Annotated in this window: 39 protein-coding genes and 2 tRNA genes (1 of these 41 cut by a window edge); 12 read left to right on the forward strand and 29 right to left on the reverse strand. The window is 63.9% G+C overall.

Annotated elements, in window-relative coordinates; all coding sequences use genetic code 11:
* Both pknB and C1717_RS02775 read left to right on the forward strand, forming a co-directional pair.
* Positions 1-674, forward strand: the 3' portion of a protein-coding gene (gene pknB, locus C1717_RS02770; protein ID WP_102371706.1) for a Stk1 family PASTA domain-containing Ser/Thr kinase. The gene continues 1,138 nt to the left of window position 1, outside the view; the window shows 674 of its 1,812 coding nt (coding positions 1,139-1,812); the start codon falls outside the window, past its left edge; its stop codon occupies positions 672-674.
* Between the two features lie 141 nt (positions 675-815).
* Positions 816-891 (forward strand) — tRNA-Arg (locus C1717_RS02775).
* 355 nt (positions 892-1,246) lie between these two features.
* Here C1717_RS02775 and C1717_RS02780 read toward each other — a convergent pair.
* The 3 genes from C1717_RS02780 to C1717_RS02790 all read right to left on the reverse strand — a co-directional run bounded on the left by C1717_RS02780 (position 1,247) and on the right by C1717_RS02790 (position 5,592).
* Complete coding sequence (locus C1717_RS02780) at positions 1,247-1,690, reverse strand: aconitase X swivel domain-containing protein (protein ID WP_102371707.1); 444 nt, start codon at positions 1,688-1,690, stop codon at positions 1,247-1,249.
* Positions 1,690-2,994 (reverse strand): aconitase X, encoded by a 1,305-nt coding sequence (locus tag C1717_RS02785; RefSeq protein ID WP_102371708.1) that lies wholly within the window; start codon positions 2,992-2,994, stop codon positions 1,690-1,692. The genes C1717_RS02780 and C1717_RS02785 overlap by 1 nt, the downstream gene beginning before the upstream one ends.
* 543 nt (positions 2,995-3,537) lie before the next feature.
* Entirely contained in the window at positions 3,538-5,592 is a 2,055-nt protein-coding gene (locus tag C1717_RS02790; protein WP_102371709.1) for an oxidoreductase, read from the reverse strand.
* A gap of 228 nt (positions 5,593-5,820) precedes the next feature.
* On the opposite strand from C1717_RS02790, the gene C1717_RS02795 reads away from it, so the two are divergent.
* Entirely contained in the window at positions 5,821-6,459 is a 639-nt protein-coding gene (locus C1717_RS02795) for a TetR/AcrR family transcriptional regulator (protein WP_102371710.1), read from the forward strand.
* A gap of 84 nt (positions 6,460-6,543) precedes the next feature.
* Positions 6,544-6,945 carry a hypothetical protein gene (locus C1717_RS02800; protein ID WP_102371711.1) on the forward strand — a complete coding sequence of 134 codons (402 nt, stop codon included), beginning with the start codon at positions 6,544-6,546 and terminating at the stop codon, positions 6,943-6,945.
* Between the two features lie 93 nt (positions 6,946-7,038).
* On the opposite strand, the gene C1717_RS02805 is transcribed toward C1717_RS02800, so the two are convergent.
* Positions 7,039-7,251 (reverse strand): hypothetical protein, encoded by a 213-nt coding sequence (locus C1717_RS02805; RefSeq protein WP_146003652.1) that lies wholly within the window; start codon positions 7,249-7,251, stop codon positions 7,039-7,041.
* Positions 7,252-7,400: 149 nt separating this feature from the next.
* Here C1717_RS02805 and C1717_RS02810 point away from each other — a divergent pair, with 149 nt between their 5' ends.
* Complete coding sequence (locus C1717_RS02810; RefSeq protein WP_102371713.1) at positions 7,401-7,901, forward strand: S-ribosylhomocysteine lyase; 501 nt, start codon at positions 7,401-7,403, stop codon at positions 7,899-7,901.
* Between the two features lie 148 nt (positions 7,902-8,049).
* Here C1717_RS02810 and clpB read toward each other — a convergent pair whose 3' ends face one another.
* Complete coding sequence (gene clpB, locus C1717_RS02815) at positions 8,050-10,665, reverse strand: ATP-dependent chaperone ClpB (protein ID WP_102371714.1); 2,616 nt, start codon at positions 10,663-10,665, stop codon at positions 8,050-8,052.
* 396 nt (positions 10,666-11,061) lie between these two features.
* Here clpB and C1717_RS02820 point away from each other — a divergent pair, with 396 nt between their 5' ends.
* Complete coding sequence (locus C1717_RS02820; RefSeq protein ID WP_102371715.1) at positions 11,062-11,901, forward strand: alpha/beta hydrolase; 840 nt, start codon at positions 11,062-11,064, stop codon at positions 11,899-11,901.
* A gap of 107 nt (positions 11,902-12,008) precedes the next feature.
* Positions 12,009-12,899 (forward strand): alpha/beta hydrolase, encoded by an 891-nt coding sequence (locus C1717_RS02825; protein WP_102371716.1) that lies wholly within the window; start codon positions 12,009-12,011, stop codon positions 12,897-12,899.
* A 117-nt stretch (positions 12,900-13,016) separates the two neighbouring features.
* Here the strand turns inward: C1717_RS02825 and C1717_RS02830 are convergent, their stop codons facing one another.
* The 11 genes from C1717_RS02830 to C1717_RS02880 form a co-directional block, all read right to left on the reverse strand.
* Positions 13,017-13,253: a putative Se/S carrier protein gene (locus C1717_RS02830; RefSeq protein WP_102371717.1), complete on the reverse strand. Its 237-nt coding sequence runs from the start codon at positions 13,251-13,253 to the stop codon at positions 13,017-13,019.
* A 128-nt stretch (positions 13,254-13,381) separates the two neighbouring features.
* Positions 13,382-13,585 (reverse strand): sulfurtransferase TusA family protein, encoded by a 204-nt coding sequence (locus C1717_RS02835; RefSeq protein ID WP_102371718.1) that lies wholly within the window; start codon positions 13,583-13,585, stop codon positions 13,382-13,384.
* A gap of 6 nt (positions 13,586-13,591) precedes the next feature.
* A complete protein-coding gene (gene yedE, locus C1717_RS02840; protein ID WP_219722259.1) occupies positions 13,592-14,695 on the reverse strand; it encodes a YedE family putative selenium transporter in 1,104 nt (367 codons plus the stop codon).
* A gap of 12 nt (positions 14,696-14,707) precedes the next feature.
* Positions 14,708-15,844 carry an aminotransferase class V-fold PLP-dependent enzyme gene (locus tag C1717_RS02845; RefSeq protein ID WP_102371719.1) on the reverse strand — a complete coding sequence of 379 codons (1,137 nt, stop codon included), beginning with the start codon at positions 15,842-15,844 and terminating at the stop codon, positions 14,708-14,710.
* A gap of 229 nt (positions 15,845-16,073) precedes the next feature.
* The gene (locus C1717_RS02850) at positions 16,074-16,979 is read right to left on the reverse strand and encodes a selenium metabolism-associated LysR family transcriptional regulator (protein ID WP_102371720.1); all 906 of its coding nucleotides are present in this window, start codon (positions 16,977-16,979) and stop codon (positions 16,074-16,076) included.
* 154 nt (positions 16,980-17,133) lie between these two features.
* Positions 17,134-19,008: an ABC transporter ATP-binding protein gene (locus tag C1717_RS02855; RefSeq protein ID WP_102371721.1), complete on the reverse strand. Its 1,875-nt coding sequence runs from the start codon at positions 19,006-19,008 to the stop codon at positions 17,134-17,136.
* The gene (locus C1717_RS02860; protein ID WP_102371722.1) at positions 19,005-20,915 is read right to left on the reverse strand and encodes an ABC transporter ATP-binding protein; all 1,911 of its coding nucleotides are present in this window, start codon (positions 20,913-20,915) and stop codon (positions 19,005-19,007) included. Before C1717_RS02860 ends, C1717_RS02855 begins: the two co-directional genes overlap by 4 nt.
* Before the next feature lie 54 nt (positions 20,916-20,969).
* Positions 20,970-21,476: a MarR family winged helix-turn-helix transcriptional regulator gene (locus C1717_RS02865; protein WP_102371723.1), complete on the reverse strand. Its 507-nt coding sequence runs from the start codon at positions 21,474-21,476 to the stop codon at positions 20,970-20,972.
* 286 nt (positions 21,477-21,762) lie between these two features.
* Positions 21,763-22,068, reverse strand: coding sequence for a CDP-alcohol phosphatidyltransferase (locus C1717_RS02870; RefSeq protein WP_102371724.1), 306 nt, complete (start codon positions 22,066-22,068; stop codon positions 21,763-21,765).
* A 429-nt stretch (positions 22,069-22,497) separates the two neighbouring features.
* Positions 22,498-23,553, reverse strand: a complete 1,056-nt coding sequence (locus tag C1717_RS02875) for a helix-turn-helix transcriptional regulator (RefSeq protein WP_102371725.1) — start codon at positions 23,551-23,553, stop codon at positions 22,498-22,500.
* A 236-nt stretch (positions 23,554-23,789) separates the two neighbouring features.
* Positions 23,790-24,842 carry a YeiH family protein gene (locus tag C1717_RS02880; protein WP_102371726.1) on the reverse strand — a complete coding sequence of 351 codons (1,053 nt, stop codon included), beginning with the start codon at positions 24,840-24,842 and terminating at the stop codon, positions 23,790-23,792.
* A 158-nt stretch (positions 24,843-25,000) separates the two neighbouring features.
* On the opposite strand from C1717_RS02880, the gene C1717_RS02885 reads away from it, so the two are divergent.
* Positions 25,001-25,921, forward strand: coding sequence for a LysR family transcriptional regulator (locus C1717_RS02885; protein WP_102371727.1), 921 nt, complete (start codon positions 25,001-25,003; stop codon positions 25,919-25,921).
* Positions 25,922-26,172: 251 nt separating this feature from the next.
* Here the strand turns inward: C1717_RS02885 and glmS are convergent, their stop codons facing one another.
* Entirely contained in the window at positions 26,173-28,032 is a 1,860-nt protein-coding gene (glmS, locus tag C1717_RS02890; RefSeq protein WP_102371728.1) for a glutamine--fructose-6-phosphate transaminase (isomerizing), read from the reverse strand.
* Positions 28,033-28,391: 359 nt separating this feature from the next.
* On the opposite strand from glmS, the gene C1717_RS02895 reads away from it, so the two are divergent.
* Together C1717_RS02895 and C1717_RS02900 are read left to right on the forward strand one after the other, a co-directional pair.
* Positions 28,392-28,468: transfer RNA gene (locus C1717_RS02895), tRNA-Met, on the forward strand.
* Positions 28,469-28,802: 334 nt separating this feature from the next.
* Entirely contained in the window at positions 28,803-30,287 is a 1,485-nt protein-coding gene (locus C1717_RS02900) for an ATP-binding protein (protein WP_102371729.1), read from the forward strand.
* A gap of 108 nt (positions 30,288-30,395) precedes the next feature.
* Here C1717_RS02900 and C1717_RS02905 read toward each other — a convergent pair whose 3' ends face one another.
* The 4 genes from C1717_RS02905 to C1717_RS02920 form a co-directional block, all read right to left on the reverse strand.
* A complete protein-coding gene (locus tag C1717_RS02905) occupies positions 30,396-30,842 on the reverse strand; it encodes a hypothetical protein (RefSeq protein WP_102371730.1) in 447 nt (148 codons plus the stop codon).
* Positions 30,843-30,853: 11 nt separating this feature from the next.
* Positions 30,854-32,008 carry a putative NPN-dependent ornithine cyclodeaminase gene (locus tag C1717_RS02910; protein WP_102371731.1) on the reverse strand — a complete coding sequence of 385 codons (1,155 nt, stop codon included), beginning with the start codon at positions 32,006-32,008 and terminating at the stop codon, positions 30,854-30,856.
* A gap of 81 nt (positions 32,009-32,089) precedes the next feature.
* A complete protein-coding gene (locus C1717_RS02915; RefSeq protein WP_102371732.1) occupies positions 32,090-33,724 on the reverse strand; it encodes an amidohydrolase in 1,635 nt (544 codons plus the stop codon).
* Between the two features lie 242 nt (positions 33,725-33,966).
* The gene (locus tag C1717_RS02920; RefSeq protein WP_245859379.1) at positions 33,967-35,133 is read right to left on the reverse strand and encodes an SLC13 family permease; all 1,167 of its coding nucleotides are present in this window, start codon (positions 35,131-35,133) and stop codon (positions 33,967-33,969) included.
* Positions 35,134-35,431: 298 nt separating this feature from the next.
* Here C1717_RS02920 and C1717_RS02925 point away from each other — a divergent pair, with 298 nt between their 5' ends.
* On the forward strand, positions 35,432-36,385 hold the full coding sequence (locus tag C1717_RS02925; protein WP_102371734.1) for a DNA/RNA non-specific endonuclease: 954 nt from the start codon (positions 35,432-35,434) through the stop codon (positions 36,383-36,385).
* A 125-nt stretch (positions 36,386-36,510) separates the two neighbouring features.
* The gene (locus C1717_RS10665) at positions 36,511-36,747 is read left to right on the forward strand and encodes a hypothetical protein (protein WP_146003653.1); all 237 of its coding nucleotides are present in this window, start codon (positions 36,511-36,513) and stop codon (positions 36,745-36,747) included.
* Between the two features lie 331 nt (positions 36,748-37,078).
* Here C1717_RS10665 and C1717_RS02930 read toward each other — a convergent pair whose 3' ends face one another.
* From C1717_RS02930 to acpS, 8 genes are all read right to left on the reverse strand, one after another.
* Positions 37,079-38,917: a carbon starvation CstA family protein gene (locus tag C1717_RS02930; protein WP_102371735.1), complete on the reverse strand. Its 1,839-nt coding sequence runs from the start codon at positions 38,915-38,917 to the stop codon at positions 37,079-37,081.
* Between the two features lie 348 nt (positions 38,918-39,265).
* Entirely contained in the window at positions 39,266-41,347 is a 2,082-nt protein-coding gene (locus C1717_RS02935) for a monovalent cation:proton antiporter family protein (protein ID WP_102371736.1), read from the reverse strand.
* 87 nt (positions 41,348-41,434) lie between these two features.
* Entirely contained in the window at positions 41,435-43,861 is a 2,427-nt protein-coding gene (gene tsaD / locus C1717_RS02940; RefSeq protein ID WP_102371737.1) for a tRNA (adenosine(37)-N6)-threonylcarbamoyltransferase complex transferase subunit TsaD, read from the reverse strand.
* An 11-nt stretch (positions 43,862-43,872) separates the two neighbouring features.
* Positions 43,873-44,403 (reverse strand): tRNA (adenosine(37)-N6)-threonylcarbamoyltransferase complex ATPase subunit type 1 TsaE, encoded by a 531-nt coding sequence (gene tsaE, locus C1717_RS02945; protein WP_102371738.1) that lies wholly within the window; start codon positions 44,401-44,403, stop codon positions 43,873-43,875.
* 2 nt (positions 44,404-44,405) lie between these two features.
* A complete protein-coding gene (locus C1717_RS02950; RefSeq protein WP_102371739.1) occupies positions 44,406-45,086 on the reverse strand; it encodes a uracil-DNA glycosylase in 681 nt (226 codons plus the stop codon).
* An 18-nt stretch (positions 45,087-45,104) separates the two neighbouring features.
* Positions 45,105-46,247 (reverse strand): alanine racemase, encoded by a 1,143-nt coding sequence (gene alr / locus C1717_RS02955; protein WP_180965822.1) that lies wholly within the window; start codon positions 46,245-46,247, stop codon positions 45,105-45,107.
* A gap of 22 nt (positions 46,248-46,269) precedes the next feature.
* On the reverse strand, positions 46,270-47,886 hold the full coding sequence (locus tag C1717_RS02960) for an NAD(P)H-hydrate dehydratase (RefSeq protein ID WP_102371741.1): 1,617 nt from the start codon (positions 47,884-47,886) through the stop codon (positions 46,270-46,272).
* Positions 47,864-48,424, reverse strand: a complete 561-nt coding sequence (acpS, locus tag C1717_RS02965) for a holo-ACP synthase (RefSeq protein ID WP_102371742.1) — start codon at positions 48,422-48,424, stop codon at positions 47,864-47,866. Before acpS ends, C1717_RS02960 begins: the two co-directional genes overlap by 23 nt.
* Positions 48,425-48,605 lie beyond the last annotated feature (181 nt).

The following is a 48,605-nucleotide window of genomic DNA, read 5'->3' on the forward strand; positions in this document are numbered from 1 at the left end:
CCGAGGAAGAGGCCCGCGAGGCCATCGAAGCAGCAGGACTCGAGGTCGGCCATGTCGACCACGGTTACAGCGACGAGTTCGCGGAAGACGAGGTCATGGGCCAGACGCCGAGCGGCGGCATGGTCAGGCGTGAGGGGGATGAGGTCGATATCACCATCTCTCGCGGACCCGAGCCGGTCGAGACCGTGCCCGTGCCCAACCTCATGGGCATGACGCAGGAAGAGGCTGAGCAGGCACTCGAGGAGGCGGGGCTCACGCCCAGCGCCAGCACCGAGGCAAACGATGCCGAGGAGGGCACCGTCTTCGAGCAGAGCCCCGTCGCCGACGAGGAAGTCGAGAAGGGGACCGTCGTGACCTTCAAGGTCTCCAGCGGGCCTGACACCACCGCCGTACCCAACGTCACGGGCGACAGCCGATCAGCCGCGACCTCGGCGCTCAGCAACGCGGGCTTTGGCGTGGATTACGAGGAGCGCTATAGCTCCTCCGTCGCAGCGGGCTATGTCATCAGCTACAGCCCCGGCGGTCAGCAGGCACCCGGCACGACGATCACCTTGGTCATCTCGCTCGGACCGGAGCCCGAACCAGAAACCGATCCCGAGCCCGATAGCCCTGAGTCACCCACCTCGCCCGACCAGGCCGTTACGGGCAATGGCGACGAGGAGGCCTCGCAGTAGGCGCTCAGGCCAGTATGGCAAGTGAGCTTCGGCAGCTCTGACGCGGGGCTGCGCGCGTGGCGTCTGTCGCAAGCGCGCAACTCCAGCCTCGCATCTGCCGAAGTTCGCGAAGCTGCGGTCTTGTGCTAGACTTTCTCTCATGCCTCCGTAGCTCAGGGGATAGAGCACCGCTCTCCTAAAGCGGGTGTCGACGGTTCGAATCCGCCCGGGGGCACCAGACACATCACGGGCCGGGATGCATGTGCGTCCCGGCCCGTTCTGGTTTCTCACTACCTACGCTCGCTGCAGTCCCGCATCACACAACGCCGGTAGACTCATGCAACGGTTCGCCAAACGCATCCTGCGGTGACAGGGCGATCCGATCGCTGTGATGCCGCATGCAACCCCGATTTGGCCGTGGGGCAATCCTCTGTGCGCTCTCTGCACGCTTTTTAGGCCAAAACTCCTCCTTAGTGTGCCTAAAGCGCACAGAGGTTGACGTTGGCATGCATGCCCGAAGTCCGCAGGGGCAGGAGCTGCCACGCGCGCCCTAGCCATAGTGCCTTGGCTACAGCTAACATCTGGCAGGGCCGCTATGCCACCTCGACGACGCCGCCATCGCGCACGGTGACCTTCATGCCATCTTGCACGTACGCCAAGAACTCCTCGCCCAGCGAATCTATGACGGGCATGGACACATCATCGAGCCAGACGTCCGCGAGCACCGCACCAGCTGCGGCAAGCGAGTCTATAGGCTCGGAGAACAGCATGCACGCAGGCTGGCGCTTCATCGCGCAGGCGCAGTAGAGCACCAGGCCACCCGTCGTGGAGCCGATGGTCTGCGGCAGGCAAAGCGCTCGACCGACCATCTGCTTGCCATAGAGATCGGGGTTGTTCTGGTCGCCGCAGGTCGCCTTCTTGTCGCCAAACTGCAGCGCCTTTTGGAACGACGCCAGCGTGTTGAGACCGCCGTGGCTCACCACGGCCTCGGCGATCGCCTCGCCTGGGGAGATGACCCGTCCGGTAAACGTACGCATTAGCGCTCGCCTCCCTTCGCGCCCTGGGCGCCGCCCGTGATCTGCTCCAGAATCTCGTCATCGGTGTAGTAGCGCGCCGTCGTGTAGGTGCGCAGCTTGTTGCTCGATGTGATAACCGGCATAGTGCTGCATAGCGGGTTGTTCATGTACATGAGCGGGCAGATGTAGGAAACGATCACGCCCATGGCTTTGAGGCACACGGCGTACGGCGTCTCCTCGAAACGCTTGATGACCGCCGGGGCGGCAGTGAACACCGTGGGCACGACAACGCGGCTGCGTCCCGCTGCGGCAAGCGCCGCCTCGAGCCGCTCGGTCCACGTGATGAGCTGGTTCAGGCTCATGTGGGGGCACCCCATGAAGCAAAGCTTAGGTCTGGCGTCCGGGTTCTTCCACACCACCGGATAGCTGTCGTAGACGCGCTGAAGCTCGGCATCGTCGATTACATACGTCTTGGCGCCGTCGCGCACAAGGTCACGACCTTGCGCGACCGCCTCAGGCGTGATGCCCTCGACGTGATAGAGGCCGACGGCGCCGTTGGAGGCCGTCGCCGCACCAAAGTCCTTGAGGTAGGTGCGCGCATCCTCGTCGAGCTCGCCAAGCCAGCGATCGAGCCCGACGATGTAGGGCACGTCTTCCATGACCTTCATGCCGATGGCCGAACCTAGCAGCTGCGCCTCGGGCTTGCTCGACGTCTTGATCTCAACGACCCAATCCGCTTGGCGCCCTTCATCGGTGAGCAGGCCGAAGTACGGGACATAGCCCACGACCGAGCCCATGAGGTCGATGATGCCCGAGTTGCGGTTGCACCGTGCGCCGAGCACCGAGTTGGCGTAGACCACCGCCGAGGACTCCGACCAGCTGAGCACCTCCCCCATCAGGGGCGTGTTGCCCACCTCGTCCATGTAGCATGTACAGGTAAAGGCATCTGGATCCATGAGGCCGAGCTCGCGCAACTGATTCTCGTAGAAGTCCTGCTTGGAATACATGAAGTGCTTGAAGACGATGTTCTGCAGGATGTTGCTCGGCACCGCCGGGTCAAGCGGACGCGGATCTGCCGAGAACTTCTGCTTGGACGCGGCTCCAGCCTGTATGAGCTGGTCCATGAGCTCGTAGACAGGCGTCAGAGCCTTGAGCCCGAACGATGTCACCAGATGATTGTACGTGCTGGTGACGGGGACCATCGTCGTTGCACCGAAGATCTCGCCATAACGCACGAGCGTCTCCATGACGCGGGCCAGCGTGTCGCCGCGAGCGCCATCGAGGATGGCTTGCTGCTCCTCAGATAGCTGCATATGATGCTGCATGATTTCCTCTCCTCCCCTGCTTAAAGCGAACCAATGGTTCGGGATAGTAAAAGTTTACGGTTTTCTTCAAGTTGTCAATCGCCCATCATGCCATCCTTCGAGATTTGCACCTGGCGTACTGGCATCGTGCCTTTTCCATAATGAATGCAGGCACTATCGTGCATTTTCCAAAAGAACCGCATTGTTGTCGTACGAATTATGCGTTTTATTATCACCAGTCGTATAATATGTTTTTTTAAAAAAGTAGTCGTACATATTCCGCATTATTGGTCACTTGACTGCAGTTTTTCTACGATGACCTCCCATTCATTGAGATTATGTACTGCATATTCCTTGGCAATGGCCGACTTTCCGCCTACCGCAGGACTTTCGAGTGCCCATGATGGTGAGCTCCGCACTTGCTGGCTGTCACGAGCCATCCAGTCGCCACTGCCGCCAGCCCTGAAGGCGCGCCGGCAGCCAAGCGGCACGGGCATCGACCGCGGCCCGCCCCGGCCGAGCGGCACGCCGCAGGCGCACTGCCCACCGCGCGCCGCGTCACCCCTAAATGCGCATCGCTGCTTCGTAGGCGCTCCAGATAACGGTGCGCAGGTTGCCCACGCGATCGCAATCACCCACCAGGTAGATGCCCTTGCCGCGAGGGGCAAGGGGCGCCGGATCATAGCCGACCGAGCTGATGACCGAGTCGCATGCGAGCTCGAATGCCGAGCCGTCCTTGCCGCGGCACACGATACCGGCTTCCGTGACCTCGGCAACCGTGGTCTCGAGGTAGACCGGCACCTCATGCAGCGCGAACCACTCGCGCAGATATGAGCTGTTGGCAAGGCACACGCCCGTTTGCGCGATGAGGTCGTCTTTCATCTCTACAATGAGCGGCTTCTTGCCGGTAAGCGCTAGCTCGTAGGCGATCTCACAGCCCGTGAGACCGCCACCCACCACGGCAACCGTCTCGCCCACAGGGGCACCGAGTAGATACTCGCAGGCTTCCACCATGCGCTCATGGCCGGGAACGCTGCGCATGACCTTGGGGACAGCGCCCGTCGCCACGATGATCGGCCCATCGCCAAACGCATGGACATCGTCCACCTCGTCATTGAGATGGACTTCGATGCCGAGCTGCTCCATCTGTCGCCGATACCACGCCAGCAAGTCGCGCAGCTTGCCCTTGTACGACTCAGCGCTCGCGGCGATGAAGGTTCCGCCGAGCTCGCCGGCCTTCTCATGGATAACAGGATGGTGTCCGCGCAGCGACAGCACGCGCGCTGCCTCCATGCCGCCGATGCCTCCGCCCACGATGTGCACGGTCCGCGGCTCCCGAGCCGGCACGATGCGGTGCTTGTTCCACTGCATGGTCTCAGCGTTGACCGCGCAGCGCGACATATGCAAGCTATCGTAGAGCGCCTGGTCGTTGGGCACACCCTTGTAGTGCGCCATATTGAAGCAGCCGTTGTGGCAGAGGATGCACGGGCGAATGTCCTCGGGACGATCCTCGATAAGCTTGGTGACCCATGCTTGGTCGGCGAGGAACGGGCGAGCGAAGCCGGCTCCGTCGAGCTTGCCGTCCGCGATGGCATCGGCGGCAACGAAGGGATCGAGCCTGCCGGCGGCGACCACGGGGATGTCGACGAAGCCCTTCAGGTGCTCCACGTCCTCGAGGTTGCAGTTCTCGGGCATGTAGATGGGCGGATGCGCCCAATACCATGCGTCATAGGTGCCGTTATCGCAGTTGAGCATATCGTACCCTGCATCCTGCAGGTACCGCGCCGCGCGCTCGGATTCCTCCATGTCGCGGCCGACCTCGGTGTACTCCTCGCCGGGAAGCGCGCCCGAACGGAAGCCCTTGGTCTTGGAGACCACACTGTAGCGCAGCGATACCGGGAAATCCTTGCCGCAGAACCGCTTGATAGCCTGGACGATCTCGACCGCGAAGCGATAACGGTTCTCGAACGAGCCGCCGTAGTCGTCGGTACGATGGTTCACATACGGCAGCGTGAACTGGTCGAGCAGATACCCCTCGTGCACGGCGTGTATCTCGACGCCATCCACGCCCGCATCCTTGAGGAGCTTGGCCGACTTAGCAAACGCCTCGACCATCTCATGGATCTCGGGCACGGTCATCTCGCGCGAGGGCACCTTGTCCGACCAGCGGTTGGGCGATGGGCTCGCGGTGGCGCAGATCCTGTCGAGATCCATGAACGGCTTGGAAAGACGCCGCAGCACCGGATTCGAGTAGAGCTGCTCCATCATCGCGCTTATCGTGAACGACCTGCCAAAGCCCGCCGTCAACTGCACGAAGAGCTTGGCCCCCGTCTTGTGGAACTCGGGCATCCATGCGGCGAGATCCCGATACATCTTCTTGTTCTTATAGAACCACTGGCCAAACATGGGATTGTAGACCGGCTGGCATCCCGGCAGGACAAGACCGACGTTGTTCTTTGCGACCTCGAGGATGAAGCGGGCTCCCGCTTCGTCGAAATGGTTCTTCTCCATCCAGCCGAAAAGATCCGTTCCGCCCATCGACGTGAGCACGATACGGTTCTTGATGGCGCACGTCCCGATGTTCCACGGTGTGAACAGCGGTTCCAACCTTGTATCCATGCGACCGCCTCTCCCTCGTTGCGATTTCCCCAACCGCCCGCGTGCGCCCCGCCGAGCAGGCGTCAGCGGCGCTTCCACGCGGCCCTACGACCACTGACCATTATAGACAGCCGCCCCCCCGTACGAGCAGCAACCTCTTAGCGCATCATAAGTTGACGCTACGTCAACAATGACGGAAACTAAAGACACGAACTCGATCGGTCATAGACCAGAGAGGATACGCGCGCCATGGCAACCTCCGACAGCACCCGCGGCAGCCGCGCCGCCCGCTACACCTATGACGCCCGCCGCAATGAGATACTGCAAGCGGTGGTGGACGTCTGCGCCGACGAGGGCATCGGCAACCTCTCCATCTCGGCGGTAACGAAGCGCGTGGGCTGCACGCGGTCGCTGTTCTACCACTACTTCCCCAACAAGACCGTCGCACTCGAATCCGCGCTCGACTATACGATCGACATGTTCATCTCACGGTTGCGTACTTGGAACGAAAGCCGCGTCTTCGGCGACATCGAGGGCGCCCTCGACAGCATCGCCGCGCTGCTCAAGTCCCTCGTGCTCGAGATGCCCGGTATCTCCGGCTCTATCACCGCGGGCGGCGACGCCGTGCTCTACACCGCCTTCGTCGATCGCGTCGCCGAGCGCTGCGCTCGCTACATGTGCGAGTCGACCGTGGTCGATTTCGCCGCTCACCACGAGGTGCTCATCGACAACGTCTTCGAAACCTTCTACGTGCTCATCAGCGGGCTTATTCTGTACATCCGCTCCCATCGCGATGTGCCCGAGAGCGTGATCAAGGAGATCATCGCCTGCACCTTGCATATCGAGGGCTATACCGAGAAGTACGCCGAGCGCAGGCCAGTGCGCTAGACGGGCACAGCAGTCGCCGCGAACGTGTATCATAGTGCGGAGTTTGTAGGCGCGCCGCGCGCCATCTAGCTGCAAGGAGCATTCATGTCCAAGAACTGCAAGTCGCTCAAGATCTTGAGCTTCATTCAGGTCGTCGTCGCACTCGCCTGCATCTTCCTCGCGATCATCGCCCGCAGCGGAGTCGCCCTCGCCGAGGAGGAGGCTGGCTTTGCAGGCGTCATCCTCATGTATCTCGACAACTTCCTGTACGGTGCCTGCGGTGTGCTGACCATCATCACCGCGATCATGGGCATCCACGGCGCCAATCGCCCAAGCCGCCTGGGCAGCCACCGGCTCATCGCGATCATCACCGCGCTCTTCGCCATCCTGACCATCGTGGTCGCGGGGCTCGGCCAGGGGATCCCATCCGTCGCACTGCTCGTGCTCATCCTCTCGATCGCCGTGGCGATCCTGGACGGCATGTGCCGCGCGGAGCTCGACCGCTAGGACCCGAATCGTCCAGCCAGCTCAGCTTTCAAGCGATGACGCAGCCGCCCGGGACCGGGCGGCTGTCTTATGCTGGCAGACCGCGGGCGCGACCTATCCCCACGGGTCGCGCTCGAACAGCGGCTCCGGCTCGGGACGGCGGTCCGAATAGGGATCGTAGCCGTCATCGTCCTCGTTCTCGGCACGGATAAACGGGTCGCGCTGCACACGCGCCCCCGCCGCGCTCCGAGCAGCAGACCGCAGCTCGCTGGAACGATTCCCCGTAACGTCGTGGGTCGCCGCCTCGCTGCTGGCGTCAAGCCCCATGGTGGCACCTCGCATTTCCGCACCTAGCATCTTCACATCACCTGCAGGCGCTCCAGCGCCCACCATGTACAATAGCGGACGAAACGCAAACGCGCACGTGCTGCACCGGCAACGCGCCGCCCCCGCCGCGCGCCACAACGAGGAGCATTATGGAGACCATCGCCAGCTTCACCGTCGACCACCTCGTGCTCGAGCCCGGTGTGTACGTATCGCGAATCGACCGCGACCCCGCGACCGGCGCGGTGGTAACGACCTTCGACATCCGCCTCACAGCGCCCAACCGCGAGCCGGTCATGAACACCGCCGAGGTGCACACCATAGAGCATCTGGGTGCGACCTATCTGCGCAACGATGCCACTTGGTCCAGCCGGGTTGTCTACTTTGGCCCCATGGGCTGCCGCACGGGCTTCTACCTCGTCGTTTTTGGCGAATGCACCTCGCGCGACGTCATCCCCCTCCTGCAGGGCCTCTTCCGATTCATCGTTGGCTTCGAGGGCGATATCCCCGGCGCTGCGCCCGAGGCGTGCGGGAACTACCTCGACCAGAACCTCCCTGCCGCGCAATGGTGGGCACGCCGGTTCCTGCTGGACACGCTCGAAGGGATCGACGAGGCGCACCTCGCCTACGCAGCCCCAGCGAGCGGCTGCTAACCCGCTTGGAGCAGCAGACGGCGAGGCATGGCCATGGCGAGTGCCTTGGTCATGCCCCCTTGCCCCGCTCAAGCGCGGACATCTCTCTCGCAACCTGGGCGGAGCAGCCCCGCCGCGCGGCAGGAACCGCTCCGCCCCTCATGAAGCATTAGACCTCGTAGGTCTGCGCGGGGCCCGTGCCCTCCGGCGCCACGAAGAAGCCGCCGTCCAAATCCGCATCGACGGTTACCTGGTCGCCCTCGTGCACCGTGCCATCGATGATCGCGCGGGCGATGCAATCCACGACCTCGCTCTGGATGAGGCGCTTCAGCGGACGAGCGCCGTACACCGGATCGAGGCCGCCCACGGCGAGCATCTGCTTTGCCGACGGCGTGATCGCGAGCGTCATGCGGCGCTCCGCAAGGCGCTTGCGCACGTTTGCCAGCTGGATGTCGACGATCTGCTCGATCTCGTCCATGCCGAGCGGATGGAACACCACGATGTCGTCGATACGGTTCAGGAACTCCGGACGGAAGGTCTGGCGCATCGCCTCATCGACCTCGCGCTTGAGCGCCTCCTCATCCGAGCCCGCATGCTCGGCGATAGCCGAGGAGCCAACGTTCGACGTCATGATGATGATCGTGTTCTTGAAACTCACCTGGCGCCCCTGGCCATCGGTCAGGCGGCCGTCGTCAAGCACCTGCAAGAGCACGTTGAACACATCCGGGTGCGCCTTCTCCATCTCGTCGAGCAGGATGACGCTGTACGGACGCCGCCGCACCGCCTCGGTGAGCTGGCCGCCCTCGTCGTAGCCCACATATCCTGGGGGCGCGCCGATGAGGCGCTGGACGCTGAACTTCTCCATGTACTCGGACATATCGATGCGCACGAGCGCGCGCTCGTCGTCGAACAGACACTCCGCCAGCGCCTTAGCAAGCTCGGTCTTGCCCACGCCGGTGGGACCGAGGAAGAAGAAGCTGCCAATGGGCTGGTCGGGATCGGAGAGGCCCGCCCGGCTGCGGCGCACGGCGGCGGCCACGGCACGGACGGCCTCGTCCTGGCCGATGACGCGCTTGTGCAGCTCGTCCTCCAAGTGCTGGAGCTTCTCCAGTTCGCCCTGCATCATCTTGGATACGGGCACGCCCGTCCAGGCAGATACCACCTCGGCGATCTCGTCCGAGGTCACCTGCTCGTTCAAGCCCTCGCCATCCCGCTTCTGCTCCTCGACCTCCTGCTCGGCGGCAGCCATCTGCTGCTCAAGCGCGGGGATGGTCGAGTATCGCAGCTCACCGGCGCGAGCGAAGTCGCCGTCGCGCGTCACGCGCTCGAGTTCGCCGCGCGCCTCATCGAGCTCGCCCTTGAGCTCCTGCACGCGGTCGATGGCGTTCTTCTGGTTGAGCCAGCCGGCCTTCTGCACGTTGAGCTTCTCTTGGACCTCGGCGATCTCCTGGCGCAGCGCCTCCAAGCGCTCCTTGGAGGCATCGTCCTCCTCCTTCATGAGGGCCTGCTCCTCGATCTGCATCTGGGTGAGCTGGCGCTCCGTGGCATCGATCTCGGCCGGCATGGAATCGAGCTCCATACGCAGGCGGCTCGCCGCCTCGTCCACCAAGTCGATGGCCTTGTCGGGCAGGAAACGGTCGGCGATGTAGCGATCGGAGAGGTCCGCCGCCGCCACGAGCGCGCCGTCGGTGATGTGCACGCCGTGGAAGATCTCGTACTTCTCCTTGAGGCCGCGCAGGATGGAGATGGTGTCCTCCACGGAGGGCTCGCTCACGAACACGGTCTGGAAGCGGCGTGCGAGCGCGGCGTCCTTCTCGATGTACTTGCGGTACTCGTCGAGCGTGGTGGCGCCGATGGCGTGCAGGTCGCCGCGGGCGAGCGCCGGCTTCAAGATGTTGCCGGCATCCATGGAGCCCTCGCCGGCTCCCGCACCCACAATGGTGTGGAGCTCATCGATGAACAGGATGATGCGGCCCTCCGCCTTCTCGACCTCTTTGAGCACCGCCTTCAAGCGATCCTCGAACTCGCCGCGGTACTTAGCGCCCGCCACGAGCGCGCTCATGTCGAGCTCGATGAGGTCCTTGTCGCGCAGGGTGCTCGGCACATCTCCGGCGACGATGCGCTGGGCGATACCCTCGACGATGGCGGTCTTGCCCACGCCGGGCTCGCCGATCAGCACCGGGTTGTTCTTGGTGCGGCGGCTGAGCACCTGGATGGTACGGCGGATCTCCTCGGAGCGGCCGATGACCGGGTCGAGCTGGCCGGCGCGCGCCAAATCGCAGACGTTGCGCCCGTACTGCTCGAGCGCTTCGAACTGCATCTTGTCGTTCTCGCTCATCACGCGGTCGTCGCCGCGAAGCTCCTGATAGACCTCCTGGATGCGTTCGGGCGTGACGCCGGCGTCGCGCAGCACGCGCCCCGCATCGCCCTTGTCCTCGGCAAGTGCCATGAGCAGATGCTCGGTCACCACGAAGTTGTCTTCCATCTTGGCGGCAAGCTTCTCGGCACGCTCCAGCACGCGCACCATGTCGCGCGAGAGCCCCATCTGGGTACCGTCGCCCGTGACCTTGGGCGCACCATCGATGGCCTCTTGAGCGGCCCGGGCGAGCGCGGCAGGCTCGGCGCCGATGCGCTCGATGATGACGGAGATGTTGCGCTCGCCGCCGCCGAGCAGCGCCGCCAGCAAGTGGATGGGCTCCACGGCTCCGGCCTCGGCATCGCCGGCGATGCCGATGGCCGTCTGCAGCGCCTCGCGGGAGGTCACAGCCAGTTTATCGATTCTCATGAGAATCACCTCTCTTGATTGACGGCGACCGACTCGCAGCCGCGCCGCCACCGCCCTACGGGGCGGATCTCGTTCGTTCGAGGCTATTGTTTCCGATTCCCGGCATCTTATACCAAAATCTAAGTCTCTCTATATAAGATTATCTAAGTCGATTTAAGAGATGACCGAAGCCTTCACCATCGCCCTGCTGAGCGCGCGCAGGGGCGCGACATGCGCTCGGTGCGGGAGAGGGCCCTACGACGGTGCCCTGATGCCCGATGCCAACCGGACACCCATAAGGGCACGCGTCATTTCTCGCCTCCGCAAGCTTTTGCGAACGTCGTCCCGTTCCGTTGCTATACTGACGGTATCGGCACTCTTGTCAATCGATGCGCCGCCGGCGCGATTGGAGCACGTATGGCACGGCTCAGCGTGGACTACTATTCCCCATCACTCATGCGTACGACAACCCTCGACGTGATCCTCCCCGTCGACGACCACGGCGAGGCGCTCGGCCTCGACGCGCTACGGCGGAGCGATCCCGCCGCCTGGGAGCGAACGCCCTACCCTCCGCAAAAGGCGCCGTTCAAGACCCTCTACCTGCTACACGGCATGTCGGGGAACCACCGCGACTTCGTGTCCGAGACGCGCATCCGCTCATGGGCGGAAAGCCGCGGCATCGCCGTCGTGATGCCATCGGGATACAACGCGTTCTACCTCGATCAACCCGGTTCCCACAACTACTACGCGCGCTTCGTGGGCCAAGAGCTCGTCGAGGTCAGCCGCCGCATGTTCCCGCTCTCCAACCGGCGCGAGGACACGTTCATCGGCGGCATCTCCATGGGTGCGTACGGCGCCCTGCGCAACGGCTTCAAGTATGCCGAGAACTTTGGGTCGATCATCGCGCTCTCCTCGGCGATGGTCATCAACGACATCGAGAGCATCGTCACCGACGACCTCTTCTTCCTGAGCCGCCCCTTCCTCGAATCGGTCTTTGGCCCGCTCGACCAGGTGCCCGATAGCGACAAGGATCCGCGCCGCCTCGCCGCCGACGTGGTCTACTGCGACCGGCCGCGACCCCGCGTGTACATGGCCTGGGGCACGCAAGACCCCCTCGCGCAGGCCAACCGCCTGCTGGCTGAGCGCTTGCGCGGCACGGGCATCGACGTGACGCAGGAAGAACTCCCCGGCGGCCACGACTGGGAGTTCTGGAACACCTCGCTCAAACGCGCGCTCGACTGGCTGCCGCTTCGCTAACCCATGACATCGGGAACGGGCCCGATCGCCGCGCTCGTTCCAAGCGACCCTGGGAGCGAGACCGCGCGACGCGCCCGCTCCGCCAACTCAAGTGTAAGGAGGATCCCATGGCCCTGTTGAGAGTCGACTTCTACTCGAACTATCTCAAGCGCAACGTCATCCTTACCGCGGTGGTCCCCGTGGACAAGATGGACGGCGAGAAGCGTGCTAAGCGCAGGCAGGGCCCGTACCGCACCGTATACCTGCTGCACGGTCTCTTTGGCCAGGATGTGGACTGGATCGACAAGACCCATGTGGTCGAGACCGCCGAGGCTCGCGACGTCGCGGTCATCATGCCGTCGGGCGAGGACGGCCTCTACCTCAACAAGCCCGAAATCAATGAATGGCACGGCAAGTTCATCAGCGAGGAGCTCGTCGACGTAACGCGCCACCTGCTGCCGCTCTCGCGCAAGCGCGAGGACACCGCGCTCGCCGGCATCTCCATCGGCGCATACACGGCGATGATCAACGGCATGCTCAGACCCGACCGATTTGGCAGCATCATCATGCTCTCCGGCGCGTTCATGCGCGACCGCATCCTCGAGGCCGTCGATTCGCACTCGCCGCGCAAGCGCAAGTACTACGAGCGCTTCTTTGGCGATCTTGACACGGTGATCGGGTCCGAGAAGGACTACATGGCCCTCGTGGACCGCTTCCGCAATGATCCCGAGCTACCCAAGCCACGCTTCTACGGGGCCTGCGGGGAGTCCGACAACCTCTGCCAGGCAAACCGCGATGTCATGGACCTCCTGCGCGAAGCCGGGTTCGATGTCACCTACTGGGAGCCCGAGATCGGCGGCCATGAGTGGCCGTTCTGGAACGCTTGGATCGATTGCGCACTCGACTGGTTCGCCCCCGGAGAGATGAAGCCATCCTCGGCGGAGGTGGACTACACCGCCCTCACGAGCCTGCGCGCGCCGGGCAAGCCCATCCCCATGACGGGCGAGGGGCCGGAATAGCGCGCCGCGCGAACGAAGGTCATACCGGGCTGCAAGCCCACCGCTCGAGCAAAGTTTGCGAGCAACGCCGGCCGCTCAGCAGGATCTGGCAGCCGCCGGCGCGGTTCCCGCGCGCTTCTACACCGCCACCTCGGCGATTTGCTCGTACTCCACGCCGTCGGCTTCAAGTGCCCCAACAAGACGCTCCCGCTCCTCAATCGGCGAGCACCACGCAATGCCGCAGCCGGCGGAAAGCGTGCGCGGCACCGGTATCAACCGACCGGGCACCCCGTGCACGGCGCAGACCTGCTCGGCTGCCATCGCGTCGGCAGTGGTGTGGAACGCCGCAACCACCTTGAGCTCCTTTTTGCGCATGCCCCCTCCAAAGAGACGTCGCCCTTCCCCAAACGGCAGCTGCCGAGCCGCGCGCACGCGACCCGGCAGCCTTCATGCAACCGGCGCCCAGCGGCCGCCCTTCGCAGCCGCCGGCGAATTCCTGGCATCTACTCGATGACGACCTCGAAGCCGTCCGCGGTCTCGGTCGATGTGGGCGTGCGCCCCTGCGACCGGGCGAACTTCTCGACGTTCGTCTTCTGGTGCGGCTCGTCCACGAGCACCTTCACCGGGCCGTCCGCCTGCTTGAGCGCGTCGGCCGTGAGCATGATGGGCTCGGGGCACGAAAGCCCGCGTGCGTCAACTTCAACCATGGTACCCTACTTTCCCTGACGCTTGTTCACGACGGCGATCACCGCGCACACGGCGATGCAGATGACCACAGCCACCTTGCCGGCCATGGGCACCGCGCCCATGGTAAGGGTCTGGGTGGCGGCGTCCATCGCGGTGCCGCTCGCAGCCAGCCCGAAGTTGTGGGCGAGTGCTGCACCCACGAACATGCCGAGGACGGTCACCGCGGAATCGGACGAGCCCTGACCAGCCAGCACGAGCTGGCGCAGCGGGCAGCCACCGGCGAGCACGGCGGCAAAGCCCACCGCATACATGCCGAGGATGTTCCAGAGGTGCTCGGAATGGGCGATGATACCGGGGGTGTCGAACGCGACGACGAAGTGGCCGGTCGCAATGTTGTAGACGAGCATGACCACGAAGAACGCACCGATGATGGTGATCAGATCGAAGTTCTTCATGAGGATGACGTCGCGGATGCTGCCGGCGAAGCACATACGGCTCTTCTGGGCGAGGGCGCCCACGATGAGCCCGCCGACAAGCGACATGATGATGGGGGCATGCATGCTACCGGGACCCGAGGTGCTGCTCTTGAGGAGCGTCGTGGTGAGGGCGAGGATCAGCACACCGGCAAGCAGCGCCGGGAGCACCACACCGCTGGCGGCGTTGGTCTTCTGCGCACGTCCCAGGCTGAAGCCCTTCTTGAGGGCGATGCAGCCCGTGCCGACGCCGGCAACAAAGCCGATGAGCGCAACCCATGCGTTGAGGTCGCCCGCGGACATACGGATGATCATGCGCAGCGGGCAGCCCAAGAAGACGAGCGAGCCGATCGCGAGCACCATGCCCAGCGCGAAGCGCGTCATGGGCGAGGAGCCCGCCATGGAGCGCCACTCCTTCGTGGCGACCGAGATGGCAAACGAGCCCAGCACCAGGCCGATGATCTCGGGGCGCGCGTACTGCACTGCCTCGGCGTTGTGCGTGCCCAGCGCTCCTGCGGTATCGCGAATGAAGCACGCGATGCAGAAGGCCATGTTCGCCGGGTTGCCGAAGAACGCGAGCACCGCGGCGACCACACCGACGAGCGCGCCTGCGACGGCAAGCCTCACCTTATTGCTCGAGAAATCCAATAGATCCATGCCGATTCCTTCCTAATCCTTGGCTAGTTCGGCTAGTGCCTGCACAGCGCTGTCAACCTCTTCCTCGGTGTTGAAGTGGGAGAAGCTGAAGCGGACGGCCCCCTGCGAGACCGTTCCCAGCGCCTTATGCATGAGAGGGGCGCAGTGCGCGCCGGGGCGCGTCACGATGCCGTATGTGAGGTTGAGCTCGTCGCTCACCTCGGAGGAGTCGTAGTCGCCGATGTTAAGCGCCACGATGGGAGCGCGGAGCTCGACATCGAAGTCGCCATACACCTTGATCGAGGGAATGGTGCGCACGCCATCGTAGAAGCGCCGCATGAGCTCGAGCTCACGGCTGCGGATCGTCTCCATACCGGTCTCGTTGAGATAGCCGACCGCCGCGGCAAGCCCCGCGATACCGTGCCCGTTCAAGGTGCCCGCCTCGAGCGCGGTGGGCATCTGGCTGGGATGGTGCCTGTTGTAGGTATCGATCCCGCTGCCGCCGCTCAGCAGCGGGCGCACCTCGAGGCCGGAGCGCACGTACATGCCGCCCGTGCCCTGGGGACCCAGCATGCTCTTGTGCCCGGTGAAGCAGAGCACGTCCACGCCGAGCTCTTGCACGTTGATGGGAAAGGCGCCGGCAGTCTGCGAGGCGTCGACCACGAAGACCGCACCGGCCGCATGGGCGATCTTGCCCACGCGCGCTATATCGACCATGTTGCCCGTGAGGTTCGATGCATGCGTGCACACCACGCCGCGCGTACCCGGCGTCACCGCGGCCTCAAGCGCAGCATAGTCAAGCACGCCGCGCTCATCTGCCGGCACGATCTCGAGCTCCACGCCGTGCTCCTCGAGCTCGTAGAGCGGACGCAGAACCGAGTTGTGCTCCAGCATCGTGGTCACCACGCGGTCGCCCGGCGAGAACAGCCCCTTGATGGCGATGTTCAGGCTCTCGGTCGAGTTGGCGGTAAAGACCATGCACGACGGGTGCTCGGCGCCAAAAAGGTCCGCCAACGCCTCGCGCGCATTGAAGATGGTCCGCGAAGCGTCGAGCGCCGCGTCCGAGGCGCCGCGTCCAGCATTGCCCATGTGCTCCATGGCAGAGGCAACCGCCTCGATCACGCATCGCGGTTTTTGAAACGTTGTAGCAGCATTGTCGAGGTAGATCATGGTATTCACCCTCCGTAGTAAAAGTGTATGGCTCACCATACAGAGGGTCGAATAGCTAGATGCTATAGTCAAGAGTGCTTTATTGATGATTTCTATAATGCATCGTCACGTCGGTAAGCGCGCATGTCCTCCGCACCGTGACCGTTGCCGACAAGCGGCCGCTGCGCACGGCACACCGCCGCAAAGGCGTCGCGGCTCGCTTCCTCATCCCTCATCGCACACAGCTTGCCTACCGGTGCGCGGAGCCGCCGTAGATGCCGCGAACGATCTCGATGAACGACTCCGCCGTCGCGGTGCGCAGATAGCCGGGGTCGAGCACCAGGTTGATGTCGCGGTAGCCGCCCTCCGCCCCCAAGGGATGCACGCGCAGGGTGCCCGCAGCCGCCTCCGTTGCGACCGCGAGCAGCGACATCACTGTCACGCCCACGCCGCTCGCAACCGACCGCTTGATCGTCTCCTCGTTCTCGATCGTCGCGACCACGCTCAGGCTCGCAGGGTCGATTCCCATGCGCTCGAGCAGCAGCTCGGTTTCGCGACGCGTGCCCGAACCCTCCTCGCGCATGATGATGGGCTCGTGCGGCAGCCATGAAGCGATATCCTGGCCCGCAAGCGAGCGGTAATACTCGGTGGCAGGCGTCACCACGGCAAGCTCGTCTCTGTAGACCGGCTGGTAGATGCAGTGCCTGCCATCGAGCACGGTGCCCGTGAACCCGATCTCCGCACGATGCTCCAACACGCGCTCCACCGCACCCGCGCTATCGGTTTCGATGATCTTGATGCGCTCGCGCGGATAGCGCTCGCGGAAGACGGCGAGCGCGCGGGGCAGCAGATACTGCGCGGGCACCGTCGAGGCCGCGATACGCAAGGTCTTTCGACAACGCTCCAGCCCGAAGTGCTCCTCGATGCGGCGCTCGACGGCAAGCATCTGCTCGGCATACATATAGAGCTCGTGACCCTGCTGCGTGAGCGTGGCCTCCTTGGTGCTGCGGTTCACGAGGGTGCAACCAAGCTCTCGCTCGAGCGCCGCCACGTGTGCGCTCACCGTGGGCTGCGAGAGGTAGAGCTCCCGCGCCGCACCGGAGAAGCTGTGCGCGTCGGCAACGCGCACGAACGCCTCGAGCTGCTTTAGGTTCATCCTCGTCCTCCCGCCGAGGGGCCGCCAAAGGGGCCCTGAGTCCAGCTTGCATCGCAGGGCGGGGCACCGGTCGGCTCCCCTTCAGCTCGCCGCCATAGCGCGCGTCCGAGCCCCCAAGCGGCCGCCCGGGCTTCCCCGGGCAGCCGCCCAATCGCTACGCGAACTGCGAGTTGTACAGCTCCGCGTAGGCGCCGCCGGCGGCAAGGAGCTCCTCGTGCGTGCCCTGCTCGATAATGGTACCGTGGTCCATCACCAAAATGAGATCCGAATCCACGATCGTCGAGAGCCGGTGCGCGATCACGAAGCTCGTGCGCCCGTAGGTGAGTTTTTCCATCGCGGTCACGATCGCCTTCTCCGTGCGCGTGTCCACGCTCGAAGTCGCCTCATCCAAGATGAGGATCGAGGGGTTCGCCAGCAGCACGCGGGCGATGGTCAGAAGCTGGCGCTGCCCCTGGCTGATGTTCTCGGCATCATTGGCGAGCTCGGTATCGTACCCGCGCGGCATCGTGCGCACGAAGAAGTCCACCTGGGCGGTCTTGGCGGCCTGCATGACCTCCTCGCGGGTTGCCCCGTCGCAGCCATAGGCGATGTTGTCGGCGATGGTCCCCTCGCGCAGCCACGCGTCTTGGAGCACCATACCAAAGTTGCGACGCAGGTCGGCGCGGGTCATCGCATGCGTGTCCACGCCATCGAGCGTGATCTTGCCGCCGTCGATCTCGTAGAAGCGCATGAGCAGGTTGATGAGGGTGGTCTTTCCGGCACCCGTAGCGCCCACAATGGCCACCTTCTGACCGGGCTCGGCAACGAAGCTCACGTCCTTCATGAGCGGGCGGTTGGGATCGTACCCAAAGCGCACGTGCTCAAAAGCTACGCGGCCACGCACCGGCGAGGGTGCGAGCGCGGGCTCGACCGGGTCGGGCTCGATCTCTTCCTCATCGAGGATGTCGAACACGCGCTCCACAGCCGCCAGGGCGCTCTGCAGCTGGTTGATGGTGAGCGAGAACTGGGTGAGCGGCTCGGCTGCGGTGTTCACGTACTGGAAGAACGCCTGCAGCGTACCGATGGTGAGCCGCCCGCCGATGAGGAACCACGTTCCCAGGAGCGCGAGGACCACCTGCGAGAAGCGCACCAGGCAGCGCACCATGGGGCCCACCACGTTGGTGGTGAAGTCCGTCATGCGCATCGTGTCGGCGAGGCGCTGCGTCGCGCGGTGGATGCGCGCGGAGCTCGCTGCCTCCTGGTTGAACGCGCGGATCACGATGCGGCCCGAGTACGCCTCCTCGACGTGCCCGGTGAGGATGCCCACCGCGCGCTGTTGGCTGGAGGCGAGCGCGAGCGTGCGAACGGCGACGGCGCGCGTCATGAACGCCGCAGTCACGGCAAATGCCAAGAACACCACGGCGAGCACGTAGTTGATCCGCACCATCATGACCACGGCGCCGATGACCGAACCCACCGCGATGAGCATCGAGAGCAGGCCGCGCTGCAGCACCTCGGATACCTTGTCGAGGTCGTTGGTCACGCGGCTCATCACGTCGCCCGGCTTGTGAGCGTCGTAGTACTTGAGCGGAAGCACGTTGAGCTTGCCCGCGACGCGCCGGCGAAGCTTGAGGTTGAGTCGCTCGGCGAAGCTCGCCATGGTGAAGGCCTGCAGCGTATAGAACATCCACGCGAGCGTCCAGATGCCCAGAAATATCAGGCACTCACGGCCGCCGGTGTTCCAGGTGATCATGAAGTCGCGCCCTTGGGAGAACGCCTCTTGGATGTGACCCCATAAAAGGTCGATGAGGTGTGCGCTGTAGAGCGGGGCGGAGAGATGGGTCACCGTGTAGCACACGATCGAGACGAGCACCACGGCGAAACGCCAGTGCTCCCCGTCGGACACCGCCCATAGGCGGCGAATCACGCCAAAGGCGTCACGCGGGACCTCAGCGTCCTGTTCGTCATCGTAGTCGTCATGGTAGAGCGGCCTCACGGCGCGGCCACGGCGCTCCTCGTAGCGGCGGCGGCTCTTCTCCTCGCGCATCATGCCCGCTCACCTCCTTCCTGGACATACTCAGGTGCGACGGGCTTCTCCGGGTCCGGGCCGGGTGCCGCATCCGGGGTGGCGCCGTCGCGCTCGGCCTCCTCGACGCCCTCGCCGCCTTCCGCGGCGACACCCATGAGCTCCTCGAGCTCCTCGGCGCGCAGCTGGGAGCGCGCGATCTCCTGGTACGCCTCGCAGGAGCGGATGAGCTCCGCATGCGTGCCCAAACCCTGGATGCAACCGTCTTTGAGCACGACGATCTGATCGGCGGACACGATGGTGTTGATGCGCTGCGCGATGATGAGCACGGCGGCATCGGCCACCTCTTCGGCGAGCGCGTGGCGCAGCGCCGCATCGGTCTTGAAGTCGAGCGCCGAGAACGAGTCGTCGAAGATGTAGAGGTCGGCGTGCTTCACCAGGGCGCGAGCGATCGAGAGACGCTGGCGCTGGCCGCCGGAGAAGTTTGTGCCGCCCTGGGCGACGCGCGTCTCGAGACCATCGGGCAGCTCTCGCACGAAGCCCGACTGCGCCACATCGAGCGCGTGCCAGAGCTCCTCATCCGTGGCCTCGGGCCGACCGTAGCGCAGGTTCTCCGCGATGGTCCCGCTGAAGAGCCATGCTTTCTGCGGCACATAGCTGATCCGGTCGCGCAGCGCCTCCTGCGTAAGCTCGCGCACATCGGTGCCGCACACCTCGACCGAGCCATCGCTCACATCGTGGAAGCGCAGCAGCAGCTTCGCGATCGTCGACTTGCCCGAGCCGGTGGGGCCGATGATCGCCGTCGTGGTGCCGCGGCGGCAGAAGAAGTTGATGTGGTGCAGCGTGTCCTCGCTCGCGTCGGCGAACTTGAACGATGCGTTGCCGAAGTGCGCCACCATCTGCGCCGGCGCCTCGTCCTCGGCACCCGCCGCACCGTCTGCGGGCGCGCCGGCACCGGGCAGCTCGGCGAGCTCGCCGTCGGCGATGCTCGGCACGCAGTCGATCACCTGGCGGCAACGCTCGAGGCACACAAGCGCGCGCGGCAGCGTAAGCGCGCAGATCTGCGCCATCATGAGAAAGAACAAGATGAGCATGGCGTACTCGACGCACGCCGAGATCGAGGCGATGCCCATGGCGTGCGCGCCGACGCGGTTGCCGCCGAGCCAGATGACCGAGACCTCGGCGAGGTTCATGATGAAGAACGACGAGCAGTCGAAGGTCGCGAAGAGCCAGTTCACCTTGATGGCGCTCTCCGCGTAGTCGGTGAACGCGTCGTCGAGGCTCTTGCGCTCGGACTCCTCCTTGCCGAAGGCGCGGATCACGCGCACGCCGGTGATGCTCTCGCGCAGGCGCACGTTCATGCGGTCGATGAAGCGCTGCAGCTTCTGGAAGATCACGGCGGCCTTGCGGACGGTCAGAACCGCGATGATCGCCACCACGATGATGAAGCCCGCGAGCATGATGCCCATCTGCTCGTCGATGGACCAGGCGAGGGCCACGCCGATGATGGCGGCGAACGGGACGGGCATGATCATCTGCAGCGTCATGGAGAGCGCCATCTGGATCACGTTCACGTCGCCTAGGGTGCGCGTGATCATGGAGCCGGTGCCGAACTGCTCGAAGTCGCTGCCCGAGAACGACAGCGACGCGTCGTAGACGGCGTTCCTGATGTCGCGGCCCACCTTGGTGGAGAGGTCGGCGCACAGGTAGTTGCACACGAACGCGCCCGCGCCCGACACCACGGCCGCGACGAGCATGAACACCGCCTGCGACGTGATGTAGTCGAAGTCGCGCGACGTGACGCCGATGTTGATCATGTTGGCGAGGATCGTGGGCACGAGCAGCACGCCCGCCAGGTTGACGGCGAGCGCGGCGAGCACGCCCGCGGTCTGGAGCTTGTAGGGCTTGAGGAAGCGCAGAAGCGTTCGCATGGGTGGCACCCCTTCATCTTGCGCGTGGTCGACAGGAACGGGAGGCGCGCGGCGCTACGGGTGGCCCTCGCTGGGGTCGGCGTTGCGCTCGGGCGCGCGGGCGGCCATGATCTGGGCGTCCAGGGCGTCGGTGTAGCAGCGGACGAGCCTGATGAGCTCGCGCTGCTCGGCGGGCTCGAGCTCGTTGAACGCCGCCTCCTCGGCCTCGATGGCGGGCACGATGCGCTCGAGCGAGAACGCCTTGCCCGCCGCGGTGAGGGTCGCCGTCTTGTTGCGGCGGCTCCCCTCCATGAAGGTGAGCTCGACCAGGCCCTGCTGCTCGAGCGTCTTGATCGCGGAGTTTATGGTCTGCTTGCTGTACGACCATGACGCAGTGAGCTGCGCGAGCGGCAGCGACCCGTCCGCGCGCTCGAGGTCGTAGAGCATCCAGTACGCGCAGTCCGACAGGCCGCAGCCGCGCGCGTATGCGTGGTAGAGCTTGTCGATCTCGTTGTAGAGGTAGTCGAGCTCGGTCGGCGCGCAGGGCACCTGCTCGCACACCTCGTCCGCATGCTGATCCATGGCGCTCGACCTCCCCCGCTCAGGCGCGCGCTCGGCGCGACGCACTTCCCCGGCCTTGAGGTTAGTCCGATTTCGGATTAAAGTCAACGAGCCACGGCTTCTTGCCCGCCCCCGCCGTCCACCGCGGCGATGCGACCGTCCACCGGTGCCTCAGCGCACGGGTATGCAGCCGAACGCGTACGGGCAGCCGCATGCTCCCACCCTGCACGCCGTGCCATGCGAAGGCCGCCGACGCGGGGGACTGCGCCGGCGGCCTGTGAAAGCGATGTGGGGTATCCGCCCGGGACTACTGCTCCCAGCCCTCCTGGACGGACTCATAGAACGTCGCCTCGGGGAAGAGGTCGTGGATGCTCTTGCCGTCACGCCACGGGAGCTCGATGAGCTCGGGCATGGTGGTCACGAGCTCGGAGCAATCGGTGAAGCGGCCCTTGTCGTTGAGCTGAGAGCAATCCTGGACGCGCCAGTACCCGTCGGTATGGGTGATGTAGTACTGGTCGTCTTCGACATCCATGAAGACGCGCGTCTTGGAACGCAGGTACCCCAGGAATCCTTCGAAATCTGTTTCGAGCGCCTCCTCGGCTTTGAGTCCCATGGTGTCCTCCTTCATGTCAGGCGCCTCGAGCGCCGGGCCAATAAATCCATCTGGTTTTAGTAAACCCGGCGCAAGCGTTTGACAAACAGTTAATTAGGTGGGCGGTACGGCATCCGGGGTGGGCGGGGAGTTTCACCGATCGCGCTCGTTTTTTCTTTCGATTCTCCACAAGCCGCCTATCGGCACGTCGCAGGGCGCCGGACGCATCCCGCTGCACACTGCGCGCATCCTGCCGCGTGTTGCCGGCACGCATGTTGCGTGCGCCCGAATGCCCGTTACGTGCAAACCGCCTGCAGCCATCGCGGGCGCCTCGTTTTTTTGCCCTGCGGTTTTGCACCTAACGCGAAACCGGCTGCACGCAACCTCTCGGATACAGCGAACAACGCTGGAGGGGTCGGCGCCCGATGCGGCAAAGATGCGCTCAGAACGCTAGCCGCGGTCGCCCGCGTCGCCGAACGCCTTCCAGAGCACCGCCACGACACCGCAGATGAGGCCGCCCGCCGGCCACGCGAGCCAGAACCACATGGCGGAGGTGCCCTCGGGCTCGAAGGCGTCGGGGTTGGGCGAGGTGAGCACCGGCCAGAACAGGAGCCCGAGCCCGACGATGGTCGCGACGATCATGATGGTCGCGCAGACGGCACCGAGCCTGTCGCTCTTCCGCTTGCGACGGAGCAGCTCCTCGCGGCGGGCGTCGTCGAGCTGCGCGCTCGCGATGTCCTCGAGCTCAAGGTCATCGGCCACGCTCCTGTTGTATTCGGCGACATTCGTACGCCCGAGGAGCATGCCGTAGCGGATGATGAGCCATGAGCCCGCGGCGATGAAGAGCATGAGCAGGCAGAGGCCCTCGCGCTCGGTCGAGGGGTACTCACCGAGCGCGATGATGCACGCACACCCCACGAAGATGAGACCGACGCCCGCGACGCACGCCTGCGCCATGTTCCGGCGCGCGCGGGCGCGCTCGTCCTCGGTGTAGAAGTCCTCGATATAGGGATGCGCCTTCACGAACGCCGTGTGCTCCATGCCGGCAGTCACCAGGAACTCCAGACCGATGACGATGCCGATGAAGATGCAGACGATCATCGGCAGAACCGATGCCGACGTATCCTTGAGGAAAAACGGCACGGCGCGACCCTCGAGCAAGAGGCCGACGCCGATACCTACCAGGATGGCGGCCACTCCCGTGGGCACCTTCCATGCCAGCATGCGCTGGTGCTCGTCATAGCCGCAGATGTCTTGCGGAGGGCCGGCAGGCACCGTCGCCGGCTCGTATGCGCCCGCGCGGCCGGTGAGGTCGCCCTGCACGAGGTCATCAAGCGAGCACTCGAAGATCTGGCACATCTTGAGGAGCTTATCCATCTCGGGATAGCTTTTCTCGGCCTCCCATTTCGTCACGGACTGACGGGAGACGCCGAGCAGCATGGCGAGCTGCTCCTGGGTCATGTTGCGCGTGGCGCGCAGGTGCTGGAGGTTGTCGCGAAAGCTCATGGCGGGCCTTTCGTCGGGCGCTCGGGGCGCGGTGGCTATCTCTGCCGGCACCCCCAGAGTACGGGCGCCATGGGCCCCATTCTACCAACCATCGGGCTGCATTTTGGCTCTCCCTGCGGCAACCGGAGGGCGCCCGCCGGTTGCAAACTGCAGGTACAGGCGCTTGCAGGCACGGGCCTGAGACCTGCCATCCCAACAGGGCGACATCATGCCGCCCTCGGCACCGACCCCGTGCGCTACCAGATCCCGAGCACGTGCTGCATACCCAGGCTCACCACGGCGATCGCCACCCAGCAGCAGGCGCCCATAAAGATCGGCTTGCCGCCCGTTCGCACCAGCTTGACGATATTCGTGTTGAACCCGATAGCCGCCATAGCCATGACGATGAAGAACTTGCTGAGCTCCTTCACGGGCGCGGTAACCTCCACCGGAAGCGCAAAAACCGTGGTGATGACGCTCGCAAGCACGAAGAACACGATGAAGAACGGGAAGATGCGCTTGATGTCGAAGGTTCCGGAAACCTCGCTCGCCCCATCGCCCGCCTCGGCGGAGCGCTTAGCCTGGCGCATCTGCCAGAATGCCAGCGCGAGCGTGATCGGGATAATCGCGAGCGTCCGCGTGAGCTTGACGATGGTCGCGCTGTCGAGCGTGTTCGCACCTGCATGCATTCCATCCCACGCAGAGGCTGCGGCAGTGACCGACGACGTATCGTTTACCGCGGTCCCCGCAAAGAGACCGAAACCTTCATTCGAAAGACCGAGCATGCCGCCGAGCGTGGGGAAAACCAACGCGGCGATGACGTTGAAGAGGAATATCACGCTGATCGCTTGGGCGATTTCCTCGTCGTTGGCGTCGATGACCGGCGCCGTCGCCGCAATGGCGGATCCGCCGCAGATCGATGAGCCCACACCGACGAGTGTCGAAATCTTGCCCGGGATATTCAATGCGCGACAGAGGACGAATGAAACTATGAGCGAGGTCGCGATGGTCGAGACGATAATGGGCAGCGAAGTGGATCCCACCTGCGCGATCTGCGCTAAGTTAAGGCCAAATCCCAGCAGAACGACCGCGTACTGCAAGATCTTCTTGGACGTGAACTTGACTCCAAGTTGCAGCGACTCACCCGCCGACGACGGCACGATGAGCGCCAGGCCCATTCCGATCAGCATCGCGAAGACCGGGCCACCGATGACCTCGAACTGCTTGCCAAGCAGCCATGCCGGCACCGAGATTGCCAGGCAGAACAGCACGCCCTTCCACAGCGACCGATATTGCTTGATGAGCTCCATGGAGATCCTTCCGACAATGCCTGCGTCGAACGATTTCCATGGTACGAGCTTGTCGTATAATTATTTCAGTTGCTATTCTTATTAATTGATTTGATTATCTTATAGATAATCACGTCGAGGCTCCATCCCCACCCCATGATTTCAAAGGGCGTGCTCCCATGCTCGACTATCGCGTGAAAACATTCCTCGAGGTGTACCGCAAAGCCAGCTTCACCGCAGCGGCTCGGGAACTCCATATCTCCCAGCCCGCAGTATCGCAACACATCCACCAACTTGAAGCTCACTACGGCTGCCTCCTCTTTTCCACGCAAACCAGGATGATCCGCCCCACACCGGCGGGCGATCTCCTCTTCACCCGCCTGTCTATCATGGAGCACGACGAGCGGCGTCTCGAAGAGGAGCTCGCGCTTCTCGCCACGGACTGCGCCTCCCCCGACGTCCGCCCCCTGCGCCTGGGCTGTACGCGCACCATCGCAGACTATCTCGCTCCGCGTCTCCTTGCCGACCACGCAGCGCATTACCCCAATCAGAGCATCCTCATGACCTGCGGCAACACTCGAGAGCTACTCGACTCGATTCGCGAAGGGGCACTTGATTTCGCGCTTGTAGAAGGTTCCTTCGACCATGCGTCGTTCGGCTACGAAACGCTTTCGACCGAACCGTTTATCGCCGTTGCCGCTCCTGGGACCCTGGCTGCGCCCGCCACGATTCACGACCTGCTCCACCATCCGCTTATCCTTCGTGAGACCGGCTCTGGAACCCGCGAGATTCTTGAAGCCAACCTCGCCGCGCGCGGCCTCGCCATCAATGACTTCTCCCACCGGATGGAGCTTGCGAGCATCAACGCCATCAAGGCGCTTGTACAATCAGGCGGCGGCGTGAGCTTCATGTACCGCATCGCCGTCGAGCACGAACTCGAGCGGGGGTCTCTCCTAGATGTGACGCCTGCAGATTGCCCCATCTCCCACGATTTTTCATTGGTTTGGGAACGGGGCAGCCAATACGCCAACGATTACCGCAAACTCTGCCGCGAATGGCGCGAGAGGGCCCCGTCGGTGCATGATAACGGCCTGCGGTAAGGCGCCGTGCGCCATATGCAGAGTCGCATGTGAACTTTTTTCCAATAGTGAGTGGCTTTTTGGCTAGGCCTTCAGTAGCGGCAGGGCAGTGCATAACAAAAACGCTGGCAGCCAGACCGATCCCTTGGGGACTACTTCAAGATAGGCAAACTATTCACTCACTTCTGGAAATAGTTCAACGGGCCCGCTCGCGCAGGCTTCGTCGAACAGTTTTCCAAGGGATTCCCGGCACCTCGCCGGCAGCAAGCCCCTTACTCGACCGTAACGCTCTTGGCAAGGTTGCGAGGCTGGTCGACATCGCAACCTCGAGTCACGGCGACCTCGCGTGCGAGCAGTTGGAGCGGCACGGTTGCGGTAATGGGACTCAGAAGATCGCGAACCACCGGAATATAGATCACGTGGTCTGCGATGCGCTTGATATCCTCATCGCCCTCCGTGGCCACCACGACGATCTTCGCGCCGCGCGCCTCACATTCCTTGAGGTTCGAAACGACCTTGTCGTACACGGGGCTCTTTGTGGTCACCGCGATAACCGGGAACCCGGGATCGATGAGCGCGATGGGCCCGTGCTTCATCTCCCCCGCCGCATACGCCTCGGCATGCAGGTAGCTGATCTCCTTGAGCTTGAGAGCGCCCTCGTTGGCGATCGCGGCACCCATCCCTCGGCCGACGAAGAGAGCCGACTGCGCGTCCTTGCACGCGAGCGCGGCTTCGTGGATGGCCTCACTCTGGGTATCGAGAATGCGTTGGATCTGCTCGGCGGTATCGCCTACCTCGTGGAAGAGCATTCTGATCTGACCGGTGGTGAGCTTACCCTTAACCTGGGCGAGCAGAAGCGCAAGCAACGTAAGCGACACCACCTGACCGATGAAGCTCTTGGTGCTCGCGACGGCGATTTCCTTATTCGCCTTGGTATAAATAACGCCGTCGCTTTCGCGCGCCACGGGGCTGCCCACCACGTTGGTGATGCCAAACACCTTCGCGCCCTTGATGCGCGCATCGCGAATCGCGGCGAGGGTGTCGGCCGTCTCACCCGACTGCGAGACGGCGACGACGAGCGTCGTAGGCGTGATGATAGGATTGCGGTAGCGGAACTCGCTTGCCGCCTCCACCTCGCAAGGGATGCGCGCCCATGCCTCGATAAGGTTCTTCGCGATAAGGCCTGCATGGTAGCTGGTTCCGCAGGCGATCACATAGACACGATCGATGAGGTCAAGCTCCTCGTATGTAAGGCCGAGCTCGTCGATGTCGATCTCGCCGGTACCCGAGAGGCGGCCCACGAGCGTGTCGCGCACTACGCGGGGCTGCTCGCAGATCTCCTTGAGCATGAAATCGGGGTAGCCGCCCTTCTCCGCAGTATCGATATCCCAGTCGATATGGGTCAGAGCCGGCTCGATAGCATTACCGGATTGGTCAGTGAATGAAATGCCCTCAGGGGTAAGCAGCGCATACTGCCCATCCTCGAGGACCACGACGTCCCGCGTCGCCTCTATCAGCGCGATCACGTCTGAGGCAACGTAGCTACCGCGCTCGCCATGCCCCACGATGATCGGACTGTCCTTGCGCGCGACGGCGATCATACCGGGCTCGTCCGCGCACACAACCGCGAGGCCATAGGCGCCCACCACGCGCTCGCACGCAGCGCGAACGGACGCCAGCAGGTCATGGGAACCATCGCTTCCGTTACAGCCGTAGTAAGCCTCCTCAATGAGGTGCGCGAGGACCTCGGAGTCCGTATCGCTGGAAAAATGGTGGCCGCGGGCCTCGAGCTCGGTTCGCAGCTCGGCAAAGTTCTCGATGATGCCGTTATGGACGATCGCGATGCGCTCATCGCAGCCGGTATGCGGGTGGGCGTTGGCAACCGAAGGGGTCCCGTGGGTGGCCCAGCGGGTATGACCGATACCGCAAGTCGAAGGATGATCGATGGCATCGACTGCAGATGCAAGCTCGGAGACCTTCCCCACGCGGCGAAAGACGTCGATCCTTTGGTCGTCATCATGCTCGAGCGCGACACCTGCGGAATCGTAACCGCGATACTCGAGACGCTTTAGCCCATCGATAAGAATGTCCTTGACCTGATCTTGCCCTGTATAACCAACGATTCCACACATAGACAATCCCTTCATGGGCACACACTGCAGTTCCAGTTCATCGCGGACTCAGCCATACGATGCGATGAATCGATACGTACCGCGTATTCATGCTGCACGCATAAGTGGAGATTCTACTGTGCCCATGTCAACAAGATGTAACCGATGCTGGTATCTAAATCGTAATACCAGATTTTCACCATACCCAGAACTTCAGCCACATGCGTAGTCGCCGAGCAGCCGTTCTTGAGCGGCGCATCAATCAATCGATTCACGAATTGTGAACTAATTGCGATGAATTGCCTAGCGGAGCGCTTCTACTTGCAACCACTCATAGCTCATCGTATTATATTTTCTTGCGCTGAGGCGTATCCAGATATTGCGGGGTGGAGCAGTCTGGTAGCTCGCCGGGCTCATAACCCGGAGGTCGTAGGTTCAAATCCTGCCCCCGCGACCAAGAACTTGCAGCCCGGAGGTCATGTGGCCTCCGGGCTTTTTCGTTTGAGTGCCGCGTAGGTAATCCAGGGCCGTTCATTCGATACATATCTGTAACGTAGATTACAAAAAGTTTGTGATTCATTACCAAAACTCATTGAATAGAGTCTATAAGTTGTTGTACATACTACAACAATTTGGTAATTCCTCTCTCAACTTACTAATAATCATGCTAGCATTGCAAAGAGAAACGGAACATTGCCAAAGCTGTCATCTCATTGTTGCTGTCATGCGGGATCATTGCCACAACATGATTGGACGGATCGCACTGCAACCGCTTGTCGAAAGGACTGACTATGCTTGCTGAGGAGCTTGTAGATCTTGTCCACCTGATTCAAACGCAGCGGTGTGAAGCGCAAACCGTTGAAGTAAAGGCTGCGCAAGATGGATGCCCGACGCGCTTATACGACACACTGTCCAGCTTTTCAAACCAAGATGATGGCGGCGTTATAGTGTTTGGGGTGGATGAGCGACAGGAATTCGCGGTGGTCGGCGTCTACGATGCCCATGACCTCCAGAAACATCTTGTCGAGCAGTGCAACCAGATGCACCCTCCGGTTCGCGCGATGTTTACGTCCGCTTCCATAGACGGCAAGATAGTTGTTTCAGCAGAGATACCCGGCATCGACATCTCTGATAGACCTTGTTACTACCAAGGAAAGGGCAGGCTCAAAGGGTCCTATGTTCGCGTGGGAGATGCCGACGAACCCATGACCGAGTACGAGGTGTACAGCTACGAGGCGTTTCGGAAAAGATACCGGGATGAGATCGAACCCGTTTCGCGCGCAACGAGGTCGACACTCGATGAGCAGAGGTTGGGACGCTATCTCACCAGCATCTCCTCGTCCAAGCCGAATCTTGCCCAGCTTGATACCAATACCATTCTGGAACTTATGAGCATTACGCGAGATGGGGTTCCAACGCTTGCAGGCGTCATGCTGTTTTCGCTGTACCCACAGGCATACGTTCCCCAGCTCTGCATTGTCGCCACAGTTGTGCCTGGAACGGAGCCGGGGGCGGTGGATGAGGCGGGCAACCGCTTCCTTGACAACAAACGGATTGAGGGGACACTTAGCGAACAGCTCACGGGAGCGATTGCGTTCGTGCGGTCGAACATGAAAGTCGCCACTCATATCGATCGCGAGACGGGAAAGCGCCATGATCGAGAAGAATACCCCATCGAAGCCGTGCGCGAGCTCGTGCTCAACGCGCTGATCCACCGTGACTACAGCATCCATACGCAGGGCATGCCCATTCAGCTTTTACTCTATCGGGACAGGTTGGAGATTGCGAACCCCGGTGGACTGTATGGGCGCCTCACAGTGAACGAGCTGGGAAAAGTCCAGCCGGATACCAGAAACCCCGTCATAGCGACGGCAATGGAGGCACTGGGGGAGACCGAGAACCGCTACTCGGGGATTCCCACCGTACGCAGACTGCTTTCTGAGGCGGATATGCCTGCACCGCTCTTTGAGAGCTCGCGCGGGCAATTCCGCGTGACGTTGTACGAGAAACACGGACGACCTGAGGAGCGCATTGTTCTCAACGATGCAGCGGGCTTGAGCGATGTACAGCGCACGATTGCCCTGTACTGCGCCGACAAGCCGCGGTCGCGGTCCGAGCTTGCCGGATTGCTTGGCGTTCAAGCTCCCTATGCGATGCGTCGCTATGTGAAGCCGATGGTCGACGCTGGGCAGCTTGTGCTGACCATGCCGGGTACGCCGCAGTCATCCCACCAGCGTTACGTCACGTCCGACACACTCATAACCCGGAGGTCGTAGGTTCAAATCCCGCCCCCGCGACCAAGAAAATGCAGCCAGGTATCGGATAACCGGTACCTGGTTTTTCGCTTGGCTAGCCTGGGGCATAATCAGGCACCTGCCAGCTGCTCATTCATCCGTCTCGGCGAGATAGGCTTTGTCGATGTCGATTATCGCCTCACGCAGCAGTACCGCAGCATGGAGCTGCCATGCGATGTAGTCGCCCCACATCTCAGGTTTTCCCTTGACGTCGCAGTTCTCGCGGTAGAAGCGGATGCCGCACGACTTCTTGGCGTCGTAGGGTTCGTCCTTCGCGCCGAGCAGCTGCTCGAGCTCCTCCTGGTGGTCGAACACTACCTTGCCGAACTCCTTGTCGCTGGACACGCAGACCTCGACGCCGATACGCCGCACCTCAATCTCGACGAGGAAGAAGGAGCACTCGTCGTCGGTGTGCTCGTTCAGCCACTCGCTTCGGGCTTTTGTCGACGCGAACCGCCTTGCACCAGCCCACGCACTAGCGGACGCCCGCGCCCTCTCGGAGAATCCCAAGGAGCCCACAGCCCCGGCAACGATCATGCGGGCCGCGGCTAGATAACCCCAAGCTGGCGCGCAACGATGGTGATGAAATCCTGCACGTTAGCCACGATGGTCGTTGCAGCAAGACTGCCACGATCGAGCAGCTTGTTCACCGCGAACTCCGAGATATCCACCGCATAGAGGAAGACGGGCCGCACCGTACCGTCCTCGGTCACGGTGTAGGAAGGCGTCATGTTGCCCGCAGCAATGGTATGCAGCGTCGTGGCAAGGCAGATGAGCGTCGTCGCACCCGACACCATCTCGCGCATGGCGCCCTGCGCATCGTAGACGTTGCCCACGACCTCGGGCAGCGGACCATCGTCGCGGATGGAGCCGGCGAGCACCATGGGAACGTTGTTGCGCACGCAAGCGCTCACGATGCCGGTGCGGATACCGTAATCGCATACGAACTGCTCGATCGAGCCGCTCCGCCGCACGCGGTTAATCACATCGAGGTGGTGATAATGGCCGTTGCGGTACGGCTGCTGCGTATAGATATCCTGGCCAAGCGCGGTGTGGAACATCGAGCCTTCCAGGTCGTGCGTGGCGAGCGCGTTGCCCGCCATGATACCGTCCACATAGCCGTTTTCCACCATAGCCTGCATGGCGTAGCGAGCGTCTGCGTTAAAAGCGAAGGCGGGGCCCATCACCCAAACGATCTTGCCGTGCTCGCGCTCGTAGCGCAAAAGCTCGTATAGGCGGTCGTAATCGCGAGCGAACGAGGTCTCGCGGCTGCGCCCCTGGCGGAACACGAAGGCATCCTCGCCAGCAAGCTCTCCCCCGTCACCGGGCGCGCCCCAGTCATGTCCCTCAATGTCATCACGGGGAACTGCAAAACCGTTCTCGTGAAGATAGATGCCCTCCTCGCCCCGCTCCGTACGTCCAAGCACCACCTGGTCGCCCTGTTTAAGGTTGCGGTTCTCGACCACGCGGATGAACGGCACGCCCGCATCGTCGCGAGCGACGACCATGCTCGCGTCCATGCGACTCTGCTTGGCGAGGCGCCAAGCGCCATCAACCTTGACATATTCAGGAAACATCGACGTGCTATGAAAGCCCTCGGGAGCCACGCCGTCGCGCACCACCCTGGCAATGCGTGCGTTGGGCGCACTTGCGAGCGGCTCGCGCGTGAAATCGGGAGCATGGTACACCGGCATCTTGAACATACATCGACCTGTCTTTCTGCATCACCGCGTCGTACGCGTGAGTCTCGTCGATTGCCGCACTCCCTGCCGATACTCAGCCCGTTAGTGCGCCTCAAACACCTTGCGCCCGCGAATATAGGTCGCCGAGACGCGCACCTGGTCGAGCTCGGCAGCGGGAACGTTCAGGATATCACGGTCGAGCAAAACAAAGCTCGCCTTGTAACCCGCCTTGAGCATGCCAAGTCCTTCGAACCCCACCATCCGAGCGGCTTCGCGCGTGTAGAGAGCGAGCGCTTCCTCCACGGTAAGAGCCTCGCCGGCGCCGCAATCGGTGCCGTCGTACGCTCGGCGCGTAACCGCCGCCTTGATGTTGGGAAAGGGATCGGACGGACGTGCCCACGAGGTCGCCGGTGCGTCCGTCGAGATGCACAGGCGCGCGCCCGCATCGATGAGCGTGCGAAGGGGGTAGGAGCGCTTCGTGCGTTCAGCCCCGAGATTCTTGAGGTACGAACCGATCTCGCAGTATGCAAAGATCGGCTGCGTGACCACACCCACCCCGCTGCGAGCAAAGAGCTCCACCGCCTGGCGCGACGGCGCGGTCACATGCTCGAGACGCGCCGAGGGGGCGTCCCCGGAGAGCCACGGACCGCCCGCCGTCACGTGTGCGAGCGCGCGATCGATAGCCTTGGTTCCCATCGCATGCACCGAAAGCTGCAAGCCCGCGCTCCGGCAGAACGCCACGGCATCTTCCAGATCTTCCTCCGTGCAGGTAGGGATTCCGTATACGGGGTGGCCGAGATCCCCCGAAGCGGGAAGGTAGGGCTCGGCGAACCACGCCGTCCGGCCCGAGACGCTTCCATCGGCGAGCAGCTTGACGCCCGCCTTGAAGACCTGGGCGGCGTGCGCTGTCTGCTCGACAGGGAACGCCGCCACCGGATCGCCCTTTAGCTGATCCCACAGGATGTAGACTGCGCAGTCCTGCGCGAAGCCTTGCTCGGCGGCGCGGCTCAGCAGCGCATAGGTGTCTGTGCCGTCCATGCTGCACATGTCGGTCGCCGCAACCACGCCCTGCGAAGCAAGGAGCTCGCCGAGCGCCGTCAGGTTGCGCACCGCATCGGCCTCGTTTGCATGGGGGATGAACGGCGTCACCAGATCGCGCGCGGTCTCCTTGAGCACGCCCGTGGGCTCGCCCGAAGCATCACGCTCGATCTCGCCGCCTACGGGATCGGGTGTATCGCGGGTGATGCCCGCGATCTCGAGCGCCTTGCTGTTCACGCAGCGGATGTGCTGGCAGGTGCGCATGATGCACACCGGGGCGTCGGCACAGCCGCGGTCCAGGTCCCAGCGGGTGGGCGAGCGGTGCTCGGCGAGCAGGCTCTCGTCGTAACCCCAGCCCTCGACCCAGCGGTCGGGCCCCTGCTCGGCACGGCGGGCGCGCACGGCCTCGACCAGCTCCTCAATGGAGCTGACCGCGGGCGGCAGGGCCGAGATCTGCGGGAAGTAGTTCGCGAGCATCACGGCGTGCATGTGCGCGTCGATGAGGCCGGGGATGACCCGCGCGCCGTCGAGGTCGACCGTCTCGTCCAGGTCGCGAAGGGCGTCCGCCGGGACGTCGTCGAGCGCGCCGATCCAGGCGATGCGCTCGCCCTCGATGACCATCGCGTCGGCGCGGGGGCGCGCCGGGTCCTCGGTAAGGATGGCGGCATGGGCGATGAGCGTGCGCTTCGCATCGGACATATCGATCCCCTTCCCTTGCGCCCCATGGCGGATGGCCGTTCATGTTCATAAGTCTACCGCTCATCGGCGAGCCACGGCGGCTCGGTGCCCGAGGTGGCAGGGCTGACGGCAAAGCTTAAGGAACGGCGACGCGGCGGGACAGCCGGTGCGGGCGGCTGTACCCTGACGACGCCGTGCGCGGCGTGCGCCGGAAACGGGCACGGGACGGGAAGGCCCCGAAGCGCCCCCTCGGACGGCGCGCGCTAGGCCACGGCCCCCAGAAGCGCGGCGAGCGCCGCGAGCGCGACGAGGAAGGCGACGTTCGCCGCTGTGAACATCGCAAGGTAGCGGCCCTTCTCGCGCGGGAGCCACACCGCGAGCTGCTTGTAGGAGATGAGGCTCGCCATCGAGGCGATGAGCGTGCCCAGCCCGCCGATGTTGGTCCCCACGATGAGGGCGGGCCAATCCGGCGTGAAGCCCGAGAGCAGGATCGCGCAGGGGACGTTCGAGAGCACCTGGCTCGCGACGACGGAGACCGCGAGCGCATGCCCCTCGACCGTCCGCGCGATGAACGCGTCGACCGCCTCGATGCGCCCCATGTTGCCCACGAACACGAAGAACGCCACGAACGTGAGGAGCAGCCCATAGTCCACGCGCGCGAGCGCGCCCCGGTCGAATGCGACGCCCACCGCGATCGCCGCGACCACGGCTACCTGGTAGGGCAGCACGCGCGCGACGGCGGCGAGCGCCAGAGCGAATACCGCAAGCCAGGGCACCACACGCACCGCGGTGGGCGCGGGCCCCTCCTCGATACCGCCCAGCGACTCGCCCTCGTCGGCGGCCCCGTCGGCATCGAGCATGGCGCGACCTAGAAGCGCCACCGCCGCGACGAGCAGCGCAAGCGACGCCGCCGTGTAGGGGGCCATGAGCGCGAGGAACTCCGCGATCCCCATGTGCGAGGCGGAGTAGAGGTAGAGGTTCTGCGGGTTGCCCACCGGGGTGAACATGCTCCCCAGGTTGGCCGCCACGGTCATGAGCACCACGGTGAAGCAGGTGAAGCGCGCCGATCCCACCGACGCGAGCGCGAGCAGGGCGAAGGGCACGAACGTCACGAGCGCGACGTCGTTGGTGATGAGCATGCTCGAGAGGAAGGTGAGCGCCACGAGCGAGAGGGCGAGCCGCCGCGGCCCGTGGACGCTCGCGAGCAGGCGCCGGCACGCCACGCGAAACACCCCCGCCCCCGAGAGCCCCGCCATGACCGCCATCAGGCTGAACAGGAGGCCGAGCGTGCGCAGGTCGACGTAACCCGCATAGCTGGCATCGGGCGGCACGGCCGCACACGAGGCGACGGCGAGCACGAGCGCCACCGCAAGGACCGGGTCCTTGCGGATATGCGAGCGGATGTCCACGGTATGTCCCAGAATCGACACGGATCCCCCGACCCCTCGAAACGCGTTCCCACCCGGCTGCGTCGCGGCGGTACCACCGCGGTACCCCAGCCGCGATACAGCAGTATATACGCTCGAGGGCGCGACGCGAGCCGGCATCAACCGCAGGCCCCGCCCTGTCGTTGCGCCGGGCCCTCCCGTCCAAGCCCGGCTTTGAATCATGGTTGCAGGACCGCCCGATTGGGTGCGCACGGCCACCGGTTCGGCGCGCATGGCGTACCATAGGCAGGGCGCCGCGCACCGACGACCGCCCATGGGACCCCGACCGAAAGCAGGCTCCGTGACACGCACCCTCTCCCGGCTCCTCCGCCACCGCTCCCCCATCATCGCGCTTCTTCTCGCCCTCGCCATCGCGCCCGCATACGCGGGCTGCAGCCTCCTCGGCGGCGGCCGGGCGCCGCGCGAGAGCGCCGCGGGCATCACCACGGTTGAGGACGCCCAGGAAATCGCCGAGGACGAGGCGCCGGCCTTCACCGAGGAGGACCTCGCCTACGCCGAGGAGAACCTCGGCTACGAGGAGTACAGCGACCTCGACGGGCTCGGCCGCTGCGGCACGGCGAGCGCGTGCCTGGGCCCCGAGACCATGCCCGAGCGCGACAAGGAGCGCGAGAGCATCTATGAGATCCGCCCCTCCGGCTGGCAGTCGGCACGCTACGACAGCGTGGAGGGCGAGTCGCTCTACAACCGCTGCCACCTCATCGCCTGGTCACTCTCGGCCGAGAACGCCAACGCCGAGAACCTCGTCACCGGCACCCGCTGGATGAACGCCGAGGAGATGCTCCCCGTCGAGGAGGAGGTCGCTCGCTACATCGACCGCACCGGCAACCACGTGCTCTACCGCTCGACGCCCATCTTCGAGGGCGACGAGCTCGTCTGCCGCGGCGTGCTCATCGATGCGCGCTCCATCGAGGATGACGGCTCGGGCATCTACCTTGCGGTGTGGTGTCCCAACGTGCAGCCGGGTATCGCCATCGACTACGAGGACGGCGACAACTGGCTCGACGAGTCGGCCCCGAGCGGGTCCGGCGGGTCCCAGGCGGAAGACGGCTCCAACGCCTCCCAGGGACAGGCGACGATGCAGGACTACGTCCTCAACACGAGCTCGATGCGGTTCCACCGTCCCAACTGCCCCTCGGTGCAGGACACCGCCGCGCACAACCGCGAGACCTTCCATGGCACGCGCGACGAGCTGATCGAGCTCGGCTACGAGCCCTGCGGGAGCTGCAACCCGTAAGCGACGGCGCGAGCGGGCGCCGTGGCGCCGGCCGCATCTCGTCTCGGCGCTTTGCGGACTCGTTTGGACGGCCCCACGCACATTATTTCGCTCCGCGAGCCAAAATTTGGCCGCGCAGTTCAGATATGAACGATTTCATCTCCGGGGCGGTCGTGTGTCCGCCGTTGCGAGCAAGCGAATCCTCGGCTTTTGCCGCGCACGTCCGCACATCGACCTTCCAGATCGCGCGATACGCGGTCATCCGCACCCTCGCGGGCCCGCGCAATCGTACATATCTGAACTGCGCGGCCAAAATCCCACGTCTCAGAAACGAAACGCCTTCCGGGCACACGGATGAGCCCCATGACGGCACGCACGCTTAGATACACCGGCTGCAGACCCCCGCGCCAACCCCAGGGAATTCTATTTCATATATGTATAAATCCCTTTGCTATCGGCATGCGCGCCCTCCTCACGCAGCCCACGCACGCGCGCCGCGGCGATCGCAAGCAGAAAATCGACGAAAAGCCGCCCCGAAGCCGCCCTCTCTCTATCGTTTTTCTGCTTGCGAACACCAAACCGGGCGCCGCCAGGACGCGCCCCGCATGCGGGCACATCGCCTGTCGTGAAAAGCGGGCCGCAGGCGGCGCATGTACGCTGCCTGCGGCCCGCGAGGATGCACGGTTCGCATCTACAGGCTATGTGTCCAAGCCGCTACGCCTGCTTGACTGCGCCGTCGGCGGGCGCATCGGCAGCGTTTCCGCGCGTGCAATGCACACGGCCCAGCTGCGACCACTCAGGCTCCTCGTCGGGAAGCGAGCCCGCCTCCTTGCCGAAAAGCTCCTTCAGGCAGTTGTAAGCGACGATCACGCCGAGCACCATGAGCAGGATCGCGAACACCAGCTGCAGACCGGAGGTCGCCATAACCGCCATGCCCTGCGCCTGGAGCGCCGCGATGCAGCCGATCGTACTCTGCACCAGCGAGGTGAACGTGCACACCAGCAAAAATGCAACCGGCACGTAGAGCATGAAGCCGCGGCGGCCGGTGCACTTGCAGAACACGGCGAGCGTGATCATGGTCATGCCGCCCAGCAGCTGGTTGGAAGCGCCGAACAGCGGCCAGATGTTGGTGTAGCCGCCAAACGCCAGCGCCAGGCCGAGCGCGAGCGTGAGCACCGTCGCGACCCAGGTGTTGGAGAGCACCTTGCCTGCACCCGTGGCGCCGGCGCCGGCCTCCTCGGCAGCGTCGTTGGTGGTAGCGAAGAACTCCTGGAACGAGAGGCGCCCGATACGCGCAACCGCATCGACCGAGGTAAGCGCAAGCGCGGAGACGCACATGGTCATGAAGACGGTTGCCAACGTCCCGTCGACGCCGAACGCCGTCATACCGCGGGCAACGCCCTGCGAGAAGATCTGGAACGGAGTGCCCACCGCAGCGCCGAGCGCGCCAGCGGTGTTCATCGTGGAGAACATGATGCCTGCGACAACGATGGCGAGCACGCCCACGAAGGACTCGAGCACCATGGCGCCGTAGCCCACCGGCAGCATATCCTGCTCCTTCTCGACCTGCTTGGACGAGGTGTTGGTAGAAACCAGGCTATGGAATCCGGAGAGCGCGCCGCACGCAACCGAGACGAAGAGCAGCGGGAACACGTAGCTGCCGTTGGCGGCAAGGGCGGAGATGTCGGCAACCGCAGGCGCGGTCATCGTGGCCTCGCCCGCCACGCCGAGCACGACGATACCCACCACCGCGCATGCAATCATGACGATCATCATGATGCTCGTAAGATAGTCGCGCGGCTGCTTGAGCGTCTGGATGGGCATGGCGGCGGCAAACAGCAGATACACCGTGATCACCGCGAACCAGCCGTTCTTATCGAGATAGACCGGGAACTGCATACCGACGGCGAACATGGCGACGAACAGCACCACCGCAAGCGCGAGCTCGCGCCAGCCTGAAAGCTGGAACTTGCGGTTGATCCATCCGAACGCGATGGCCACGAAGGTGAAGAGGATCGAGATGGTGCCCGCGGTGCCGCCGGCGTAGGAGCGCGCGAAGTCGACCGCGCCGTCCTCTCCCGCCACCGTCATGAACGTGCCCGCAACCATGTCGACGAACGCCGCGATAACGATGATGGTGAACAGCCAGCTAAAGAGCAAGAAGAGCCGGCGCCCGGTGCGTCCGATGTACTTCTCGATGAGCTGGGCGAGCGACTTGCCGTTGTTCTTCACGCTCGCATACAATGCGCCGAAATCGTGCACGGCGCCGAAGAAGATACCTCCCACCAGCACCCACAGAAGAACCGGCAGCCAGCCGAACATCATCGCGGTGATGGTGCCCGTTACAGGCCCCGCGCCGCAGATGGAGCTGAACTGATGCGAAAACGCCGTGAAGCACGACGCCGGCGAGAAGTTCTTCCCGTCCTCCATGCGGCGCGCAGGGGTGAGGGCCTCGCGATCGACGCCCCATGATTTGGCGAGCCATCGCCCGTACACCAGATACCCCGCGGCGAGCACCACCGCGGCAACCGCTACGACCACGATTCCGTTCATACGAACTTCCTTCCCTGGAATCCCATTCACCCGACGTAAGGCTCATCGCGGCCGCGCAGCCTGCAGGCAGATAAAAAACGGGAGCCTCGAACCCAGTTCGCGGCTCCCGTCTTCAAGCCGCCCGCATGCAGCGCGGGCGGACGATGTCTGCCCGTGCTAGCTAATAATCTCGCTGATAATGGCTAGTAGCTGCGTGCGCATGAATCGAAGATCCCTGTCTGTTCGACGCGAGCCGGAGCCCGCATCCCTATAGAACCAGAGAGATTGTGCCGCTTTAGCTTAGCAGAGTCAAACATGTTACATCTCTGTTGCAACGGCGCATCGCGCCGCACGAACCGTCCGGTACGGCTATGGGCGCGCCGCCCCGCATGGGCAGGCTTCCTCGTCCGCGCTGCCCGTTCCGTCGCCGGCGCATGCAGCGCCATCCGCGCCAAGCAGCCGAGCCGCAGCATCGAGGGCGTCGCATGTGCCTATGAGACCCACGGTGTCCCCGGCAACCAATCGCGTCGTCGCGTCGATGAACAGGGCTGTCTCGCCCTCGTGGCGCAGGGCCACGGCGTTTGCCCCGGTCTTGGCACGCAGGTCCGCTTCGGCAAGCGTTGAACCCGCAACCGGAGCCCCTTCAGCAACCTCGATCCAGTAGAGATCGACCTCAGCAAGCGACGAGGCCAGTCGCTCGAGCGCACGCGCCCTCGCCGCGCGCGAGTCATCCGCCAGCGCCGCATAGCCGCTCGCACGCAGCTCATCGGCGTACTCCTGGATCTGCCGCGGGCGATAGCCCAAATCAAGCAGGGCATGGCGCATGAGCTCGATACCGCCCTCCAACACGGGCCGCACCACCTCGTCGGCACCAGCGCCTACGAGCTCGGCGACCGCATCCTCATCATGCGCGCGCGTGATGATGCGCAAGCCCGGCGCCGCCGCACGCGCTTCTCGAGCGATGACCTCCGCCGCCGCATCACCATGCGAAGCGATGACGAGCACCCGCGCCGCCCCCAGATGGGCATGCGCCAGGATATCCGAATTCGCGGCATCTCCCACCAGCACGTGCAAGCCGTCGCGCTCGGCCTCCTCCGCCGTGGACAAGTCGCGTTCCACCACAAGGCACGGCACCTCGAGGCGCATCAGCACGTCGGTGACGCAGCGTCCCGCATGGCCGTAGCCTACGACCACCACATGGTCCGCCATCCCCTCGCGCGCGGGTTCCTCCGGCAGCTGACGCCGCTCGTACAGGGAACGAAGCCACGGACGGGAGCCCATCACGCGTTCCAAGGGCTCGATGGTCTTGAAGGCGAACGAGTTGAATGCTATCGAGAGCACGGCGCCGCCCAGTATCAGGCTGTACTGGTCGGCGGAGAGGATGCCGAGCGCCATGCCCGTCTGCCCGATGATGAACGAGAATTCGCCGATCTGCGAAAGGCCCGCCGCAACCGTGAGTGTCGTGTTCAATCCAGCGGAAAGTACCGGACCGAGCGCCATGTTGATTGCCCATTTCCCCACGATGATGAGGATGACGAGCGCAATGAGCTCCCCGGCATGCGCCGCAAGCGTGACCGGGTTCACCATCATGCCCACCGACGCAAAGAAGATGATCGAGAACAGGTCCTTGAAGGGAATTGCCTCGGCGGCGATGCGATGCGACAGCTTGGAGCCGCTCACCACCACACCGGCCAAGAACGCCCCCAACGCGACCGAAAGGCCGAACATGAGCGACGCCGCCATCGCGGTGCCAAGCGCCACGACCACGACGGCGAGCTGAAAGAGCTCGGCCGGGCAGAAGCGCGCGATGCGAGCCAGCAGCCACGGAAGGACGCGAGAACCCACCACGAGCATGAGCGCCACGAAGGCGGCGGTCTTCGCGAGGGCCTCCGCAAGGCCGCGCGCAAGCTCCGGACCCGAGACCTCACCCGGTCCAAAAACGACGGGCAGCACCACCAGGATCACCACCGTGGCAAGATCCTCGACGATCAGCCACCCGGTTGCCACGCGCCCGCCATGGCTCTGGTAAAGCCCGGCGTCGCTCAGGTTCTTGATGAGCACGACGGTCGAGGCGATGCTTACCGAAAGGCCGAGCATGACCCCCGCCTCGAACGTCCACCCGAACAGCCTTCCCAGCAGGCAGCCACCGATGGTTCCGAGCACGATCTGCGCGATGGCGCCCGGAACTGCGATGCCTTTGACCTCAGCCAGATCTTCGAGTGAGAAGTGCAGCCCCGTGCTGAACATCATGAACATCACGCCGACCTCGGACAGCTGGTTCATAGCATCCGAATCGCCGATGAAACCCGGCGTAAACGGACTCACCACCAAGCCGCCAAGCAGGTAGCCCACGATGGGCGGCAAGCGGACCGCGCGGGCAACGAGCCCGCCGGCAAACGCGGCAACGAGCGCGAACACGAACGTCATGAGCAAAATGGTGTCTCCGTGCATGGCACCTCCTGTTTGGTTGATCGCGCCACCGGACGGCAGGGTCCGCGCCAACGGCTCAACGCCGCAGCGGGTACGCGTTGCGTCCAGCTAGAGCGTCATGTTGGGGTCGGCGTCGATGTCGAGCGCAGAGAATTCGCCGCGATCGAACTTACGGCGCGCGACCTCGGCAATCATGGCGGCATTGTCCGTGCAGGCACCTTGCGGCGGCAGCGTCACCCGCACACCTTGGCGCCCGAGCTTTCTCGTCATCATCTCGCGAAGATGCGGGTTCGCCGCCACGCCCCCGCCGATGCAATACTCGCGCGCACCGGTGTCACGCAGCGCGTTCCATGCCTTCTTGTACTGCACATCGAAGACGGCTGCCTCGAACGACGCCGCGAGATCGGGAAGATGGATCACGCGGCCCGCTGCGGTTTCCTGCTCGATGTAGTTCACCACGGCGGTCTTGAGGCCGGAAAGCGAGAAGCGGTAGTCACCCTTGCGGTTGAGCGCACGCGGGAAGTCGATGGCCTTGGGATCGCCCGTCTCAGCAAGGCGCGAGATGATCGGCCCGCCCGGATACCCCAGGCCGAGCGCCTTGGCGACCTTGTCGAACGCCTCGCCCACCGCGTCATCGAGCGTCTCGCCAAGCACCTGGTAATCACCCCAATCGCGCACGTGCACGAGCATGGTGTGGCCACCCGACACGAGCGTGAAGATAAACGGCGGCTTGAGGTCGGGCTGCGCGAGCAGGTTGGCGAACAGATGTCCCTCGAGATGGTTCACCGCGATGAGCGGCACCCCCGCCCCGAGCGAGAACCCCTTGGCGAAGGCAACGCCCACCACCAGAGCCCCAACGAGCCCCGGGCCCTGGGTCACGCCCACCGCGGCAAGCTCGCACGGCTCGAGCGCGCCGCCAGCAAGCCCAAGCGTCGACGCGGCCTCTTCGAGCGCGGCATCGACCACGCCGACGATGACCTCGACGTGCTTGCGGGATGCTATCTCGGGGACCACGCCGCCAAAGCGCGCATGGAAGTCTATCTGGGTCGAAACTTGATTGGCGAGCATGCGTCCATCTGCATCGATGATGGCGACCGCCGTCTCGTCGCAAGAGCTCTCGATGGCAAGCACCGGCTTCAGGCGCTCGACGAGCGCACGCTCATCGGCGCTGCGCCGCGCCGCCGGTACGGGCCACGCGCGCATGGCCGCCGACGTGGGCTCCGGGGAAGCGGCGTCAACGGGAAGCGCCAGGGGCAGCTGCGCGGTCATGACGATGGCGTCCTTGCTCGGCCCGTAATAGCCTCGGCGGCGCCCCGCCTCCATGAAACCGAGGCTCGCATACAGCGCGATCGCGGCATCATTTCCCGCCTCGACCTCAAGCGATGCGGAGGTGCAGCCCAGCATCTGCGCGTCGTAGCTCACATGCGAGAGCAACTTGCGCGCGATGCCCTGGCGGCGGCGCTCGGGAGCCACGGCAACATCCAGAATCTCGATATCATGCTCGACCACCATGCCGCCGGCAATGCCCGCGAGCTCCCCGTCATCGTGAGCGACCCACCAGGTGCGGGGCACCGCCGCGTCCTCGCTGAACTCCGAGAGGAACTGCCCCGGCGTCCAGGGCGTGTGCGCCGCGCCGGCAAAGCACGTCGCTTCGAGGGAGGCCGCCGCCTCGGCGTCAGCCGCTCCCATGGGCCTGATCTGCAGATGACGGCCGGCAAGCTCGTCAGCGACGCCGGTGACCTCGCTGCGCGCGCTCGGGGCGGTCCCCAAACGCCGGCGCTCGTTCTCCTCGGCATCGGACAGACGCGTGTAGATGGGAAGCACCAGGGCTGGATCGCCGTCATCCCACCCGCGCTCCGCCGCTGCTTGCAGCGCCGCGCGCACGAGTCCCTCGCCCGTAGGATGCCAGAGCCCCTCTTCGACAAACCGCGCGAAGCCCGCCTCGCGGAAACGCGCCCCGTAGCGCTTGAGCCCGTCTCCGCTCAGTTGCAGCTCTCCTGCCTCCGGCATGTTCAGCCAGGTATCCACCACGGCCGCTGCCTTAACAACGCGCTCTCGGTCGAACAGTCGCTCGATACCCGCGTCATCGATGCGGTAAAGCGCCGGATACACCTCGCCGCGCATCGCGTCCGCGGCGATGCCCACAAGTCCGCGCACCCCGCCGCGCCACGCCGTCCATGCCGTCGCATCGAGCGTCGAGGCGCCGTACAACGGCACGTTCGCCCCGCATGCAAGCCCCTTGGCCGTCGAGATGCCTATGCGCACACCGGTAAACGAGCCAGGACCCCTTCCCACGATGAGGGCATCGAGGTCCTCGACGGCATAGCCCGCTTCGGCAAGGACGTCCCTTAGCGTAAGCACGAGCTCCACGTTCGCACGACGGCGGCAGAGGTGGTCGCGAGACGCCAGGATCTCGAGCGACGAGGCGTCTCCGCGCGCGAAGGCATCCTCATCGATCCGGGCGATCGCACACGCCAGCATATCTGTCGAGGTATCTATAGAGGCTATCAAACGCTGACGCGTAGTTTTTTCCATGCACAACCGTCCTATTGGCGTTCTGGTTCAGTGATGTGGCGCCGCTCCTCAGAAGCCACGAGCGCGTCATCGATTGCCTGCGCAAGCTCTTCCGCGCGGGTACCATGTGGTTCGAGCGCGATCGTCCGCTCGTCTTGCCCGACTCGCGTGATCACGACACCCAAGAACTCGTCGGTCAACTCGTCTTGGAACTGCTCGCCCCACTCAAGCAAGCAGACGCCCTCATAGCCGAGCACGTCGTAGATTCCCGTGTCCTCGAGCTCGTAGGCATGCTCGAGCCGGTAGAGGTCGAAGTGGAACAGGGGAATGCGCCCACCTTCATGCACCGCCATGATGGCAAAGGTCGGACTCGTCACGGGATGCTCGTCTCCAAGCCCTTTGGAAACCCCCTTCGTAAGATGCGTCTTCCCCACGCCCAGGCCACCGGTGAGCACCAGCACGTCACCATCGGCCAGCAAGGGCGCGATGATCTCGCCAAACTCCTCGGTATCAGCCTGAGAGCCGCTTTCATATCTGCCTCGCGACACGCGATTGAGCGCCATGCCTACTCCTCCACGTGGGGCAAGGGCGCCTGCGCGCCGTTGGATGCCGGCGCAACCGCAGCGTCGCCCTCGGGCACCTCGCCCACCGGGTGCCGTGCAAGCCAGTCTCCGAGCATGCGAAAGTCTTGCTCGAGCAGCTCTTGCCAGGCGGGGTTGCGGAGCGCGGCCGCCGGATGGAACGTCGGCATGACCACGAAATGGCCCGTTTGGTGGAACCTGCCGCGCAACCGGGTAATCCCCGTCTCGGTACGCAGGATGAAATGGGTCGCCGGGTTGCCCAGCGTTACGATCACGTCAGGCCAGATGCTCCTTATCTGCTCACGAAGGAACGGGGAGCACGCAAGCACTTCGTCCGCTTTGGGATCGCGGTTTCCCGGGGGTCGGCACTTGAGCACGTTGGCGATGTAGATCTCTTCGCGCGTAAGCCCTGCAAGCGAAAGGATGGCGTTTAGATTCTCGCCCGCGCGCCCTACAAAGGGCTCGCCCTGCAGGTCCTCGTTGCGACCCGGAGCCTCGCCCACGAACACCACGCGAGCATGCGGGTTGCCGACACCAAAGACGATGTTGGTGCGCGTCTGGCAGAGCTCGCAGAGCCGGCAGTCTCCCATCGCCGCCCTGATCTCCTCAAGGGAAACCTCGCGCGGGCGCTGGTGGTCGTGTCCGGGGATCTTAAGCATCGCCATCGGGAGCCTCCCTAGCTATCACAGATACACCTTCTCCAAGCGCATGCCAAAGCCGCACGCAACCTCGTAGTTGATTGTGCCGCGCAACTGAGCCATCTCGTCCATGGTGATGCACGCATCACCATCCCGACCGATGATGGTCATCACATCGCCGTACTCCGCTTCAGGAATCTGGTGGATCGGCGTCTGTTGGATGGCGACCATGCACTGGTCCATGCAGATATTACCCACTTGGCGGATGCGCTCGCCGCGGTAGAGAACCTCCATGCGGTTGGAAAGCGTCCGCGACAGACCGTCGGCATATCCTATCGGCAACGTGCAGATTTGCACCGCCGTGCGCGGAACGCGATAGGTGAACCCGTAGCTTACGCCCTCGCCCATCGCGGGCCGCGTGGTCCGTGTAACCCGTGCGCGCACGCTCATCACCGGCTCGAGCTCCATGGTGCGGCGCGATGCCTCGCATGGCTGCAAGCCATACAACCCCACACCCACGCGCACCATGTCATAGCGCACGGAATCATCCAGCATCGTAGCCGCCGTGTTCTCGCAATGCACCGTTCCGCAATCGTAGCCGGCATCCTGCATGGCGCGCACCGCCTCGTCAAAGCGCCGGCATTGCAGCTTATAGTCCCAACCGTCGATATCATCGGCGGTAGCGAAGTGGGTGAACACGCCGGCGCAGCTCAGGCCGCGATGAAAATCGATGCTGCGCCTGAATTCGAGGACATCCGCGTAGTGCACGCCGATGCGGTTCATGCCCGTTTCGATAGCGAGGTGATAGGCGCCGACTGTCCCCGCCTGAACCGCGCACTCCCCGTACGCGAGCGCGAACTCGACCGTATACACCGACGGCATGAGGTTGTGCTCGATGAGCAGCGGAACGGCTTCGACAGGCGGTTCGCTCAGAATCAGGATGGGCGCGGAGACGCCTCCCTCTCGCAACGCGACGCCCTCTTTGACCGTAGCGACCGCGAACATATCGGCACCAGCCGAGTGCATCACGCGAGCGCACTCCACCGCGCCGTGCCCGTATGCATCGGCCTTAACCACGCAGCAGAGGCGCTGGCGCGGACCTAGCAGGTTCCGGTACGCCCGCATGTTGCGTCTCAGCGCGCCACGGTCGATCTCGACCCATGACCAGCGCGTCTGGGGTATCTTCATCTGCAGCACGGGATTCGCCTCCTTATGCGTCCGATGCTGTGGACGCATCCAAGCCTTCGAGCGCTTCCTCGGTGATAAGCTGCATCGCCGGCCCGATAAAATCGATCAAGTCGGTCGCGATGACGCTCCTGTCGCCCAGCTGCGCCGCCGCTGCAAATCCCGTATAGGAGTGCACGTTGACTGCATAAGCGCATAAGAGCTCCCACGGATCGTCGAGCTCGCGACCGGCGAGTGCCACCGACCCTGCAAGGATGCCGGCAAGCACGTCGCCGGAGCCAGCCGTGGCAAGAGAAGCGGGACCGGCCTGCGGAAGCAGCACCTTCTCGACGCCCACAATCGCCGTTGTGGGCCCCTTGGCAACGATAACCATGTCGCTCGACCCACCGGCCCACAAGATGCGCTGAGCCGCATCGATAGCAGTTCCCAAGTCGACAACGCCCGCATCGTCCACAAGACGGCCGAGTTCGCGGTAATGAGGCGTGAGGATGAGCGGCGCCTCACGACGGTAGAGCTCGGGAGTCTGGTCGATGCCCCCGATGGCAACCTTGGAGAGGCAGTTCAGGGCGTCGGCATCGAGGATCAAGGGCACATCGAGAGCCATGAGGCCGTTCACGACATCGAGACACCCCGCAGCGGTGGTGATGCCCGGACCGCAGAGCACGCAGGAGAACTTCCGAGCGACCTCGCAGACCGCCTTACTCGCCGCCGCCCCAAAGGCGCCTCGGGAATCTGAAGGGATATCGATTACCGGAACCGAAGGAAGCGCCATGCGAATAAGATTCGCGCAGGCCGATGGAGCCGCAACCGCAACGTAACCCGCACCCGCCCGTGCCGCAGACTTCGCCGCCATGATGGCTGCTCCTGGATAAGCCGCCGAACCGGCTACGATGAGTGCAGAACCACGGGAATACTTATCGATGTTCGCAGGCAGCGGCATGAGGAAGTTGGTGAGATCGGCAGGCTCGACAATCTCAGCCGCATGCTCGACATCGCCAATGACCTCATCGAACTTATCGTACAGCCTACCGCAAATGATCTCGCCGGCATACTCCGGACCATCAGCGCTATACAAGCCGATTTTCGGAGCAATCATGGTTGCCGTAGCTGTAGCTCGCACGCAATCATCTTCGACGCGGCCGGTCTGAGCATCGAGGCCTGAAGGAACATCCACCGAGATCACCCGTGGAGCAAGGTCGTTGAGGGTGGAGATCCAAATGCTGAACGGAGGGCGCAGGGCACCATGGAAGCCCGTACCGAGAATCGCATCGAGAACAACATCAGCTCGCGCGATAAGATCGGCAAGCTCGGTACGGGACGGTCCCACGATCACGTTCACATCACGGCCAGCTGTACGGCGAGCGACATGTCGGGCTAGGGATGATGAGATCTCATCAGGCTCGAGCGGAGAGACCACATCGACATCAAGGCCTTTTTGGGATAGGATATCCGCCGCAACCCAGCCATCGCCGCCATTGTTGCCAAACCCAACAAGGACGAGGACGCGTTTGGGCTTGAGCTTAAGCACCTGCTCGGCAGCAAACTCACCGGCGAGTTCCATAAGCTCGGCCTTAGACGTGCCGGCTGCATCGATTATGTCCTCGAGGGCACGAACCTCATCACAGCTGAGAACTGGTTTCATGGCTACCTCCATGGTCGATTTCGGTCTCACCGGAAAGTGCGATCAACTCATCGGTCTGAATGCGCTCCAGGTCATCGAGAATCGAACGGGCCTCCTTGAACGAGCGAGCGATGCGCTGTCGCTCGGTTTCGCCCTGGTCCTTAGGACGCGGACGAGCGCCCTCGGTGATCGTCATCGCGTTGGCAACGGCAAGATCCGAAGACAACGACAATGAGAGCGCTACCTCGACGACGCCTTGCTCACGTGCAATCTCGAGCGCACGCCCGGCAAGCATCGCGATGGGGCGGCCGCGATCATCCCTCGACACCGATACATCTTTACGACCGATACCTTGAGAGAAGCCGGTGCCCAGCGCCTTGAGAACAGCCTCGCGCGCTGCGAAACGGCTAGCGTAATGAGCAGCAGGATGTGCCGAGCTATTGCAGTAAGCCTGCTCCTCCTCGGTAAAAACCCGCCTGGCAAAGGAGGGCGTGCGCTCTAGGATGCGCTCCATGCGGGGAATCTCAACGATGTCAACGCCGATACCTGCTTCAGCCATACCCACCTCCGGACAACATGCGGGATGATAAGGACCTCACCTATTGTAGCCATAAAGACGATATGAGAAAGCCATTGGAGGGAAAGCCTCCCCGCGGCATGCCGGGTCGCGGGCTGGGCGGGAACAATGGCTGTGTATCGTCAGCCTGCGGTGCCCGCCGTACCGCACGCATGGGAGGAGG

Source organism: Enorma phocaeensis, from assembly GCF_900186505.1.
GTDB classification, from domain to species: domain Bacteria; phylum Actinomycetota; class Coriobacteriia; order Coriobacteriales; family Coriobacteriaceae; genus Enorma; species Enorma phocaeensis.

Coding starts and splice junctions, on each gene's coding strand:
- C1717_RS02780 (WP_102371707.1), bottom strand. CDS start 1,690: ATGCGTACGTTTACCGGACGGGTCATCTCCCCAGGCGAGGCGATCGCC.
- C1717_RS02785 (WP_102371708.1), bottom strand. CDS start 2,994: ATGCAGCATCATATGCAGCTATCTGAGGAGCAGCAAGCCATCCTCGAT.
- C1717_RS02790 (WP_102371709.1), bottom strand. CDS start 5,592: ATGGATACAAGGTTGGAACCGCTGTTCACACCGTGGAACATCGGGACG.
- C1717_RS02795 (WP_102371710.1), top strand. CDS start 5,821: ATGGCAACCTCCGACAGCACCCGCGGCAGCCGCGCCGCCCGCTACACC.
- C1717_RS02800 (WP_102371711.1), top strand. CDS start 6,544: ATGTCCAAGAACTGCAAGTCGCTCAAGATCTTGAGCTTCATTCAGGTC.
- C1717_RS02805 (WP_146003652.1), bottom strand. CDS start 7,251: ATGGGGCTTGACGCCAGCAGCGAGGCGGCGACCCACGACGTTACGGGG.
- C1717_RS02810 (WP_102371713.1), top strand. CDS start 7,401: ATGGAGACCATCGCCAGCTTCACCGTCGACCACCTCGTGCTCGAGCCC.
- clpB (WP_102371714.1), bottom strand. CDS start 10,665: ATGAGAATCGATAAACTGGCTGTGACCTCCCGCGAGGCGCTGCAGACG.
- C1717_RS02820 (WP_102371715.1), top strand. CDS start 11,062: ATGGCACGGCTCAGCGTGGACTACTATTCCCCATCACTCATGCGTACG.
- C1717_RS02825 (WP_102371716.1), top strand. CDS start 12,009: ATGGCCCTGTTGAGAGTCGACTTCTACTCGAACTATCTCAAGCGCAAC.
- C1717_RS02830 (WP_102371717.1), bottom strand. CDS start 13,253: ATGCGCAAAAAGGAGCTCAAGGTGGTTGCGGCGTTCCACACCACTGCC.
- C1717_RS02835 (WP_102371718.1), bottom strand. CDS start 13,585: ATGGTTGAAGTTGACGCACGCGGGCTTTCGTGCCCCGAGCCCATCATG.
- yedE (WP_219722259.1), bottom strand. CDS start 14,695: ATGGATCTATTGGATTTCTCGAGCAATAAGGTGAGGCTTGCCGTCGCA.
- C1717_RS02845 (WP_102371719.1), bottom strand. CDS start 15,844: ATGATCTACCTCGACAATGCTGCTACAACGTTTCAAAAACCGCGATGC.
- C1717_RS02850 (WP_102371720.1), bottom strand. CDS start 16,979: ATGAACCTAAAGCAGCTCGAGGCGTTCGTGCGCGTTGCCGACGCGCAC.
- C1717_RS02855 (WP_102371721.1), bottom strand. CDS start 19,008: ATGATGCGCGAGGAGAAGAGCCGCCGCCGCTACGAGGAGCGCCGTGGC.
- C1717_RS02860 (WP_102371722.1), bottom strand. CDS start 20,915: ATGCGAACGCTTCTGCGCTTCCTCAAGCCCTACAAGCTCCAGACCGCG.
- C1717_RS02865 (WP_102371723.1), bottom strand. CDS start 21,476: ATGGATCAGCATGCGGACGAGGTGTGCGAGCAGGTGCCCTGCGCGCCG.
- C1717_RS02870 (WP_102371724.1), bottom strand. CDS start 22,068: ATGGGACTCAAAGCCGAGGAGGCGCTCGAAACAGATTTCGAAGGATTC.
- C1717_RS02875 (WP_102371725.1), bottom strand. CDS start 23,553: ATGAGCTTTCGCGACAACCTCCAGCACCTGCGCGCCACGCGCAACATG.
- C1717_RS02880 (WP_102371726.1), bottom strand. CDS start 24,842: ATGGAGCTCATCAAGCAATATCGGTCGCTGTGGAAGGGCGTGCTGTTC.
- C1717_RS02885 (WP_102371727.1), top strand. CDS start 25,001: ATGCTCGACTATCGCGTGAAAACATTCCTCGAGGTGTACCGCAAAGCC.
- glmS (WP_102371728.1), bottom strand. CDS start 28,032: ATGTGTGGAATCGTTGGTTATACAGGGCAAGATCAGGTCAAGGACATT.
- C1717_RS02900 (WP_102371729.1), top strand. CDS start 28,803: ATGCTTGCTGAGGAGCTTGTAGATCTTGTCCACCTGATTCAAACGCAG.
- C1717_RS02905 (WP_102371730.1), bottom strand. CDS start 30,842: ATGATCGTTGCCGGGGCTGTGGGCTCCTTGGGATTCTCCGAGAGGGCG.
- C1717_RS02910 (WP_102371731.1), bottom strand. CDS start 32,008: ATGTTCAAGATGCCGGTGTACCATGCTCCCGATTTCACGCGCGAGCCG.
- C1717_RS02915 (WP_102371732.1), bottom strand. CDS start 33,724: ATGTCCGATGCGAAGCGCACGCTCATCGCCCATGCCGCCATCCTTACC.
- C1717_RS10665 (WP_146003653.1), top strand. CDS start 36,511: ATGAACGATTTCATCTCCGGGGCGGTCGTGTGTCCGCCGTTGCGAGCA.
- C1717_RS02930 (WP_102371735.1), bottom strand. CDS start 38,917: ATGAACGGAATCGTGGTCGTAGCGGTTGCCGCGGTGGTGCTCGCCGCG.
- C1717_RS02935 (WP_102371736.1), bottom strand. CDS start 41,347: ATGCACGGAGACACCATTTTGCTCATGACGTTCGTGTTCGCGCTCGTT.
- tsaD (WP_102371737.1), bottom strand. CDS start 43,861: ATGGAAAAAACTACGCGTCAGCGTTTGATAGCCTCTATAGATACCTCG.
- tsaE (WP_102371738.1), bottom strand. CDS start 44,403: ATGGCGCTCAATCGCGTGTCGCGAGGCAGATATGAAAGCGGCTCTCAG.
- C1717_RS02950 (WP_102371739.1), bottom strand. CDS start 45,086: ATGGCGATGCTTAAGATCCCCGGACACGACCACCAGCGCCCGCGCGAG.
- alr (WP_180965822.1), bottom strand. CDS start 46,247: ATGAAGATACCCCAGACGCGCTGGTCATGGGTCGAGATCGACCGTGGC.
- C1717_RS02960 (WP_102371741.1), bottom strand. CDS start 47,886: ATGAAACCAGTTCTCAGCTGTGATGAGGTTCGTGCCCTCGAGGACATA.
- acpS (WP_102371742.1), bottom strand. CDS start 48,424: ATGGCTGAAGCAGGTATCGGCGTTGACATCGTTGAGATTCCCCGCATG.